Source organism: Pseudobutyrivibrio sp. 49, assembly GCF_900100545.1.
GTDB lineage: Bacteria > Bacillota > Clostridia > Lachnospirales > Lachnospiraceae > Pseudobutyrivibrio.
Map to the genome: position 1 here is coordinate 1 of NZ_FNDP01000020.1, position 53,168 is coordinate 53,168.

Here is a 53,168-nt window from a genome sequence, read left to right on the forward strand (position 1 = left end):
CTTTTTACACAAAAATCAAAATATAATCTTAGAAAAAAGGAAAGGATGCTGCAAAATTTTAGTTTTGCAGCATCCTCTTTGTCTACACTCTGAGATGTAGTTTCAGAAACTACATCTCACATTTTAGCATAAATATATTGCATTGTCTTTGATTATTCGTATGCCTCTACTTTTATCAATCTACCAACAACAAGATATCTTTCTTCCGCTACACCCTTCACGCAAGTTGAAAGAGTAATAATTTGCTCATACTCCCCCATATCATATCCCTCTATAATATGAGTACTCTCTGCATCCGGTTCATAAGCTGTCAAATCGCTCAAAAACTGCTTTGTTCCAACTGGATTTTCCATTATATATGTATCTGAAAGATAACTATCATTGAACCTGCTGGCAATAATAATCTCAAAGGTTAGTTTTCTATCTGAAAGGTAAATATCGATTTCTCGATTATTATCGAAAAAGTCCTTATCTTCAAATAAATGAAGCTGACCAAAATACGAACCATTCTTCATGTTGTGACCATATACAACTGTATTTGCCACCTGAAAATCTTTTCCATCTATTTGATTTGTATAAATTGAACCTGGAAGACCTTCTGTACCATCCACCTTATGATTAAGGTAATAATTATCCTCTTCTGATTGAAGTACAGGGTAATCAACTGTTGTTCCTGGCATAGTTATCCACGCATAAATATCTGGATTATCACTTTGAAGCGCTGCTATATCTTTGGTATCAGTAGTTACTTCTGGTTTCTGAACGCTAACAACTTCAATTGGAGCTGAAACAGCATCTTTTGGCATTTCCTCTGAGTTATCCTTTTTGAATATCCCTACATATATCGTAATGCCAATAATTGTAACTAAAACTATGGCTATACAACCAATCAAATCTTTTTTCTTCATACTTATACCTAAAAAAGGAGACTGCTATTATTTCAGTCTCCCTAAAAAGTTTATTCTTATTCCTCTCCTGTTTTTGGAGATTTTGTTGTTGATGTTGCGCTTGCAGAAGTCTGCTCATCTTCAACTACAAATACGTAAGTAGAGAAGTGGTTTGTAGCAAACTGGATTACACCATTTTCTACAACTGTAGGACATTGTACTACCGTACCATCCTCAGCAACACGATATACCTTAACAACCTGATTCTCGCCTACAACCATGTCTGATGGCATATCCATAGAAACAGTTACATATCCGTCAAGCTGATGAATAGCAGCACCACTCATGTCTGCAAGATCGAATTCTACCATCTTGCCAATTTTGTAAGATACTTCATTCTCGTTATTATTCCAGAACTTCTTGAAAGCCTCATTAACAGTAACGTAATACTGAGCAGTTGGCTCAATCTCTGCACTAGTAAATGATGCTCCTGCTGGAACAACATCATTTACACTATCAAGTGAAGATTTAAATACTCCATTATTTGTTACAATAGTTCTAACTTGTTCGCCATTAGCATTAACAGTTACTGTCTCAAAAGAGTCAACTGGACGTTCCTTTGTTTGAACAGTTGCAGATGAACTACTTGAAGAACTGTCTGATGAACTAGTTGAAGCTGAACTTACATCTATATTAGTTGAATTATTTGAAGTGGTAGAAGTAGTATTTGTCTGTGAAGCGTCCTTTACAAAGTAAGACATACTAGCTTCGTTTCCTTTTTCATCAATAACTGTGATATGAGCTACACCTGCAGACTTTCCTTCAATTATGAAGTTTCTACCATCAACCTTTACAGTAGCAATACTTTCATTATCAGAAGTTGCTGTAATAGAGTATTTAGAGTTAATGGTTTTTACTCCAAATGTACTGCTATTACCTATAGTGCCACTAGGTACATCTTCTTCTAAAATCTTGCCTGATTCATCTGTAATAAAGATAGAACCCATAATAGTATAAGTTCCATATAAACGAATAGCATCATCCCATTTATATCTTAATTCACCATTCGCATTTCTAGTCGCTGGATAATAATAAGTATGGGCATTTAATCTATTAGTTGTCCAAACACCATTTTCTACTGAAATCGTGCCTTCGTCATTAGTAGCAACCGCTAAAATATAATCATCCTCAGACTCAGGAATAGGATCGTTTTCTCCATCTATCCAACCATAGGCATTACCATTTCCCGGTTGACCTATACGATTAACATTATATGTTCTATCATCAATATCAGTTGTAAATCCGTAAATTTCAAATGTCTGACCTTCATAATAATAAGGTATGCCATAAGAATTAGTCTGATTTATATCATTATCCTGCTCAGGAGCTCTTAAAGCTTTATAATTAATCTGACTGACGTCCATTACAGACCATGCCTTTGCATCATTCTTATCAACCATAAATCCTGTCACTGCTATAGCGAAAGCTGCTGCAACAGCGACAAACTTTTTCATTCCATTCATATTAGATTTAACCTCCAAATTTCTATAAACGCAACCGACATTATATTTCGATATTATTTTGTTGTCAATCTAATTTTTATAACGTCATGGAAAAATTCACAAAAAAAGATCAGGCATAAAAGCCTGACCTTAAATCTCTGATTACCTTATCACTACTTGCTGATTCTCTTAAGAACCATGTCGTAACCATCGTTACCATAATTAAGGGCACGATTAACACGGCTGATAGTAGCTGAACTAGCGCCAGTCTCATCAGCGATGTCCTGATATGTACGCTCCTCGCGAAGCATCTTGGCAACCTCGAAGCGCTGCTTCATAGCTACCATCTCATTAACTGTACAAAGATCTTCAAAAAATTCATAGGCTTCCTCGACTGTCTCGAGGCTAAGAATAGCTCTTAAAAGCTCATCCATCTCTGCTGTTTCAAGTTTCTTATTCATTATTACAAATACTCCTAATAAAAATCCCACAATATAAACTTTATCACTACAATAATACTGTAGCACACTAAAGTCTTAAAGTAAAGGACAACATAAAAAATATTTTATAGACGAAAAAATCGGCTCCCTGAAAGAGAGCCGAAAGATATTGTACGATAAAATATTCCAAATGTAAAGGATTTTGTTTTTCTGAGAAAGACAAAATCCAGGGTTTGTCTTTTATAGGATGACTACACCTTTTTGACTTGCATACTCAACGTCCCCTTCAGGCCAGATTGAGCACTGTACCTCGCCAATATGGCATTTTCTGAGGAAGAACATACAAATTCGGCTCTGTCCGATACCACCGCCGATTGTATATGGAAGCTTCTTATCAAGAATAGCCTTCTGGAATGGAAGCTCTGCTCTCTCCTCACAGCCAGCCTTCTGAAGCTGAGCCTTAAGGCTGTCCTCATCAACACGGATACCCATTGATGAAAGCTCCAGTGAAATATCATCTACAGGATAGTAAACGATGATATCACCGTTAAGCTGCCAGTCATCATAGTCAGGAGCACGACCGTCATGCTTCTCACCAGACTTAAGTAAATCACCAATCTTCATAAGGAAGATAGCGCCATATTCCTTAGCAGCCTCATACTCACGCTGAGAATGGTCAAGATCTGGCCATCTGTCCTCAAGCTCTTGCGTAGTGATAAAGTGAATCTCTTCTGGGAGAATGCACTGTACATAGTCATATGAATTTGCAATATATTTCTCAGTAACGCGAAGAGCTGCATAAACGCTCTTTACGTACTTTTTAAGAGTCTCTTCGTTACGAGCAGATTTCTCAATGATACATTCCCAGTCCCACTGATCAACATAAATAGAATGAATATTGTCAGTGTCCTCATCACGACGAATAGCATTCATATCTGTATAAAGACCTTCGCCTACATTGAAACCATAGCGGCCAAGAGCCATTCTCTTCCACTTTGCAAGAGAGTGAACAACCTCAACCTCTTTATCATTCTGTTCCTTTACACCGAAAGCAACTGGGCGCTCAACACCATTTAAGTTATCGTTCAAACCTGACTCAGGGCGAACGAAAAGTGGTGCTGTAACACGGTGTAAATTTAACTCAGCTGTAAGCTGTGCCTGGAAGAAGTCTTTAACCTTCTTGATGGCAATCTGTGTTTCTTTTAAATCTAACGCTGACGCGTATCCATCTGGGATGTAAATCTTGCTCATAACTTAACCCTCCTAGTCTTTATTATAAGTCGCAGTTTCCAACAGTTCTTGGGAATGGAATTACGTCACGGATGTTGCCCATACCAGTAAGGTACATTACGCAACGCTCGAATCCGAGACCAAATCCAGCATGTCTAGATGAACCATACTTTCTGAGGTCAAGGTAGAACTGGTAATCCTCTTCCTTAAGACCGCACTCCTTCATTCTCTGAACAAGTACATCGTAGTTGTCCTCACGCTGTGAGCCACCGATGATCTCACCGATACCAGGAACGAGGCAGTCCATAGCAGCTACAGTCTTTCCATCCTCGTTGAGCTTCATATAGAAAGCCTTGATTTCCTTTGGATAATCTGTAACGAATACAGGCTTTCCGAAAATCTTCTCTGTAAGATATCTCTCATGCTCTGTCTGAAGATCGCAGCCCCAAGATACCTTGTAATCAAACTCATCGTTGTGCTTCTCAAGCTCAGCAACAGCATCTGTGTATGTGATGCGGCCGAAATCAGAAGAAGCAACATGATGAAGTCTATCAAGAAGTCCCTTGTCGATGAAGTTGTTGAAGAACTCCATCTCCTCTGGAGCATGCTCAAGGACGTAGTTGATAACGAACTTAATCATGTCCTCAGCGAGAATCATATCGTCCTCAAGATCAGCAAATGAAATCTCTGGCTCAATCATCCAGAACTCAGCTGCGTGACGAGTTGTGTTTGAGTTCTCAGCACGGAATGTAGGTCCAAATGTGTAGATGTTCTTGAATGCCTGAGCATATGTCTCACCATTTAACTGACCTGAAACTGTAAGGTTTGTAGCATGGCCGAAGAAATCCTGTGAGAAGTCAACCTTGCCATCCTCTGTCTTAGGGATGTTGTTGAGGTCCATTGTTGTAACCTGGAACATCTCACCTGCACCCTCGCAGTCACTTCCTGTGATAAGTGGAGTGTGTACATATACGAAATCACGCTCCTGGAAGAACTTGTGAATAGCGTATGCGCAAAGAGAACGAACTCTAAATACAGCCTGGAATGTGTTTGTACGTGGACGAAGATGTGTCTGTGTACGAAGGTACTCCATTGTGTGTCTCTTTGGTTGGATTGGATAATCTGGTGTAGACTTTCCTTCTACCTCAATCTTTGTAGCCTGAATCTCAAATGGCTGCTTTGCCTCTGGTGTAAGTGTAACGATACCTGTTGCATATACAGCTGCACCTACATTTAAATGACAAACCTCGTCGAAGTTGTCGATTTTATCCTGGTTAAATACAACCTGTACTGGGTTGAAAAATGTTCCGTCAGCAAGTACTAAGAAACCGAATGTCTTAGAATCACGCATGTTGCGGACCCAGCCTGAAACTGTAACTTCCTTGCCGTCGAACTCTTTAAAGTTTCTTGAAAGTGTTCTTACGTCAATTGTTTTAACGCTCATTTTATTTTCTCCTTATTATTGAATTACATAATTAAAGCCCCATCAAACTTGCGCTTGATGAGGCTCGCTAATTCTTACATATTTGAACAATCTTCAAATCTCATCAACAGCAATAAAATTAAATCCCCTGATTATTATTCACGGAATTATTATTGTTATTATTGAGATTATTAAGCATAGATGTAAATGCCATGACTGTTCCCCTTCTTTATTTGAGTAAAGTATAGTTATTTAGACTTTTAAAGTCAAGTATCTTTTTGCAGCTAGCCTTCCAAGGTCTCCACCAACGCCACTTTTCTTAGTGCATAATGGACTCCATCTGCCTTTTCCAGTCTTCCTGCCATAGTTGATGACACATCTACCACAACATCATCCTTCTTAGGTGTTATGTAGAGAGTAAGCACATCTCCCCCTTTAATACCAATCTCCTTTAGCCCGATTTCCCAGGTGGATTCACAGCAGAAATCGTCGTGAAGCAGTTTTCCAGTCTTATCAAACAACTGTCCTATGTCGCCACTATAATTAATCTGAAGCAGCGTATCCTTTGCCTCTGGATTCAACTTTGGAATCTCTATTGTAAATCTGGATTCGCCACACTGACTTGGTGTAAGCATTCTCTTATTCTGATTTGTCAGCTCTGCTGGTGGCTTTATTTCTGTGTACTCCAGTGACAATTCTCGGGACAAAGTTATTATTGACAATGGTTTGCCTTTAACCTGCTTTCCAAAACTGTAGGATGGACTATCTGGAATCTCAATAATCTCTTCGCCTTCGAATTTATACACTGGCTTCATTCCTGCTGGTCTGAAGAATATATATGTAAGACTCGTATCCGTCTCCACTCTCGAAAGCAGCTGAGCTGTGGCATATTCCAGTCGCACCCCATCCATATCTAAATTAATAGGAAGAATTGCCTCTTCCCCTGCTGCTATGGAAAGGTCATCTATTGTAATTTCTTTATCCTTCAATTTGATGGTTATTGATTCATTTACCTTATCAGTCTGCTCAATATGGTCCTGATAATTATTTATAAACAGGAATCCACTTTCACCATCTGTCCTTGCTGCATATCGTAAATACGAATTATCTTCCGGAATCAATCCCTGATTATCATCTGCCAATATAGTAGTCATTGGGCAAAGCAAATGACCAAAGTGCTTTAAGAAAATATGAATACATCTAAGCCTGTAAAAGCTTGGGCGAAGCTGTCCAAATTCTCCTATAGGTGCATTGTAGTCATAACCAAGCTTTGGCACCTGATGTTCATTCAAATAATCCATTCTCAGACCGTGAGGATTTGTTCCACCCCTGTACATGTAATATCCAAGGAAATTACAGCCGCTGGCAAGTTTTACATTTGCCATCGCATCCACCGATTCACATGGAAAATGAAAGCGATAATTATAGAAAGGAATCATTCCACCACCCATTTCACAGCAGGAATATGGCATAGACTCAGGCTCATAGAATGGTTCAAAGTTATAGGTGTATTTCACAGCGTTATTGTGATTATCCCTATAAATGTATTCAGGTGTTGCAGGATGCTTGTAATCCTTGTTTCCATAAAACATCCAAGGCCAGAAAGCATAGCCGCCCCAAAGTGGAAGCATCTCGCCTGTAGGAGTGGCTGCGCCACCCCAACCCGTGCAGGTGTAAAATGGTGTAACAATGCCTTCTTCGATTGCGATATTTTTCAGTGCTACCAAATACGCATCACCGTCGCGGCCTCCATTTACCCACTCATTGGAAATTCCTGTAGTCATCTCCCATGGTGCTGCTGAATGCATATATTCATTATCAAGCTGTGCGCCGATGATAGGGCCTCCATCTTTATATAGTAGGCCTTGTATCTGCTCTCCAATTGCCCTATACAACAATCTCACTTGTTCCAAGAATGCCGAGTTATTACTTCTCACATCATAAGGCTTTCCATACAACCAGTCAGGCAATCCTCCATTTCTCACTTCGCCATGACAGAAGGGACCAATTCTAAGGATTACAAACATGCCATGCTTCTGGCATAGCTCCACGAACTTTCTCAGGTTTCGTCTGCCCTCGAATGTAAACTGACCTTCTATCTCCTCGTGATGATTCCAGAAAACATAGGTAGAAACAATATTCAGTCCACCTGCCTTCATCTTTAGGATAGTGTCCTCCCACTGGTTTTCAAACACCCTTGAGAAATGACACTCACCGCTGATGGCAAAGAATGGCTCCCCATCTATGGTCATATAATAATTGGTAAATCCAATCTCCCTCCCATCAGGATTCTTCCCAAAAAACTTTTCCGATAATGGATAAATCTGCTGTTTTCTTGCCTTTGTAAAATCCAATGAATGTTGTCTCATAAATTTGTTCCCCTATCCAAAAAGGAGAGGGAAATATTCCCTCTCCGATTGGTTTAATTATACTATATTCTATCCAAATAGTCTTTTAAGAATAGACTGTATTGTATGGAGTCTGTATGTTGTGGAAATTTTACCTGTGTAATTGCCACCCTTCTTTGCAGTAGCTGTAACTCTAATTACGGTGTCTTCAGTAATCATATCCTTTTTACCGACAGCCTCGCCTGCTTTTCTCTTAACATTTTTGCCCGATACTTTAACTGTAGTATCTTTCTCATACGAATATTTAAAATCGTTGTTGAAGTCTATTCCTGGTAACAGGAAACCTCCCTGATCTGTCAAAACTACAATCGTTCCATAGAATGGTGTTAAGCCTATATCAATCATATCTGTAGCGATGATGTTAGCTTTATTGATATTTCTTTCTGTAATTTTGAATTCTTCAGTATAGGTTCCTTTGTACTTACCCTTACCCCTTACTGTAACTGTTGGCTTATTCTTGCCACCAACCTTAGTGTTATTCTTGTATGTAACTGTATAATCTGTACCTTCAACAAGCTTTGTAGTAGTACCATCAGCATTTGTGAAAGTAGCTGTTACCTTTGGCTTTGCACCGTTTCTATTGTACTCAACTGACTTTTCACAAGTTACAACAAAACGATTATCGGCATTTTCTGCAACATCATATGCTTTAATTTTAAATGCCAGCTTTGTTGTACCTGTATATCCACTTTCTGGAATTCCTGTGATAACCACATATCCTGTACCGATTTCCTCGTTGGTCTCGTATGATAATGTGTAATGTACTCCCTCTACAAGAACTTTTTCACCATCCATTACTACTGGCTTTGGTGCTATTTCACTTCCAACATACTCAAAATCAGGAAGTTTACCTATTGAGAGCTTTGCAACAGGTATTTCTTGATTTGGCTTCTCCTCAGTAACAAATGTATTACCATTTTCCAGCGCATATCTTTCTGCAACTGAGCCAACGTAACCATGGATGATTGTAGCTGAAGGTATTGCTTGCTCTTCGATAGTTTCTACTGTATCTGTAATATAAAGTTCCTTCAAAGAACTATCCCAAAATGCATGATCACGAATAGTTTTTAGATTATTTGGCAGGGTTATATCCTTAAGATTGCTACAACCAAAAAATGCATATGAGTCTATTTGAGTCATACTATTTGGTAAATTAACGTTCTCTAATGATTCACAACTTGCAAATATGCTATTTGTAGTTCTTGTACATCCATCTTCAAAAGTTGCCTCATAAATATTAGAACCTTCAAAAGGACCCTCGTTTTGAGGTGCCGGCAGATTGTTTTGTTCTGAATCATCACCACAATTTACTAGCGATTTAGGAATGTTAATCTTCGTAAGTTTACCGCAACCTTCAAAAGCATATAGTCCTATATACTCTATCCCTTTTGGAAGTACTATATCAGATAAACTACCACAGTTCCTAAAGGCATACATCTCGATTCTCTTTAGTGAATCAGGAAATGCAATAGATTCTAATTTGTCACAATATTCAAATGCAAGTTGCCCAATGTATTTTAAAGATTTCGAAAGCTTTATTTCTTCTATGTCACATCTCATAAATGTACCATCATCTATTCCTGTTACAGAGTCAGGGAGTTGAATATTTGATATTTTGCAATAAGCAAAAGCGCCACCCCCTATAGATGTTATAGTATATGGTATTTCTATGTTATTTACGCTTCGGTTACAACATAATAAGTCTGGTATTCGAGTACTTCCTTCTTCAAATGAAATCGTACCAACTGAACATAAAAAGGAACCATATTTTTCACCTGGTACAACCATCAAATTTTCTAAAAAATCACCACCATAGTCTTTTATCCTTCCGGCAGTTTTCATAGTTTTTGGTATAGTAACCTGTTCCAGATGAGGCCATATGCTTGCATAATCTGCCTCTTCAAGCTTTCCCAAATCTATGCTTTTCAAATTAGGACAAGTTATTGCACTGGTATCTAAAGATTTCACAGTATCTGAAAAAACTATTCTTTCAACTTCATCACTCTCGAGCGCATACTCAGAAATGCTTACCACTCCATCTGGAATATAGACAACCTTATCATGTCCATTATACTTATGTAATACATCACCCCATATTTCAAACTCAGGTTTGATAACAACAAATTTATTACCATGACGATCTGCATATCTTTCAGCAGCTGTGCCTTCATAACCATGGATGACTGTGCTTGATGGTATTGCATAGTGCTCAATAGATTCAACTTTATCAGAAATATATATATCTTCCAAACCACTTTCTAAAAATGCATCACCTCTTATAGTCTTTATATTATCCGGTATCTCTATATTCTTAAGATTACTACAACCATAAAATGCAAATGGATCTATTTGGGTCATAGAATCTGGTATGTTAACCTTCTCTAACAATTTGCAACTTGCAAAAATGCTTTCTGAAGTACGTGTACATCCATCTTCAAAACTTGCAACCTTCACACCAGAATAAGAAAATGGACCGTATTCGTTTTTCATTGCTTCAGTGTTTTGTTCTGATTCATCGTCTCCATTTGCCAACGACTTAGGAATTGTTATATTTGTGAGACTTTTGCAGCCATGAAAAGCATACTCACCCAAGTATACTAATCTTTTTGGTAATACTACATCAGATAGATTTCTGCAACTCATAAACGCATCGTATTCTATCCTTGTTATTGAATCCGGAAGAGTGATAGATTCTAAATCACTACAGCCCTCAAACGCACTTCTGCAAATGGTTTTTACAGATTTTGGAAGTTTTACATCTTTTAAGGAGTGGCAATTAATAAATGCACCAACATTTATTTCTGTCATAGAATCTGGCAATTCTACGCTTGTTATTTCGCAACTTGCGAATGCTCCAGTCCCTATAGATTTTACAGTATCTGGTATCACTACTTTTTTTATATCCCTGTTGCAGCATACAAAATCAGGAATATTGGTACAGCCTTCTTCAAATATAACTGTATCAGTTGCACCTAAGAATGAACCCTCTTCTGGTGTTTCATATACATACCTCAATGCACCAAAACTAAATTCATTAAATTCATTTATCTGTCCACCAACCACTAAAGTTTTAGGTATAGTGACTTCGTCCAAATGAGATGTTATGCTTGCATTTGAAGCTCGTTCCAGCCTTCCTAAATCTATGCTTTTCAGATTAGGACAAGTTATTGCATGGAAATCTAAAGACTTTACTGTATCAGAAAGGATTATTCTTTCAACTTCATCACTATCGATAGCATCTGAAGCAATTCGTGTTACTCCTTCTGGTATATAAACGACCTTATCATGTCCATTATATTTTTGTAACACACCATTGGCTGTCTTAAAACCTCTTGGCTTTCCTAAATAAAATTCATTTCCATTTTCTTTTGCATATCTTTCAGCTTCTGAGTTTGCTTCACCATAAATGGAGATGTATGAAGGTATAGCTTCATTACCAATTTTTTCTACTGTATTAGGTATGTAAATCTCCTCTAAACCAGAACCCCTAAATGCATAATCACCTATACTTACTAACGAATCTGGCAATGTAATTTTCTTTAATGCTCCACATTCAGAAAACGCATAAACACCTATGCTTTTTAAAGAGTTTGAAAGTTTTACTTCCTCTAATGGTCCACATCCATAAAAAGCAACATCCTCTATCTCTGTTATAGAGTCTGGCAGACTTACTTTTGAAATCTCGCAGTAAGCAAAAGCAGCATATCCTACACTTGTTACAGAATCTGGTATTTCTACTTTCCCCACTCTCCTGTTACAGCAAAGAAAATCCTCTATCTTAGTACAACCTTCCTCTAATGTAACTATATCTGCTGAATTAAAGAATGAACCATCATCTCTACCTGGTCTTATGTCTACACCCGTTTCATCATAGTCATAATTAGCATCTCCAGCTTTTCTTAATGTTTTTGGTATAGTGATGTGACCCACATGCGCTGTAATACTAAGGTATGAAGCCTCTTCCAACTTTCCTAAATCTATACTTTTCATATTAGGACAACATATTACATGGGTTTCCAAATATTTTAATGAATCTGGAAAAACTATTCTTTCTATTTCATCGCTTCTGATTGCCGATATTTCAATACGTGTCACTCCATCTGGAATATATACAACCTTATCATGCCCATTATATTGATATAATGTCCCTCCTCTTATTACGAACTCTTCATCATCGTCATCATCATCCCAATCAGAGTCTTCATCTGCTGATAAATTAATCTCTTCTAAGTCATCTGATTTTTTTGACTTAGTATCCAATTCATCCTGAAGAACAACTTCCTCACTAACCACCTCTTCATTTTCAACTAGTTCTTCGTCTTCCTCTTTAACTACCTCCTCTACTTCATCAATTTCCTTTATCACACTGTCTTCTGTCTCTTCAATCAAGTTCCCCGCTTCTTTCGCCATGACAATCTGCGATGAATTCCCCAATATCATACTTGCGCACATTGCCATAACAATACACCTTTTTAGACCCTCTTTCATATACCCCTCCTTTCTAAGGATTATCAACATATAGGTTCCCTGATAATAAATACCACAAAATATATTGTGCCAATTTATCCACAGGCAGCCTGTATTTGTCTGTTATTATATATTATAACTATACTGTTGTATATACATTTTCGCAGTCAAAAAGGAGAGGTATTCTTCCCTCTCCTTCTTGACTGTATTATTCTATTTTTACTTAAATATTCCTTCAAAAATTGATTGTATAGAATATAGTCTATAAGTTGTCGAAACAGAACCAGTATACTTTCCTTGTTTTTTAGCTATAGCCTTTACTCTTATCAATGTGCCTGCAGGAATTACATCCTTTGCGCCGATAGCATCTCCTGCATTTCTCTTTACAGTTTTTCCAGCCACTTTCACATTAGTATTATTCTCGTATGTATACTGTAATGCTCTTTCGTAATCTCTGCCAGGTAATAAGTATCCATGCTCGTCTGAAAGAACCACTACTGTTTTATAACTATTAGGTAAAGAAACATGAATCCTATTACTTGCAGTTATCCTTACTTTACTAAGACTCTTCCCAATTATGGTATATTCAAAAGATCTTTTTCCTGAATAATTGCCCTTTCCTTCAACAGTTACTATTGGTGTTTCCTTGCTACCAACTACTGTGTTATTTTTATAACTCAAAATATAATCTGTTTCCTCTTTAAGATTTACCATTGTTCCATCTGCATTCTTAAAGGTAACTGTTACTTTTGGTTTTGCACCAGCTTCATCAAACTCTGCTTCTTTAGAACATTTTACAATAAAACGCTCCCCCACGTTTGTACTGATGTCAAATGGAAGAATATTAAAACTAACCTTCCTTGAATCTGTATATCCGTTTTCAGGATTTCCTGAAATTATTACATAACCAGTTCCAACGTTTTTATTTGATTCATATGACAAAGAATAATGTTTTTCTGCTTCAAGAATTGTTTTCCCATCCTTTACAGCCGGAATAGGTGTAATGTCAGTGCCCATATATTGATAGTCATTTACATCTTCTACAGTAAGATCCATTATTGATTTACATGTCTGTTTAGCATCAGGATCGACCACGCTAACAACTTTGAATCCATATGATGTGCCACTTTCATCGCTCACTAATCTCACTCTTACAACATTTCCTGGCACTTCAATTGTTTTGTCTGCAAGCTCTTTCCCTGTATAGGTACCAACAATATTCTTATCTACGTCTTCAACATATAAATAATCAAATTCTTCTTCCACTTCCGATTCATGAGAAAATGTTACTAATAATCTTCTTGAATCTGGTAAAGAATATTCCCAAATATCATTACTTTCATCACCATACCCATGGGCAGACTGAAAATCATCCAAATTGCTTATCTGGTAATAGTTCGAAACTACATTTACTTTACACTCCGCAGTTCCCTTTCCTTCGGCAGCTTTTGCTATAATTTTTGCAGAACCTTTTGAAATTGCATGCACTATACCATTTTCATCCACTGTGGCTACTAATGGATTATCAGACTTCCAAATTAATTTAACGTTCTTTGGATTAGTAGTCGCTTTTAAAGCAATATCATCGCCACCATCTAGTGAAATCTCATTTTTCTCGAATTTTATTTCTGCCACATCGTTAACAACAGTAACATTAATACTTTTTACTATTTTACCAACCTTTACTTTTATTATTGCAGTACCCAGGCCAACTCCTGTCATAACTCCATTAGAATCTATTTTTACAACAGATTCATTTGATGATTTAAAAAATGGAACATCTGAACATCCCACTGGAGTTATCTCAATTCTCATTTTCTTTGATTGGTTGTACTTAATAACCTCTTTATCAGACTCAAAACAAAAGTCTTTAGCTGCCACATACTCAAGTGGTATAAATTTATAATAATCTAATTGATCCTTTATTTTTTCAAAAAATATACTATCCCTATATGCATAAATTGTAGTGTCGTTTGGAAAAAATTGAAACACATCATCATAATCTGGATTATTTCCATCATATACTGTTTCCTTACCCCTGACGGTCAATGTTTTCAAGCTTGATATCCTAAGAGCGTTTTCTCCAATCTTTTTCACATAGGCTGAAATTTCAAGATTTTCAATTCCTGTACCTTCAAATGCATACGGACCAATCTCAGTAACAGTATCTGGAATCTTTATTTCTTTTATTGAATTACAACCATAAAATAATCCATATGGAATAGTTTTAAGACCTTCTTCTAAAACAATATTTTTTAGACCTGAACAACCACGAAATGGTCCATCAACATACGTATCACCCCATCTATGAAACTTAGCACCGGAAACTGTTAAGGTATTAGGGATTTTTATATCTTCTATTTTTTTACATCTAGAAAAAGCATCCCCACCAATTTCATATAAATTTTCTGGAAGAATCAATTGTTTAATATTTGTGCAACCACTAAACGCACTATCTCCTATTATGGTTACAGAATTTGGTATCGTAACATTCTCTATACCAGTACAATATAGAAAAATATTATCTGGTATAACGCTTATTCCTTCTTCGAAAGACACATTTTTCAAATTTTTGCATTCACTAAAAGGAGAAAGATTATCATAATAAAAACTGCTATCATCATCTCTTATAAAAACATGCGCTTTTTCTAATGATTTAGGAATACTGACATTATCTAGTTTATTGCATGCAAAAAAAGCTCCACCCCCAATTTCTTTTATATTTTTAGAAATTCTTATTTTTTCAAGATTTTTACATTCCTGAAAAGCAAATTCACCTATACTTGTAACAGAATCAGGAATGATAATTTCCTTAAGATTACACTGTCTAAATGCATATGAATCTATCTTTTTTAAGCTTTCTGGTAGTTCCACCTCAGTCAAACTCGAACAACAAAAAGCCCCTCTTTGTATTTCAGTTACTGTATCAGGTATTTTCACCGACCTAACTCCTGTAAAGCTCAGCACTCCCTCTGGTATTGTCGTTATACCCTCTTCGAAAGTCACTTCTTCTAAACCATAGTTAAAACCACCATGAGTATATGGATGTCCGGTACTTGGATAATACATCGACTCGCAATCTACATGTCGTAAAGTTTTTGGAATCTTGATTTTACTTAAGGAACAAGCATAAAAAGCATCGCCACCTAGTCTTTCTACCTTATTCAAATCTACATGTTCCAATTTATTACAATCATTAAACGCGAAGCTTTCGATTTCTTTAACAGAATCAGATAAAAAAACCTTCTCTATATTACTTTGAAAAAAACAGCCTCCACCAATCTTTGTTACGCCTTCTGGAATGAAAACATCTTTATCATCACCTTTATATTTTGTTAACACTCCATTATTAATTTCAAAGTCACCATCATCCGCTCCATCAACATCTTCCGAATTAGATTTATCTTCGGAATCTATCTCCGAAGTATTCTCTTCCTTTTCATCTGACGTATTTGTTATTGCATCTATTCCGTCTTTGTCTTCTTTTGTATCATGCTTTTCCAAATTACTTATTGCTTCATTCTTTTCAGAATCATCTTTCTGGATAGTCGCTTTTTCTATATCATCGAATTCCCTACCCAAGCTTTCATCTGTTTGGTCAACTACCCCCATCACTTCTTGTGCCATAACAAATTGTGTTGGACTTTCTATAAAAATCACAGAACACAGTGTTATGGCTAAACATTTTTTTAGTACTTTTACCATAAATAGCCTCCCTCATTATTATTTACTTACACATACCTTGTATATAATCCTCACAGCTATTCGTTCAACGGATATAACAACTATTTATGTATAAGCATGTTTTATTATACGCCGCGACTTATATTGTGTATATATATTTCCTAGTTTTCATCCTTGCGAAGTTATTTTTTCAAACTTATAATATAAATCGCAGCAAAAATATTAGGAGACACTTTTTATATGAATAAAAAAGAAATAAATGAAATAAAACGACGCTTTAAAAAGGATTCCTGCAACTTTGACAAGATGGTAGGTTGCTATGTAGATGCTAATAAGGAAATGGTTCTCACTTTTAAGGAGACCTTCCTTAATCTTGAGGATGAAGAATTCCACAAGTATCTTGAAATTGCAAATAAGTCACTTTCAGGTACTGTTGGAAACAACCTTCTTGAGCTTCCATTTGACCCAGAATCTGAAATAGAAGGAAGCGGTCACGACCTTCTAATGAGACTTCGTGAAAGTCGTCTTCAGGATGAGAAGCTTCTTATTGAGTATTACAACAGAATCATCGAGTCTTATGACTTTGTCGGGAACTATCTTATCCTTCTCTATCACGATACTTACGATATTCCTATGAAGACTTCAGATGAGCTTACACTTGATGAGTCAGAGGAAGTATACGATTACATAATCTGCGCTATCTGCCCAGTTGCTCTTTCTAAGCCAGGTCTTGGATATCGTGAAGATGAAAACAGAATCGGTGCCCGTATCCGTGACTGGGTTGTAGGTCCTGTAGACACAGCCTTCACATTCCCCTGCTTCTCAGAGCGTACTACTGATTTACATGCTTGTCTTGCTTACACTAAGAATACAAAAGAGCCACATGTAGAGTTCTGGGAGAACTGCATCGGTTGCGGCACAAAGAAGACTTCTACTCAGAAGAAGAACGCTTTTAACAACATTATTGATCAGGCTCTTGGCGAAGAGACAGATGAAACTATCGAGACAAAGCTTGATATTCAGCAGAACCTTTCTGATTTCATCACTGTTGAGACAGAGCGTCTTGGTCAGGATGAGCCTATTATCTTAGAGCCACAGGATGTTGCAAATATCCTTACAGACTCTGGTCTTTCTGATATGAAGGTTGAAAAGATTCAGGCTAAGTTTGAAAATTACTTCGAGGAGCAGCTTCCACTTGCTGAGGAAATCCTTGATGAGAAGGCTCTTAAGAATAACGAGCTTCGTGTAGAAAAGAACGTACTTAAGGAACGTGTAGTTGATCTTACAAAGCAGCTCAAGGAAGCTACTGGTATCACAGAAGAAGGCAAGCCTGCTGACATCGTTGTAAAGGTTTCAGAGGACAAGGCTGCCACAGTTACTACTGCTTATGTAGATGGCAAGAAATGCGTCTGCGTACCAATCGAACCAGATGAAGTATTGTTCTTGAATGGAGAACAAATTTAAGAATATAGAAAAACTAAAGTGAGCCAAACTGTAGGCATCAAGCTCTAATAATTCTCAAGCGAAGCTTTCTCCAGCTGAGCGGAGAATTCATTAGGCTTGTAGCCGTAACAGTTTGGCTCTTATATTATACCAACTCTTCAAGTTCCTTAATAATCTCTCCCATCTTAGCAAGAGCTGCCTCGATTGTAGCTGGTGTAGTAAGGTCTACGCCGGCAATCTTGAGAAGCTCAACAGGAGCATCTGTGCAACCTGAAGATAAGAACTTCTTGTAACGCTCTACAGCTAGTGCGCCATTTTTGACTTCAAATTTAGAAGCCGGCCATCAGATATTTCAAAATGTTCTGTTTTCTCTTCCTCTAATTCCTGTTCCTCCAATTTTAATTCTTCAATAACATCTTCCTCTGAAGCCTCCATATCAGGCTTGTCCTGTTCTTCATTGGATTCTTCTTCTTCTGCTTCAAAACTAAATAAATCTGTTCCGTCAGCATAACTTGTTTGCGATGCAAAAACTGTCATCGCCTGGATTTCAAAAAACATAGCGGCGCAAAGAGCCAATGCTATACATTTTTTATACCTTTCCCTCATATTTTCCTCCCTAGCTTAAAATTATTTATAGATGTAACTTTAATAGTAAGATATGATATTTAGCAAGCTTCAGGTATGTTGCTCTACTAAAAATGTTATTTGTCATTTATTATACGTCTATTAAAAATAATGTGTACGAAAACTTAAGAAAACAAAAAAGACCAGATGAAACACCTCATCTGGTCTAAGGACACCCTAGATAGCCGTTTTATTCCATAAAATAATAATATAAATTCGAATATGTACTATAAGAATCTCCTACATAATCTGCTATCTCATCTAAATGACCACCTGTTGTGGCCAAAACATATTCTCCAGGAATTTCTTTTAATATATCTATATTTTCGTTATTAACGAACATATATGATTCAACATTTTGAAGGGGTACATAGAAATAAATTGCTTCCCAGTTGTCATTGATATATACCACACATGTTTTATCCTTTAACCGGTCAAAAACCTCAACTCTTTCACTGGAATAATAATCTTTTGGCACATAAAAATCTCTGGTAATGAAGTTAGCCAGATTAGTTGCTAAAACAAAAACTATTATTAAACAGCTTACATTAATTTTCTTAATATACTTTCCAAGCAAATTTGCTAAAAATGTAAATCCGACAATGTAGTATATGAAAATTACAGGCATCACATATCTAAAGTCATTATATGGTGCTATTTTAACAACAACCAACAAATACAAGCAAGCAGTGATAATCAATGCCACTTTATAATTGAATCTGAACTGCTTTTTTACTATACGAATAATCGCCAGGACTATAACAAAGGCCATAACTCCCCATGTGAATGCCATCGATGTCTCACTGCATATTGTCTCAAGCATAACCAATACTTTACTAAATAGACCCCCTACAGAAAATGCAGCCTGTATAGCCTCTTTACCCCTATAACCTCTAAACAAATGACCTGCTATATGATACCAACATAACATATAGATTATCCCACCAATAGCTGCCACTATAATACATTTCTTAAACTCTTTAAATCGCTTTTCAAAAATAAGATGAAGAGCAAACATAGCACAGGCAAAAAATGTATAAATGAGGAAATAATAATGGGTCAGCATTCCCAATATTATTATTGCAGAAAAACTAACATAGAATCTGCGATCTAGTACTTTTCCCCAATAATGTTTCAGCAGGTATGCAAGCAATATTGAAAACATAGTAAACATTGCATACATTCTTATGAAAATTATGGTATCAAAAAAAGCCACTGAAGTAGAATATAACAAAATGATGCCTATTGATTGTGCTACATCACTTGTAATTTCCTTCGCCAGTTTGTACAGCATTATTATGATAATAATCATCGCAATAAGATTTACCGTGATTCCATACCACATATTAAATGTATCTGGAAAAAGCGAAGAAATGGTATGAACAAACACATAATATAAAGGTGGATGCACATCATCAGACTGATTGGCCCAAACATTTACATAATTAAATCGTCCACCTGATTTAACCTGTAAAAAATCATCATAAACTTCCATCCCATAATATTTCTTACCATATTCATACGACGGCATTATTCCACCTACATGATTGGCTAAACCAAATGTCCATACCTCATCAACCATGTAATCAGTTTTTCTTGCGCCAAAAAATACTGAGCATAATAGTAAAAATACTATAACCACTCCCAGTATAATTTTTTCTTTACGTGCTATCAAATTACATTCCTCCCAGTCAGCAACCATTAACTGTAAGTAACGACTATACTAACTCTTCAAGTTCTTTAATAATCTCTCCCATCTTAGCAAGAGCTGCCTCGATTGGAGCTGGTGTTGTAAGGTCTACGCCTGCAATCTTAAGAAGCTCAACTGGTGCGTCTGTACATCCGCTTGAAAGGAACTTCTTGTAGCGTGCTACTGCTGGCTCGCCCTCCTTTAAAATCATGTCTGCAATTGCTACCGCTGCGCAGAAGCTTGTTGCATACTGATATACATAGAAGTTGTAGTAGAAGTGTGGAATACGTGCCCACTCATATGCGATTTCATCATCAGAAATCATATCTGGACCGTAGTACTTCTCGTTAATTTCCTTATAAAGCTTGCAGAGATTCTCAGCATTGAGGTTCTCGCCAGCCTCTACCATCTCATTTGTAGTCTTCTCGAACTCAGCAAACTGTGTCTGACGGAATACTGTACCCTTGAAGCTATCGAGATAATGATTAAGAAGATAAGCCTTCTCCTTCTTATCTGTACAGTTCTTAAGAAGGTACTCTAAAAGAAGAATCTCATTACATGTAGAAGCTACCTCAGCAACGAAAATCTTGTAGTTTGCATAGATGTATGGCTGTGTCTTGTTTGAGAAATAGCTGTGCATTGAGTGACCCATCTCATGAGCTGTTGTAAACATATCATCAAATGTATCTGTGTAGTTAAGAAGCATATATGGGTGAACGCCATAAGCTGTAGCAGAATATGCACCGCCGCGCTTGCCCTTATTCTCATAAACATCAATCCAACGATTTGCAAAGCCTTCCTTAAGGAGTGCTACATAATCATCTCCAAGTACTGCAAGAGCCTCGCAGATAGTCTTCTGTGCTTCCTCATACTTAACAGTCTTTGCTGCATCTGGAATCATTGATGTGTAGATATCATACATGTGAAGCTCGTCCACACCAAGGCACTTCTTACGAAGTGAAACATATGCGTGAAGCTTATCAAGGTTAGCATTTACAGTCTTAACAAGATTATCGTATACCTGTGGGCTAACATTGTTTTCATCAACAGCAGCCTCGAGGTTTGAGCTGTAGTTGCGAACACGTGAATTAAAGATATGCTGCTTAACCTCGCCGTTGTAGATAGCAGCCATAGTATTTAAGTACTTCTTGTATACGCCGTAATATGTCTTGAAAGCATCCTCACGAACACGTCTGTCAGCTGACATAAGCATTGGAACGAAACGTCCATCTGTAAGAACTACCTCTTCGCCCTTCTCATCCTTGATAGCTGGGAATGTCATATCAACATTCTTAAAGGCACTATAAACTTCTGATGGTGTGTTGCCCATTTCCTGAGTCATGGCTACAACCTTCTCCATCTCAGCTGATAGAGTGTGATTCTTCAATCTCTGGATTTCTTTAATCTCGATTCTATAAAGCTCAAGCTCTGGCTTTTCTGAGATAAACTTCTCAATCTTCTCTGCATCACAAGCAAGAATCTCTGGTGATACAAATGAAGTTGATGCTCCAATCTTTGCATAAAGACCGAACATTCTCTGTGACATAGACTGATGCTCAGTATTTCCCTGATCCTGATCGAAAATACGCTCAGCATAATTAAATGCAAGATCAAACTTCTCACCAATGATTGCATCTATATCAAGTACTGCAAGAAGGTTTTCTGCACTGTCACAAACCTTACCCTCAAACTTTGCAATCTCAGCAAGCTTATCCTCAATAAATTTGATATCTGCTTCCCAAGCTGCAGTGTCTGCATACATTGCGCTAAGGTCCCAAGTATCCTCTACACGGACCTGATCACGACTTACTAATTCCTTTGCCATAATAATTCTCCTATCTATAGTCTTGCTGAGAGATATTTTAACACATTTCAAAATTTCTACACCATTTTTTCAAAAATACATTGTATGCTATCAGTAACGTAATAAATGTCGGTTCAAAAAGGAGTCGTTTATGGCAGATAGCAGAGCAGATCTTATCAAGGGACTCAATCAGGCAATGAATGGTAGCAAGGAAGATGAACTTGGTCGTCAGTTCTTTGCAGATACCAACACCTTGAAAACTGGTGCCGCAGGTGGAAATGTAGAGGTAAGTGTATTAGTTTCCAAAGAAGAATTTGCAAGAATAGCCAGCGGTGTTGTGAAATATCATGTTACTGACCGTCGAGGAATTGAAGATGGAAATGATATTATTTTTAATGAAGTGGAAGCTGACGGATTTACACAAACTGGGCACAAGCTGACAAAGCGAGTTACTAATGTGCAATCATACCTTCAGATTAAAGGCTTGAAAGATGGATTTAGCATTGTAGCTTTCTAAAAACTGAATAGTAAACTGCGTACTTTTTGTACGCTGATATAATAAAAGAGAACCGCTACCGGCCAGTTTAGCCGGAACGCGGTTCTCAATTTTTATCCGCTGGTTACATCTCTTCTACGAGCTGACGTGTAGTCACTCCCTTGTCTGCATCGCTGCAGCATGGGTCTTCCTTTTTAGGTGCATCATTCTTTGGAGCTGACTTGTCGATTGGTGTGCTCTCACCGAATCCAAGCATTTCTGTCTTGAATGTAAGATCAGCAGCAGCACTTGCTAAGTCTGTAGGAACTACAATCTTTGTAGCTCTTCCATCACCCATCTTCTCAAGAGCTTCGAGCTTCTTAATAAGAAGAACTCTCTCGTCCATATTTGCAGACTTGAGCATTTCAATACCACGAGCCTCAGCCTCATATACAAGGCGGATAGACTCAGCCTGACCTGTTGCACGAGCAATCTGTGCATCTCTTTCAGCCTCAGCCTTAAGAACGAGAGCCTGCTTATCACCTTCTGCTCTTGTGATAGAAGCTTGCTTGTGACCTTCTGCCTCAAGAAGAGTCTCACGACGATCACGCTCAGCCTTCATCTGCTTCTCCATTGAACGCTGAATCTCTTCTGGTGGAATGATGTTCTTAAGCTCTACACGTCCTACCTTGATACCCCAAGGATCAGTAGCCTCATCAAGGATCACACGCATCTTTGAGTTGATGTTGTCTCTTGATGTAAGTGTCTGGTCAAGCTCGAGCTCACCAACAAGGTTACGCAAGGTTGTAGCTGTAAGATTTTCAAGAGCAAGGATTGGACGCTCTGCACCATAGGCGTAAAGCTTTGGATCCTGTACCTTGAAATAAACTACAGTGTCGATTTTCATAATAACATTATCCTTTGTGATAACGTCCTGTGGTGGGAAATCTGCCACCTGCTCCTTCAAAGAAACCTTCTTTGAAACTCTCTGAAGGAATGGAATCATCACATGGATACCTGCCTGCCATGTTGCATGGTACTTACCAAGGAACTCGATTACATATACATAACCCTGTGGTACGATACGAATTCCAAAGGCAATAGCCACTAAAATTACTACTAGTATAAAGATTAAAACTGGCATAACAAAACCTCCTTTTTGGTTGAGAATAATTACTCTCATTTGCTAATTAGTATAATAAAAGAAGGAGCATATTTCCACTCAGAAATTGCTCCTTTAGATTTTTTAAGACCTACATCTATCATAAAGATAAGGCTTTAATATTTACTCTGCTTCTAATTCTGCCTTTTTCTTCATTTCGTCCTTGTAATAGAAAAATGCAAGTACTTCTATGATGCACTGAATACCTAATAAAAGAATAATAAACAATCTAATTTGTGAAATAGTAATAGTGGTTTTTTCTCCGATAAATGAAGCTACTAATCCCCACACAATAATCATGTACCACAGTACATGAGATGAAGCTGCCTTTGCCTTTGTTAATAAGACCTTGATTTCCTCATTTTGATTTGCTTTATATTTCACTCCAACGTAAATCATCCAAATTGCCCATACTAAAACAAAAACTCCACCTACTACTCCCATTGTTGCTAACATTTTCTGACTCATCATAATAATTATCCTCCTAAAATTTTTATTTTTTATAAACCAAAAACATTTTTACTAATATAAACTATGGTAAAACTTAATATTCCTGAAATTAATCCGGCAAATATCATAACTGTCGTTACTTGATATGGACGCTTGCCAATTTCCTGCTGCTTGCATTTCTCATCTAGACTGTTGCCATTCATAAATGTCACTATTTCCTTATAGGTAACCAGGTCATTTTCTTTTTCAATGATATTCAGCTTTATTGAAAAATATAATTCCAAAATAGCTAGAATACCTTCTGGGATTAATGACCACATACCAATAAGAAGATATAGCGGACCAAAGGATACAATCAAGATTCCTAGGCATGCCAGCATCATTTTTCCGTAAAACTTCATTTGTTTTACATCTTGATCATTAATAATCTCTTGCATTTGTTCTACATCTCCTTTGACTAGTTGATCTAGAGAAATCTCAAAAAGATTACTTAGTAAAAGAATGCTTTGGATATCTGGATAGCTTTTTTCATTTTCCCAATTAGAAATTGTTTGTCTAGATACGAACATCTTCTCTGCAAGCTCATCCTGATTCCAATTGTGTAAGCTTCTTAAATCCTTTATTCTTTTTCCAAGTTCCATTTGCTTTCTCCTTGTTGACTCAATACTACTCAAAGTGACATGCTTATGCCATCAAAAGGCTTTTACATTCCCCTAAAATAGGGATGTAAAAAGCTTTTTACATGTCTTTTTTGCCCCAATTTACTAGGCGTGACGACCTTTTTTATTGTACATGATTACGGCATGAAAATAAATAAAACAGTACAAAAAAACTCCCCATTTCGGGGAGTTTCAAAGATGTTTTACATTCTTAATTGTTACCTTTTAAGAGTGGTCGAAGTGGCTGATAAATAAGCACTGTAATGATTGCTGAAATCATTCCCTTTACAAAAGTGAATGGTACGTTGAACATGAGCAGGCATTTTTCGATTGAATCAATCTTTGCAAATGGTGCTACAGCCTGATAAGCCTCTACGATAACTTCCTTTGGCATGAAGTTGTAATATACCGGATATACGATATAAAGGTTTGATGGAAAGCTGATGGCTGCCATAATAATTGCACCTACAACTGCACCAAGGATTGCATTTTTCTTTGTCTTCTTATGATGATAGATAAGACCTGCTGGAAGTACAAAGCCTACGCCAAGAATGAAGTTTGAAAGCTCGCCAACGCCACCAGTTGTAGTCATAAGAAGATGTAGAAGATTTTTAATCAAGCAAACAATAACACCATAAACTGGTCCCAATGCAAAGGATGCCATAAGAGCTGGAAGCTCTGAAACATCAAGCTTGATAAAGCTTGGCATGATTGGCACTGCTGTGTCTAAAAACATAAGGACGAATGCAATAGCTGAAAGCATTGCTGTCACTGTCATGCTTCTTACGTTAACCTTTTTCACTGTTCTTGTCTCCACATTTGTTCCTGTAAAATTTGTTGTATCCATTTTTGAACCTCCTTGAAAATACATTTATTTAACTAGGAAGTCTTCTGTATAAAAAGAAAGCCCTGAGATAAACTCAGGGCTGTACGTACACAAATAAAACTTTGCACATCTTCTTCCATCCAGACTATACTGTCGGTACTGGAATCACACCAGTTCAGTCTCATTAAAGACTCGCGGACTATACCGCCGGTCAGGAATTGAAAGCCTACGCTTTCGCACCTTGCCCTAAAGATTTCCTATTTATTTAACTATTGCAACTATACTACACCTTAAAAAACTAATCAAGTACAATTGAGTATTCTACTCTACTGGTGCGTATGTTTTTTCGAATAATTCCTTATCAACTACATAAACACTGGTAGGATCGTCCTGAGTAACTACCATGTAATCACCTGGGCGTCCTAGCTTATAATTCTCCGGCTCCCATTTTGTGAATACCTTTGTACGACAGATGAGTTCCTTAGCATATATATTGCCATAACCCACATAAGTGCATGAGTGCACAAGTGGCAATAACCCCTTTGCGTTCCTTTCTTTGAGCTTTCTAATGGATGGAGCATATTCTCCTGGGAACTCGTATTTCTTATCACTAATCTCGTAGTACTTATCAAAAAGCTCAGTCTTTGTGATGTACACTTCACCACGAACGCCAACCGCAATGATTGTATCTTCTTTTATTTCTAGCTCGTGGTCACCTTCCATAGCACGGATAACCGCCTTAGTACCAACTGGGTAAATCTCAGTGCCCTTAACATATCCGATAGTAACACGCTTACTCTTATATACGTTCATGCTGCTGATATCAGCTGTATATTCTCCAGCATAGATAATCTCATTGTTCATGAAATATTCTTCCATACGCCCTCTGAAGAAATGCTGAATTGCAGATGGATTATAATCAAGCTCCTGCTTTTCAAGAAGTGAACGAACAATAGAACCGCCTGCCTTTATAAGATGACCGCCTCCATCTCCTACGCCCTGACAAATAAACTTAGCAAGCTCGTCTGCCTTAACCTCTTTTACGCAGCTACGAACAGAAATCTTTATGCCACCTTCGTGAATAGAATAAACAAGACAGCATTCAACGTCCTCAACCTGAAGCATCATATCTGAAATAATTCCCAATATGTTCGGGTCGCAAGGATCAGTCTTTACGATAGAATAATGATTCTCGTGATAATATTCTGAGCCGAGAAGTGCAATTCCCGCAATGCGTAGCTCTTCCTGAGAAATATTAGAATTTTTAAACTTTGTGATAGCAGAATTACTGTATTTAAGATAATCTCTCATATCCATGTCCAGAGGATGCTGGACTTCTGAGAAATTATTACTATCTGTCATAAGACCATAATAAAGCGCTGTGGACAGCTTTTTATCCTTTTCAACTGGATATCCTTCTTCTTTAAGCATGTCCCAAAGAATAGTGGAACAGCTGGCAAGATATGAACGAATCTCTGAAAGTTCCGGTAATGGATTTGATATCTGATGGTGATCGATTACGGCTATGTTTCTGGCCTTAAAGGTCCTTACATTTCCCTCACCGTACTGACAATCTACTGTAACAATAAGCCCTGGAATCTCTTGCTCACGAATGCCAAGGAGCTGTGAAAGCTGTGCCTGATGGCGAACATAGTGAATATCTACGCCAAGGTCGGAAATCATCAGCTTAAGATTGCTCTTGGTGATTTCAAAATTTCCTCCATACACGAAGGCAACAGTCTTATCATTATCCCTCAGATACTGTGTGAGAGCCATTCCTGAAGCAATGGCGTCAGCATCAGGAGTGTTATGACACTGAACTATTATATTATTGTACTCTAATAACTGTGATAGTTTCATATATACTCCAATTGTTTTATCTGAAAACATTATACCGTATAACGCATGGTAAATGTTAACAAAAAAGGCTTGAAACCTTACAAAAGTCTCAAACCTCTGAATTATAAAACTATTATTAATTAACTTCAACAGGAGGAATTGCCACCTCATGCATAAGTTCCAATGACATATCCCTAAGGATACCATCCAATATCTCTATCTGTTCCGCAGAAAAATGCTCCTGCGCACGTTCAACTACAGTACTAACATACTTCTGAGAAAGATTAAAATAATTATAATATTTTTCTGTTACATGAAGATGATACTCACGACGATCTGTCTCTGATTGAACCTTTTCAATGTAACCCTTCTGAATCAAACTGTTAACCTTATATGCAGCGTTTGGTGATGATACGTTAATAAAATTCGCAAACTCTGCAACTGTAGGATTCTTTAACGCATGAATAATCTCCACGCAAAAAAGCTCCACAGTAGTAAGGGATGTTTCACGAGAATTTAACTTCTTGAACATCTCCTGATAGAAGTGGATTTTGAATTTTGTGTACACCTCGGAAAGTGTCTGCTCTAACATTTCTAGTACCTGTTCCTTTTTATTATTTATTCCCCCTAGAAATATCATAGCCATTTTATTCTCCTATGGCAAAGGAAATTTCTGCCCTGGCAGCCACCTGACCATCTACATAGGCAACTGCTTCACCAAATCCAACTGGTCCCTTTCTCGAAGTAAGTTTGCATTCAAGCTCTAAAACATCCCCTGGCTCCACCTGCTTTTTGAAGCGGGCATTTTTAATTCCGCCGAAAAATGCGAGCTTTCCTTTATTCTCATCCTCTGTTAAAAGCGCAACGGCACCTACCTGAGCCAAAGCCTCTATAATAAGCACGCCAGGCATAACAGGATGTCCTGGAAAATGTCCAAGGAAATGCATTTCATTTGCTGTAACACACTTAATTCCCTTGGCGTAATTTCCTGGCTCGCACTCCTCTATTCTATCCACCAAGAGAAATGGGTAACGATGTGGTAATATTTCCTGAATCTGTGATGAATTTAGCTTCATGCGTACCTCCTAAATACAAGGGATGCATTGTGACCACCAAAGCCTAAGGCATTTGAAAGGGCTACCTTGATTTTCTCATCACGACCGATGTTAGGTACGATATCCAAATCACAGGCTTCATCTTTTTCACGATAATTAATAGTTGCTGGCACAAATCCATCTCTCAAAGCAAGGGTTGTAATAATTGCCTCAACCGCTCCTGCTGCGCCAAGAAGATGACCTGTCATAGACTTTGTGGAGCTGACCTTAAGCTTGTATGCGTGGTCGCCAAATGCTTTCTTAATAGCAAGTGTCTCACCTGCATCATTAAGGCTTGTGCTTGTTCCATGGGCATTGATGTAATCAACATCATCCATTTCAAGTCCAGCGTCTTTTACTGCAAGTGCCATACATTTAGCACCACCCTCCCCCTCTGGGTTTGGTGCAGTAACATGATAAGCATCGCAGTTTGAACCATATCCTACAATCTCACCATAAATCTTTGCTCCACGATTAAGCGCATGCTCTAATTCCTCAAGTACAAGGATACCTGCGCCCTCGCCCATAACAAAGCCATGACGCTCCTTATCAAAAGGGATGGATGCACGGTTAGGATCCTCGCTGGTACAAAGAGCCTTCATAGCCTGGAAGCCACCTATTCCAAGAGGAATAACTGTACCTTCCGCACCACCACAGACCATAACATCCTCATAGCCATCACGTATTCTATGGAAGGAATCACCGATTGCATTATTTGAGCTGGCACAGGCTGTAACTACTGATGTGCACATTCCCTTTAATCCATATGTGATTGCGATCTGACCTGCTGCCATGTTGCTGATGGACATTGGGATGAAATAAGGTGAAATCTTGTTATAGCCCTTTGTCTCACCCTTTCCATGTTCCTCAGCGATTGTTGAAAGACCGCCGATTCCTGATGACATGATGCAACCCATTCTGTCATGATTTTCCTTTTCCAAATCAAAGGCCGCATCCTCCATTGCCTCTTTTGCAGCTGCGCAAGCGTACTGTGTGTACACATCCATACGTCTTGCTTCCTTTGCTCCGAGAATCTCAGCAGCATCAAAATTCTTAACCTCACCTGCAAGCTTTACCTTGAAATCTGTGGTGTCAAAATGGGTAATCTGGCCAATTCCACACTTTCCTTTTTTTACAGCGTCCCATGTAGACTGAACGTCATTTCCAAGGGGATTAACTGTTCCCATTCCAGTAATTACAACTCTTCTCATTACATTCCTCCGGTAACTTCTATAACCTGTCCTGTTACATAGTCAGATTTCTCTGACGCCAAAAATTCCACCACATTTGCCACATCCTCTGGACTTCCAAAACGTCCTACAGGAATCTGCTTAAGATAATCCTCCTTCACATTTTCAGGAAGCTTATCTGTCATAGCTGTCTGAATAAAACCTGGTGCTACCGCATTTACGGTAATTCCTTTTCCACCATATTCTCTTGCTACTGACTTTGTAAATCCGATAATTCCAGCCTTGCTGGCAGCATAGTTTGCCTGACCAGCATTCCCATTTACACCTACGATTGAAGTGATGTTTACTATCTTTCCTCTTCTGGCCTTCATCATGTCTTTGATGGCAGCCTTTGTGCACAGGAAGGTACCTTTAAGATTGGTATCTACAACTGCATCATAATCCTCCTCGCTCATACGAAGAAGAAGTCCATCCTTAGTAATTCCAGCGTTGTTTACAAGGACTTCCACAGGTCCCATCAAATCCTTTACTTCGTCAAACATGTTTTTAACATCTGTTTCGTTACTAACATCAGCCTTGATAAACATTGCCTGAACGCCAAATTTCTTGCACTCGGAAATTGTTTCCTGGGCAGCTGATTCATTTCCCGAATAGCAGATTGCAATGTTATAGCCCTGTCTTGCAAGCTTCTCAGAAATCACCCTGCCGATACCACGGCTACCACCTGTAACTAAAGCTACACTCATGCCAACTCCTCCAATGTGTTTTCAAAATCTTCTACTGTATCGATTGAATAAACCTTTACATTATCAACGGTCTTGCTGATAAATTTGCTAATTGCTTTTCCTGGTCCAATCTCAATGATTGTATCCACACCAGCATCAGCCATATATTTAATGGAATCCTCAAGGTAAACCGATGACTGAACCTGCTTTTCCAAGAGCTTTGGTACCTGCTCCTCACCAGTCTTTTCTCTGCCAATGCAGTTAAAAATAACCTTTGAGTTTCCTTCCTTAAATTCTACCTTTTCAAATTCTGCTGCCAGCTTATCTCCAGCTGGCTTCATAAGCTTTGTGTGGAAAGGACCACTTACCTTTAGCGGTAAAATTCTTTTAACACCTGCGTCCTTTAAAAACACACTAGCCTGATCTACTGCTGCTGCATCTCCCGAAATAACAATCTGTCCCGGGCAATTAAAATTAGCTGCCTGAACAACACGCTCATTACAGAAATAGTTGTTAGCATAATCACAGGCTTCTTTGACTGTCTCTCTATCTGCTCCAAGTACTGCGCACATCTTTACAAGTCTATCCCCTGATGCCTCAGCCATAAACTTTCCTCTTTTTGCAATAAGTTCAAGTATGGTAGACTCGTCCAATACTCCTGCTTCGTAGAGAGCTGAATATTCACCGAGGCTAAGCCCGCAGGTATATTCTGCCTTGATTCCCTTCTTGTGAAGAAGCTTTGTTACTCCGATGGCGAATGCAACCATGGCTGGCTGGGTATATCTAGTATCTGAAAGCTGCTCCAATGGACCATTGAAGCTTAAGTCCGCCACATCCATATCTGTCACACCTTTAACTGCATTTGTTGCGTTATCTATGGTCTCTCTGTACTCCTCGTACTTTTCATAAAAATCTAGGCCCATACCTACGCGCTGGGAGCCTTGCCCTGCATACACTATTCCTAATTTCATAAAATCTCCTCTAAATAGCTATATTTGCTGCACTATGTAGCGTTTTTTTAGCCCCCACATAGATTTCATCTAGTATTTCCACCGCTGGACGGATGGCTGTGAGCTGTCCACAGGTCTGGCCAGCCATTAGTGAGCCATGTACTGTGTCGCCTTCCACTACAGCTTTGCGGAGACTTCCAAGTGTCATTCTTTCCAAATCTTCTCGGCCTGCACCTTCTGCCTCAAGCTTGAGGTACTCTCTTGCCATCTCATTTTTGATGATACGAACTGGTGCGCCCTGACTGCGACCTGTTACAGTTGTGGAGTTATCCTTAGCTTTGATAAGTGCATTCTTGTAATTATCATGGATTGGGCACTCTTCTGAAACGAGAAGACATGTACCAATCTGCACACCACAAGCTCCTAAAAGAAGGGCTGCTGCCATCTGCTTTCCATTTGCAATTCCACCTGCTGCAATTACAGGCACATCCACTGCAGCAACCACCTGAGGAAGAAGTGTCATGGTAGTCATATCGCCTACGTGTCCACCAGACTCGCCTCCTTCTGCGATAATGGCATCAGCTCCTGCTCTCACCATCATTTTTGCAAGTGCTACTGAAGCAACAACTGGGAACACCTTAGCCCCCATCGCCTTCCAGCCTTCCATATACTTACCTGGATTTCCAGCTCCAGTTGTTATGAACTGCACCTTTTCCTCGATAAGCATTTTTGCAATGTTATCTACATCAGGATTCATCAGCATAAGGTTTACACCAAAAGGCTTGTTGGTTAATGACTTGCAAATTCTGATTTGCTCTCGCAAAGCTTCTGCATTCATACCACCTGATGCCACCAAGCCAAGGGCGCCAGCATTGCTTACAGCTGCTGCAAATTCTCCTGTGGCGATGTTTGCCATGCCTCCCTGAATAATTGGATATTTAGTTCCTGTTAAATCATTTAGTTTCATAATCTACATCTCCATAACCACGGCACCCCAGGTCTTTCCTGCACCAAAGGCACACATAAGAACCTTATCGCCTTTACGAATTCGACCATCAGCTATTGCTTCATTTAAGGCCAAGCCCACGCTGGCTGCTGATGTGTTGCCGTATTTTTCTATATTTACAACGAATTTTTCCATCGGCTGTTTTACCTTTTTAGCAATGGATTCTATAATTCGAAGATTTGCCTGATGTAATACAAAATGGTCAATGTCGTCATAGGTAAGACCTGCCTTTTCTACCACCTGCTCAATAACCTTTGGCACAGTGGCAACAGCAAATTTATAAGTACCCTGACCATCCATGTGAATATATCCATCTGGGGATTTGATGTTAATCATCTCCTCATCACCACTAACTCCAATCACTGATGTATAGCTGTTATCAGCAAGCTCCACAACTGCAGCTGCTGCACCGTCACCGAATAACACACAGGTACTTCTATCTGTCATGTCCATCTTCTTAGAGAGAACCTCGGCTCCTATAATAAGTCCATATTGGGCATCCCGTGCCATCATCAGTGCTCTGATTGTTTCAAGTCCAAAAATAAAGCCGGAGCATCCTGCTCCTATGTCCATGGCAATTATGTCATTTGAAAGACCAAGCCTTCCCTGAATAATGCATGCGCAGGAAGGTGAAAAATAATCTGCTGAAACAGTACAAACAAGCACCGCTCCTATTTTTTCTTTGGGAATACCGGCACGCTCAATTGCCTGTCTGGCGGCTTTTTCTGCAAGCCATGTATGATTCTCATCACCCTCAACATAATGTCTTTTCGACATTCCTGTACGCTGACTTATCCACTCATCACTGGTCTCAACTATCTTTGCCAAATCGTCGTTTGTAACTATCTTTTCTGGAGCATGTGCTCCTGTAGCTATAATCTTTATTCCAGTCATTTACACATTTTCCATTCTAGCTGACGAGTCCGCCTGTAAGAACGCCTCGTCAAAGCTTCTAAATTTTTCAAATCTCTCCTGCGCCAGTTCTTCGCCTGACCTTCCATCAAGCTCTTTTAAAGCGCTGGCAATCACATTTGAAACTCTGATATACAAACCTCTCTCAGGAATAATTCCATCAATAACACCAAAATCCAGTAAGTCCTGGGCAGTAAGCTTCATAGCATCTGCCGCCTCGTCACGTCGATTACTGTCATGCCAAAGAATTGATGCAAAGCCCTCTGGTGAAAGCACTGAATAAACTGCGTTTTCAAGCATGTAGACTTTGTTAGCTACTGCAAGTCCCAGCGCGCCGCCACTGCTACCCTCACCTGTAACTATGGTGATGACAGGCACCTTAAGAGAACTCATGGCTGCAAGGTTTCCTGAAATTGCCTGGGATATTCCGTAAGCCTCTGCCTCCAGCCCTGGATAAGCTCCTGGTGTATCCACAAAGGTGATAATTGGACGGCCAAACTTCTCTGCCTGCTTCATTAGACGAAGGGCTTTTCTATATCCTTCTGGACCTGGCATACCGAAATTGCAGGTTATATTTTCATTTACATCATTACCCTTTCGATGGCCGATTACTGTAACTGGACGTCCCTGAAAAAGTGCTATACCACCATAAATGCTGGCATCCTCTTTTCCAAGCAGATCTCCCTTTTGTTCAAAGAAATCCGTAAATACGTTATCAATATAATCAGTAATCTTTGGACGGTCCTTTTCTCGGGCTGCCAAAACTCTGTCTATAGCTTTCATACTGGAACCTCCTGGTGAAGCATCAAAATCTTGGTTAATGTTGCCTTTATATCGTCACGTCTTACTACCTGATCCACGAAGCCGTGTTCCTCTAGAAACTCAGCTCGCTGGAAGCCCTCTGGAAGAGTCTGACCTATGGTCTGCTCTATTACTCGTGGTCCCGCAAAGCCTATGAGCGCTCCAGGCTCCGCAAGGGTGATATCACCAAGTGTTGCGAAGCTTGCACTAACACCACCTGTGGTAGGATGAGTGAGAACTGTGATGTACAAGCCACCATTATTCTTGAACTTCTCAATAACAGCACTGGTCTTTGCCATCTGCATCAGAGAAAGGATTCCCTCCTGCATTCTGGCGCCGCCGCTGGCTGTGAAAATAATAAGCGGAAGCTTGTGTGACATAGCATACTCAGCAGCGCGACAAACTGTTTCTCCAAGCTCTATGCCCATGGAAGCCATCATGAATTTCTTATTCATAACAGCAAGCACCACGGGATATCCACCAATCTTACATTTGCCAGCGATTATTCCGTCATGGCATCCACACTCTTCTCGAAGTTCTTCCTTCTTTTCCACATATCCATCAAACTCGAGTGGATTTGTTTCTGGAAAATCATAATTGAATGCCTTGAAGGTGCCTGTATCTGCAATATCTTTTATGCGGTCGTAAATGGTGTATTCTGCTACTGGCTTAATAACAGGAGCCAACACCTCTTCAGGGTTCTCGCGAAGTTCCTTATAGCGATTAAATTTTTCTTTTCTTTCATCGACTACATTCATTCGTCTACCGCCTTATCCCATGCCAAAATCTCATCCATGTGTTCCTCAATGAAGCCCACATTATAATTTCCCTTTACGAAATCAGGATGATGTAAAAGCAGATAATCAAAATCACCATTTGTTATGATGCCTTCTGTAACAAGCTCTAAAAGTGCACGGCGCATACGCCTGATTGCCTCCAGTCTTGTTTGAGCATGTACGATAATCTTTGCCATCATAGAATCATAGAAGGGACTGGTCTCATAACCATTGTAAAGAAGCGTATCCACTCTTACTCCAGGACCTCCTGGTATATTTAAGAATGTGATTTTTCCTGTGTTTGCCATAAATCCCTTTGCAGGGTCTTCTGCATTAATTCTGCATTCAATGGCATGCCCCTTAAGTCTCACATCCTTTTGCTTTAAATTAAGTGGCTCTCCAAAGGCTATTCTGATTTGCCATTTGATTAAATCAATTCCTGTAACAGCTTCTGTTACTCCATGCTCTACCTGAATTCGTGTATTCATCTCAATGAAGTAGTAATGATTCTTTTCATCAAGCACAAATTCAACTGTACCTGCATTGGTGTAGCCCGCAGCCTTTGCTGCTGTAACAGCAGCCTTGCCCATTGATTTTCGAAGGTCGTCATCAATAAACATACATGGGCTTTCCTCTATAAGCTTCTGATTCTTTCTCTGGATGGAGCAATCACGCTCTCCAAGATGAATGACATTTCCAAACTCATCTGCAAGAATCTGAAACTCAATGTGACGAGGGTTCAAAACCAGCTTTTCAACGTACATTTCATCGTCATTAAAGCAAGCTCTGGTTTCTGCCTTTGCCTCCTCATATAGCTTTTGCAAATCCTCTGGGTGATACACACGACGCATTCCTCTGCCACCACCGCCGGCACTAGCCTTAATTAACACTGGATAGCCAATCTTCTTTGCAATCTTTTCAAGCTTTTTATAATCCTCCACAGGACCTTCACTACCTGGCACCACTGGCACTCCTGCCTTCATCATCATTTTTCGGGCAGTAGATTTGTTGCCAAGAGCATCCATAGCATCAGCTGTTGGTCCTATAAATGTGATTCCAGCTTCTTCGCATTTACGGACAAACTCAGAATTCTCTGAAAGGAATCCGAAGCCAGGATGTAATGCATCACAACCAGTTACCTGTGCGGCTGTGATGATGGCATCCATATTTAGATAGCTGTCCGCAGCTCTGCCACCACCTATACAAATACTTTTTGTAGCAAGCTTTACGTGAAGAGATTCTTTATCTGCTGTGGAATAAACAGCCACGCTTTCGATGTTCATCTCCATGCAGGCTCTAATTATTCTGATTGCAATTTCCCCGCGATTAGCTACCAAAATTCTATTAAACATAACGACTAATCTCCTATGAGAAACAGCTGATCCTCAAAACCAACAACGTCTTGATTCTTAGCGTAGATGCTTTTAATCACACCATCTCTAGGTGCAGTGATTTCACTCATCATCTTCATGGCCTCAATAAGGCAAAGAACCTGACCAGATTTAACCTTATCTCCCACCTGAACATAAGGCTTGTCCTCTGGTGATGGTGCTGAATAAAACACCCCTACTAGAGGTGCAAGAACAAGGTCGCCCTCTGGCTCCTCCTGCTCCTGCTTTTTTTCTGTTACAGCTACATCCCTAAGTGGCATCTCCACAATATTGTTATTTGGTGTTACCTCAGAAGACACCATAACTGTCTGTTTCTCAGATGGTTTCTTGAATTTGATTTCAATGCCATCCTGTTTAATTTGAAAGTATGAGCTGCCGCTTTCATCAAAAGCCTTAAGCAGCTCTTTAATTTCTTTTGTATCCATGATTATTTATGTGCCTCAAGATAATTTACGATATCAGCAACTGTCTTAATCTCTGCCATAGCATCCTCATCGATAGTGATACCTGTCTTCTCCTCTACTGCAAGGGAAAGCTCAACAGCATCAAGGGAATCAGCGCCAAGATCCTCAAAAAGATTAGCTTCCATTGTTACCTTCTCTGCTGCACAGCTAAGTGTGTCGATAATTACTTCCTTTACTACATCAAACATTGCTACTTCAACCATAATCGTTCTCCTTTTTGTTGATAATAATTCTCATTGTTTAAAAGTTTTTAGTTAAAATATTTTAACTAACTAAGCTATATAATACCCATCTTTTTTACTATGTCAAGGTATTAGTTAAAAATTTTTAAGTATTTACTCGGGTGTTGTATTATTCTCAAATGAGTTTTATAATAGATTGCATACAATCAATCTATTACAGAGGAGGATAAATATGCAGGAAGTATTAGAATTTCTTAAGACATGTGGAACATATTATTTAGCTACAGTAGATGGCGATCAGCCAAGAGTTCGTCCTTTCGGAACAATTCATATCTTCGAAGATAAGCTTTATATCCAGACAGGAAAATCAAAGGATGTTTCAAAGCAGATTCAGAAGAATCCTAAGGTTGAGCTTTGCGGCTTTGCTCAGGGCAAATGGGTTCGCGTAGCTGGTGAGCTTGTTCGCGACGACAGAATCGAAGCAAAAAAGAGCATGCTTGACGCATACCCTTCACTTCAAAATATGTATTCTGCAGAAGATGACAACACAGAGGTACTCTACTTCAAGAATGCAACTGCAACATTCTCATCTTTTACAGAAGCACCTAAGACTGTTACATTCTAAAATTTAACTAAGCACCTGTTACACTAACAAGCATTAGTATTTCCCCGCTCGACTGCATGTCTCGCTAAGGAAATCTAATAGCTTGTTAGCTACAGGTGCTTCTTTATTTGTTTGTTTTTAATTTACTTGTTTTTAGACTGCGTATGCGCATACGTACCAAAACTACCAGTATTGCTGCTGCTCCAAGGAAGCAGAACCAATCGAATCTGCTGTTAGGTAGCCATGCTCTACCTCGCTTAGCCAACTTTGCTACAGCATTTTGCTTCGCCTCGTCATATATAAGTGCGTAGGTTGAGAACTGGCTGGTTGCTATGGTAACTGTTTCAGCATCATCATCCAAATCCTCAAGAATTGATCCCGTTCCATTATGAATTCTAAGGATATAGTAGTTCTTTGCCACTCCCTTGTACTCATTCGGAATTTCAATCACAATCTGGATATTATGATTTGTTTCTGTTACTGCATCCCAAGCCTCATCATCTATCTTCAGATACATGCTTATATCTATGAAGCCTGCCAGCTTTGCATTAGGAACACGCTTTTTCAGCATCTCCATACGTTCCTCTGCTACAGTCTTGTCCTCTTCGGAGATTTCATCCTCCGAAATCATTCTGGTTTCCATTTTTACTTCCACAGAACTTCCAGCTTCAACCTTTTCTCGCTGTTCTCTTGTCAATACTGCGTTAATAATATCACGCTGATTAACAATTCCTGCACTTACACCAGAATCATCCACATCTTCCACTGTGACCTTAACTAAGCCTTCATCAGAAGATTTTTCCTCTTCCTCTGATTCTTCTTCAGCTTCCTCGTTATCCTCTTTTTTCTCAGAATCAGAATCTCCGGTCAGCTTCTCCTTTGCTGTATCTACAAGCTTTCTAATAGCTTTTACTTCTGGAATAGGAGCTTTTATTGTTCCTGAATTTTCAGGCTGTGCAGTCACTGTTGGAACTGGTGTCGGTGTAGGCGTAGCTGCTGGCCTTGATGAGGAACTGCTACTTGAAGAACTGCTGCTTGATGAGCTGCTACTTGAACTACTACTTCCTGAATTTGATCCACCTGAACTTCCACTTGAAGGTGTTGGCGTAGGTGTCGGTGTTGGCGTAGGCGTTGGTGTTGGCTCCGGCTCATTGATAGTAAGAGTTCCGTTCGTATATACGATATTATAGTTTGCAGTTACATCATTATTTCCCTCATCAACTATCATGGCACCAGAAGGTATAATTTCATCACCCGATGTTGTAAGTTCAACAGATTTAATACTATGACCTGTCAATAAATCACTAACTGTTACTTGAGCCACGGTCTTTACAATCTCAGACCCCTGGATAATAGTCTGATCCTTAGCTATTACTGTCAATGAACGTTTTGCTATGCTCACTGTTATTTTCTCTGCTGCTTTTGGAAGATAATCACTATCATTTGCCACATCTATCTTCCACCAAACATCATAACTACCAGCATCTTTTCCAGTAGGAATATCTATTGTATAGGTTCCATTTTCGCTGGTTGAATATTTTACAGTTCCATCTGTTGATGCTGCCACTCCTGCAGTAATCAGTGAGTGTTCTTGTCTATTGTAGACGAGATTATCTACAGCTGCAGGTGTTGTGCTGGCTGTGATTATAGGTTTACTACTGTATGTGACTGTTACATTTCCTTCAACAGTGTTGTAGTTTGTGGCATCACTAGGTGTAAAGATTACAGGCTGAGCTTTATCTCCAGTCGAATCATAGTGCACATCGGGATTCTTCCATGCAAATGTGCCCTCCACATCTGCGTTTCCCCCTGTAAGTGTGCTTGCACTAAGCATTTTTCCTACTGTAAGAGAACTTGCTGTTGGCCAGCTAGTAACATTAGGTGTTGCCTTTGATATTGTCACTGTAAAGGATGTGGTGGCACTGTTGTAATCCGCTGTGGTTGTAGGGGTAAATGTTACCGTATAGGTATAAGTTCCAACTGGCTGTGCTGTTGTTGGTCTTTCTGGCGACCATGAGAAGCTACCGCCCACATTTGCAGTACAATCTCCTATCAGCTGTCCGTAGGTCAGTGAAAGTGCAGGCTCTGTAATGACAGGATTATCCTTTACACCTACAGTCACTGTTGCTGTATTTCCTTTGAAATTAGAAGCAGTTGCCTTAATTCTTACCAAATATGTTCCAGCCTTAACAGTAGCTGTTGTAGCTTCAGCAGCTGTGTAATCTGTGTCGCTGGTAAGCTTATATTCCATAGCTGTTGTCAGATTTTTAATTACTCCATCTACTTCTGTATCAGATGATGCCTTAGTTGCTGACAAGCCTGTAGGCGCATCCGGTCTTTCTGCAATATCTACTGGAAGCCATCCGCTGGCTTCCATGGTTGTTGTAGCCTTCTTTTGGACATAAATCTTCCTGTTAGCTGCTGCACCATCGATTATTGTAGTAAGTGACAACTCACCAGCTGAACTGCTTCCATCAGAAGCCGCGGAAAGCAAATAATCTGAGGAGGTTACTGATGCTTTTTCTGTTAAATAATTTATAGTCACCGCCGATTCTGCCTCAGTGCTTGTGAAATCACTTGTGTTCTTTGTCACCGTAATATTAATCGTGGTGTTTGCTGCATTATTGTATGATGATATATCACTTGGAGTAAAACCTACTACAGCTGTACATGTACCAACTGTAAGTGGATTATCTGGCGCTGTCACCCATGAAAAAGTTCCTTCAACCTCTGTATCTTCCACCTTGGCAGTAAAATCTGTCAGTGCCACACTCTCTCCATGCTGTTTGGTAATTTCTGTTGGTGTAATAACAGGAGTAGTCTTATATGCCACCTCTACATCGGTATCGCTACTTGCAAAGGCTTCACTACCCGCTGTTGTCACAGCTTTATATCTTACATAATATATACCAGCCTTAACTGAAGCCGTATCTCCTGAGGCAGCTGTGTATCCGCTTTCATCAGAGCGCCTATACTCCATGGCTGTAGTCAAATTTTGAATACTTCCATCTTCTGCTGTAGTTGACGAAGCATTTGTATAGGATATGTCTGTTGGTGGTGCTGGTCTTGCTGACAATGACACTGGCAGCCAGCTACTTGATTCCAAATCAGAAGCTTCACATTTCTGAACATAGATTTTTCTATTGTCTGCTCCAGCATCTATAATGTTCTTAAGATTTGATATGCTTGTGGCCGCACCTGTTCCATCGGCTGATATCGATAGCTTATAGCCTGTTTCAACAGATGCTGATTCTGCTGCATAGTTAATTGTTACTGCAGTCTTTGCCTCTGCAGCTGTAAACGAATAGAATGTACCCGAGATTGTAACATTAGCTGCAGGCATAGTAAACCTGTAACCACTACCATTCTTAACAGGTGTTATACTCTGACTATCTCCATAGGTTACAGTCAGTGTGCTAAGGTAATAATTCTCATCAGGGGTTGCTGTTATAGTAACGGTGTCCTTTGTCTTTGGTGAATCTTTATCGACTGCTATTGTTCCATTTGTAACATCTCCTATTGTTACAGCTCTATCCATACCAACAATTGGTGCTGTCATTGTGTCTGTACCAAAATTCTGAACAGCGCTTTGACCATCAATTTCCTCTATCCTGACAGAAATAGTTGTTCCAACATCATCTGCTGTAAGCTGATATGCTGCTGATGTTGCCCCCTCTATTTCCGAACCACTTCTATACCACTGATAGGTTAATGTTGTGTTCGCTCCCTGATTGGTTACTGTAGCAGTAAGTGTATTACCTTCTGTACCAGTTCCACCAATTTCCACTGCCAATGTGCCTTCTGGAGTACTGGTCAACATGAGAGATTTAAGCTGTAATCCCTCGTCTAAATCCTCCTCATCCTCTGATTCAACCACCTGCACTACAATACAAGGCAGGTCACAAGTCACCTCATAAAACCATGAAATATCAGGCAAAATATAATAAGTAGATTCCACACTAAAATCAAAGCTGCCAAAGGTACTTCTCTCGGCATCTATCTTCCATGGAACACTATCTAAAACTACATTTTCAGTAGTAGTAATAGTCTGTGTTACTATTTCATAATCCTCAAGGTCCGCTGCATAAGCTATTAATGCTGGAAACAGCCTTCCAATTAAATCTGGCTCCTCCTCTACTGGGGCCGCAGATGATGTTTCTTCTAACTGCTCCTCCTCATTAGCGGAATCATCCTCAGTCTGTTCCTCTTGCTGTTCATCAGACACCTCTTCAGGCTCTTCCTCTGGGATTTCCTCTGGAATTTCCTCTGTCACTTCCTCAGTCTCTTCCCTAAGCTGTCTTGTTTCAATCTGCTGCTGTTTTTCAACAACTGCTGTTATAGATGAAGGAAATACTATATCAGCAGGGCTGGCCCCCACTGATACCTCCTGATATTGAACATCCTCAGGCAATGGCTCAAATGACACAATCTTACCAGATGACCCTTGCAGCTCATCTGCGATAACATTTGCACTTATACCTGCCACAATGAGTAAGAATGCTACTCCAAGTGCCATAATCCTACTCATTTTCTTTCCTTTCATCTCTAATTCCTCCAAAAAAAGACCTGGTTCCCCATGTGAACCAAGTCTTTCTGTTCCCCCATATAAACTTTTTTATTAACCCTTTTTATCTCTTAAGCTCAAACTTCTCAACAAGCTGCTTCAGCGAATTTGCATGCTCGTTCATCTCATGACTGAGAGCCAATGACTCTTCTGATGTTGCTGCATTGTTCTGACCTACAGAAGAGATTTCACCGATGTTGTTAGACATTTCCTTTACAGATACTGCCTGGGTATTTGATGCCTCTGCGATACTCTTAACCTTCTCAGCAATTCCCTGTACCTGGGCAACCATTCCATTAAGCTTTTCAGCTGTGTCATTAGCAATATTGATACCCTCTTCTACACTCTTAAGAGATGCCCCGATAAGACCTGCTGTATTCTGTGCTGCCTCTACAGTCTGTCCTGCAAGCTGTGAAACCTCTGTAGCAACAACTGCGAAGCCCTTACCAGCTTCACCAGCACGAGCTGCCTCAATAGAAGCATTAAGTGAAAGAAGGTTTGTCTGATCAGCAATTGCATTGATTGTATCGATAATCTTTGAAATCTCCTGAGAAGACTCTGAAATTGCATCCATAGCCTTAACCACATCCTGCATTCGCTTGTTGCCTTCAACAATATCCTCTGCAACAACCTCCACCTCTTTTGAAATAGATGTAGCATCTGTTGAATTATTTGAAATCTGATTTGTAATATCCTTAACTGTTACAGACAAGTCATTTACAATATTAGCCTGTGATGTAACTGTATCGGCAAGATTCTCGCCAGCACCAGCTATCTGATTTGCACCATCAGAAACCATCTCTGATACTTCCATAATCTCTGTCATGGAATCAGAAATCTTTCTCGAGAATGTATCAATAGAATCCTGAATTGCTCTGAAATCTCCTCTAAAATCCCTTTCAAATGAGATATTGAAATTACCTGATGCCATGGTCGACATCTTAGATTCAATTTCATCTATACAATACGCAAGGGAATCAATAGCACTCTTAAGCTGCTTAATAACGCGGCCTATTTCGTTATCTGCCTCAAAATCAATATCAACATGAACATTACCATTTGCCAGCTCGCTAGCTGCATGGTCAAGGATTTCCAAATCGTCATTAATCTGCTTGGTCAAATCCCTTGTTGTCTTTTTGCTTCTGGTTGCTATGATTACAAGAGCAACAAAGAGCATTACTATCGCTACAATAATAACCACGCTGATAATATGGTATTTACTTGCTGCCGCAGCCTCAGCCAGCTCACCTGTCTCATCCAGCGAATCCGCCAGTGTTTCAGCAGCCTCATTCAATGTAGAATTGAAATACTCTACTGCCTCCTGATTCTGGCCTGCCTCTACCATGGCAAGCATCTCAAAGGAAGCCTCCTCAAATGCTTTCCAGTTAGTCGTCAGACGAGAACCAAGCTCTTCATTATTTAAATTCTTGGAAATAGTAGCGAAATATCCCTCAATCTTAGGAAATCTCTTTTCAAGATCTTCCTTCTGGGCTGCTGTTACATCAGCATTATTGGAAGCAACAGCAAAAAGCAGACGCTTGTTGATAGTCTGTACATCCTTACGAATTTCCATCTGGTACTTTTCTGTTACGAACTGAACATTGTAGAAGCTGTAAAAGTTTACAAAAATAACAGCTAGGAAAATTCCCATTACAAGCGCACAAGTTAAGAACATCTGAATTGAGAAACCTGAAAAGTATCTCAATGCACCTGCAATAGTTCTCTTGTCAATTGCATTTTTAGACCTCATGAATTCACCCTCCAATGTATTAATCCAGCCCTATAATTCCCAAGAGTAATAATACACACAACATTACACGCTTATTATATTTCAAGAGCCCCATCAAATTGTTGTTTTTCACATAATTTTTGCAAATAATTAATAAAGTTTTAACTATTACAACGAATTTTCCCAGATATTCTTAAGTTACATAGTTTTTACATATTTTAATGCTATGCTTTTTTCATAATGCAGTAATGTGTGATTTTTTAGATTTAACAGAGGTTTTATCGATGGCAATTCTAGATTATTTCATTTTAAACTGGCCAAAGCTTATTTTTGCAGCTTGGTTCTCGATTTATAATTTAATATTAGTTGCCGTTTTTCTTAAAGAACATCGTTATCTTATAGAGAGATTTTTAGTCGGATTCTTTGTATCAAGTGCTTTTATGTCTATTATCGCTGAGATTATAGGCGTTCATTTCTATAATCTAATCATAGACAACGGCATACTTACCGACCCTTATGACTTCTTTTTCATCGCCGTAAGTATCTTTTTTGATGCATTATTTATTTTTATTGGCGGAAATCTCTTTACACATTTTACAGGTCTTAAAAACTACGTTGGTGCCAGCATTTACATGGAATATGTATGCCTGGAAAGACTATGCCTTGTAGTAGCCACAAACATTACTAACTACATTTTGCTATATATTTTCTTCCAGTTTGCTCTCTTTGCTATTATGAGAAAAAATATGGCATATTTATTTAAGGCGACTTCTCTGAAATGGCGCAGTATATTTATATATTTGACCGGTTTGTTCTACATACTAGACTTGCTGTACGCTGCTTATCTTCTATTTCCGGAGCTAGGAACTAATGTTATTAACATCCAAAATCTCTTTTGGCTAGACTCGATGGCATTAATAACCTGTAGCTTCGTATCAGGTTATATCAGCATCTCCATTTCTGAATCAAAGGAACATGATGGAAAAATAGAATACTTTGAACGACTTCAGAAGTCTCAGGAAGACATCATCACTACTCTTGCTGAGATGTCAGAAGCCAAGTCTGGAGAGACAGGTCAGCATGTTCGCCGTGTAGCTGAATATAGCAGACTTTTAGCATATAAACTTGGACTTAGCAAAGAAGAATGCGAAGATATAAAGATTGCTGCCATGATGCATGACCTGGGCAAGCTAATGATAAGCAAGGAAATTATTGAAAAGCCAGCAAAGTTGACCCCAGCAGAGTATGACATTGTAAAACAGCACACTCAGTATGGATGGGATATTCTTTCTAATTCTGAGGGCGATTTAATGAAAATGGCTCGTGTAATTGCAGTACAGCATCACGAGTACTGGAACGGCCAGGGATATCCTCTTGGAATTAGTGGAAATGGAATATCAATATACGCTCAGATTGTGGCTGTAGCAGATGTTTTTGATGCGCTCACAAGCGAGCGCTCTTATAAGCGTGCCTGGACCAGCCAGGAAGCCTATGATGAAATAATAAAACAGCGAGGAGAGCAATTCTCTCCTCGCGTAGTTGATGCATTTATTGAATGCTATAATCAGATTTGTGTCATTAGGGACACTTATCTTGATTAAGACATTTTATTTAGAAAGGCTTCTTTCCCTTCTTAAGGAATATTGCTACTGCACCTATAAGAACCGCTCCAAGAGCAACAATGATTGCAATTATTCCCCCCATATTTGAAGATTCAACAGCTGCGGATGCCTCTAGATCTGATAAATTCTCATCGGATGTAGTGTCTTCTGTGGCTGTTTCTGTTTCTGTTTCTGCTGCTTCTGCAGTATCTCCTGCAAGTGGAACCTGCTCCTCCTCAATAATTTCCTCTGCCTCTTCTTCTGCTTCCTCAGTCTTGTTTTCTGTAGCTACAGTATTGTTTGTGTTCTTCTTTGTTGTCTTTGTAGTATTAGCGGCTGCAGCTGTCTGTGTTGTAGCTGGACCTGCAGCTGGTACACCTGCATCAGCGATAGTCTGTGTCTGTGCTGGTGCTGTAGTTCTACTTGAGCTTGCACTTGAAGAACTTCTTGATGAGCTTGAAGATCCAGAGCTAGATGCTGAACCAGTTGAACCAGAGCTTGTACCAGCCGATGGATTTGCTGGAGCTGCTGTAGGTGCAGGTGTTGGTACTGGTGTTGGAGCTGGTGTTGGCTCTGCTGCTGACTCATCAGCTACTACCAAGGCAAAATCAAATCTATCAAGGTTTGGAGTATAGTTTACGCATGTGTTTACTCCACCCACACCATTCTTATGAGCGCGGTAATCATTGTTATAGAATCTAAGAGTATTCTTACCCTTCTTTAATACTACCTTTACGCACTGTGTTCTAAAGGAATCTACACTATATGTGTTTCTGAAGTATACTGTCTGATCCTTACCTCCATTTACATTTAATGTAACAAATCGGTCAACCATCTGCGCATTGTAAGAATGGCTACCAAAGAGTTCCTTGTTTGACTGATAAACAACCATCTCATATACACCTGTCACTGGTGCATCATATGTGATTTCAAGGGCGTTCTCAGCATCCTCAGATGCAAGAATTTCCTGTACATATTTACCATTAGAAGCTACATCATTTGTGCCGATTTCAACATTTCCAATAAGCTTTCCATCCTCAGCTTCAACAGTGTCAATGTTCTTGTCATCTACCTTTGCAACTGTGAGCTTATCAACTGCAAGAGCTGCTGAGCTTGCATCTAAATCAATGATATTAATTCCCTTCTCAAGGAATACTTCTGCCACTGCATCGCTCCATGCATCTGCAGTAGCGGCTGCCTTAACTGTTCTTACATGATTTGTTAATGTCTTGTTTGTATTGTTGACGAATACATTAATCTTTTCATCAGATGCTGAATTATATCTGATAGAAAGCTGGTGAGTACCATTTTTCTTAGCAAATACTACAAATCTGATTCCACCACCATCTTTAACTGACTTATCTAAGCCAACAGCATAGCCTGCGCCGCTAAATCCTGCTACATTAGATGCTGTGTAAACGCTTGTAGATGTCTGTGAGCCAAGAATATTGTAATCGCTAAGCTCTGCCTCATATGTCTTTGTTGTCTTATCTGAATCAACCGCGCTTTCATCACCAACAAATGTTAGATAAACACAGTCGATAGATGCCTTTCCTTCGCTGTCAGTACCTGTTACAGAAAGTGTGTGGCTACCCTTTGTAAGGTAAACATATTCTGTATGTAAACCTGACATGTAGAATGTCAATGTGTTCTCAAGATACATCTCTGCACTTAAAGCATCATCAACATAAAGCTTCTGAACAGCATTCTTTGGATCGTTTAGCTCAGGTCTCTGAGTGTTGTTTCCTGTGCCTGCTCCATATACCATATCGAATCTGTAGAAGCCATCCTCTGGAGCATCTACCTTGAATGTTGCTCTAGCATCTTCGCTATCTAATCCCTGTGCCTGACCTGAACCTGAGCAAGCAAAATTTGGATTCTTACCTGCCTGTCTTGCGCCACCTGAAAGCTGAGCTTCCTCACCTTCAAAAGTCTTCTTCCAAGGACCTACCTCTACAACACCTACCTCAGCAGAAGAATCTGCTGGTGTGATTGTAAGATTGTAAGCTGCAGCTGCAACAAGGTCTGACATCTTGATTGTGCAGTTTCCATCTTCATCTACATCAAACACTTCCTTCTTCATAAATGAAGGAGCTTCTGCTGCACCATTGATACCTGTCCAGTCTGTGCGCTCGAACTTAACCTCAATCTTGTCGCCAAAAACATTCTTATCAATATTTGAAAGATTAATTACTGCCCTCTCTGAACCACCAAAAATGATGTTTGAAGACTTCTTTGTATCATCAACAGAAGCCACTCCGTAGAACTGAGTCTTTGGCAGGCCATCTACATCGATGCTAACTGTCTCACCTGACATCTCTGCATACCACTTATATAACCACCATGCACCGTTTGGCTCGTTATTAGATGCTGCAAGGTCAGCAAGGTTGTTTGAGATGTGCCAGTATGCCAGACATGCTGTAACCTTCTCATCCTCGAATAAACCAATCCATCTTGAAAGACTTCCAGGTACTCCAAGGTGTGTGAAATCTGCATACTCGTTAATAACGATTTCTCTCTTCTCTGTAATAAGCCCTGGCTCCAACCAATACTTTTCCTCAAGTCTTCTGTAGTCTGCTACATTGTTTGGGAAATTATTATAAAGGTCGTTATTTAAAACATGCCATGAAATCTGTGTTGGAATACAATCATTTTCAGCACAGAAAATCATGAACTGCTCAAGCTGTCTTGCCTGATAGCAGCAGAAGTTTGGACCTGCTGTTTTTGCATTCTTATCTACTGATTTAACTGCTGTATATGCCTGAAGCCAAGCTGCATTAAACTTGCTCATATCGCCGCCCCAGATTTCATTAAACCAGTTACCCTCTGGCTCATTGAACAGAACATATACTGCAGCATCTGTAAGTCCAGCTTCTTTGGTCTGTCTTACCATTGTTTTAAGTTTCTCGCAGTACTCATCCATTCCTTCGTACTCATATGGCCAGTTAGCATAGATATCTGGACAGGCAATCTGGATTGAATCTCCACCTGCCTCTAGGAATGTCTTAGCCATTACGTTGATATCGCCATTTGGATGCTGTAATCCCTCAGCTGGCTTCTGCTCGCACATATATGGCTTGATAGCAGTCTGAAGAATTGCGCTAGGTACATTATCCTCACCTACACCGTAGAGATAACCTGTAGCACCGTGCTTTACTGCTCCAGTTTTATTTCCCATATCTACATTAAGAATTCCTGAATAATCAGGCTTCTGAATCTCTGGGAAGCTGTCATAAAGCTCCTTGACCTGGTCAGCTGTCAATGCGTCATCATAGAAAGCTACATCGTCCAAAGAACCTTTAAAATCATTATCTGATGTATAATAAGATTTTCCAAGAGAAGCATATTTAAGACTCTTCAGGTAATCCTTCTTTACCAACTCAGGTAAAACTTCTGTTACCTTCTGAGTTCCGTCACACTGATCTGTGTAGCCTGCGTCCTCACCATTTATATATACCTTGTATTCATCCTCCTTAAATGTAACTGTAAGATGCTGCCATTTGTCTCTCTGTAATGGTTTGTTAAAGGTAAGCTTTGTTCTTACATTTGTGCTCTTGTTAGCATCGCCAACATAGAGTGTCATGTCGTAAGCTCCACCGCCTGCTGCAAATGCAAAATCAGGATCTGTCCACCAGCTTGCTCCTCTTTCTGAAGCTCCAATAGGACCATTTGATGCATCAAAGAACTTTGAATAATTCTGTGCATCCTGACTTGGATTTACCCACATCGAAATTGTAAATGCCTTATTATCTGCCTCGCCTATCTTTTCAAATAAGTCCTCTGGAAGATCCATAGAACCATTACCTGGAAGATTAAGAACTTTATTTCCCTTTAAAGAATCCTTCTTAACCTTCGCATTATCTCTTAAAAGGTCTTTTACAGAATCCTCATCCTCGAAATCATAGCTGTAAACTGGAGTAGGTATTTCTTTCTCTTCTTCCTCCTCTTCTTTCTTTAATTTCTTTTCTTTCTTGTCTTTCTCTTCCTCATCCTCGTCCTCTACATCTTCTTCATCAGAATCTTCATCATCAGATTTTTCATCTTCAGCAGCCTTATCTCCCTTTGATTCTTTCTCAATCACCTCTTCTAATAGTTCTTCACTATCTTCTTTTCTTTCTTCCTTGCTCTCTTCTGTGTTCTCGGAAACATCTGTGTTTTCTTCTGCTACTTCCTCCTCCACAGAAGTGGTCTGAGAAACTGCATCTTCTTTCACATTTGCAGCTTCGACAGGTACCCCCGTAAGCAGCATCTGGGTTGCTAATGCAACTGCGAAGGTCTGCTTCACTAACTTGTTCTTCATACATATCCTCCTCTAAAATATTATATTCTGTGGTTTATGCCACAGAATTGAGTCTATTTTGATTATATGTATTTTCACCCCTTCTGTTTATGTCAAAAACAGCATCTAAGCATGTCAAAATGTGATTTAAATCTCGAACTCATAGATAAATAAAAAAGCAGGAACCAGATTGAATCTAGTTCCTGCTATTATCGTATATACGAATTATAATTTTCCTCCTGATGTTGCGATACCCTCAATAAACTGTCTCTGGAATATTACATAAATAACAATCATTGGAAGACATGCAATAAGTGCTGCTGCCATCAGCTCTGGATAATTAGAAGAGAACTGCCCCTGCATCTTTGAAAGTGCGCTGGCAAGTGTAGTCTGATTTGTATCTGGACATACAATCATTGGCCACATCAAATCCTTGTAGGCAAATACTGCGGTAAATATTCCCAGCGCTACCATGGAAGACTTAGTAAGCGGAGCCATGATAAATAGGAATGTCTGTCCAATATTACAGCCATCTAATCTGGCAGCCTCCTCAAGCTCTCTTGGTAGGCCCATGTATGCCTGTCTCAAAAGAAATGTTCCAAAAGCGGATACAAGACCTGGGAACAGCAAGCCCATCATGGAATTAGTCCAGCCAAGCTTACTAACCATTACATACTGTGGAATGATGAAAATCTGCGAAGGTATCATCATCTGAAAAAGCACAAGACCAAACATCAAATTCTTTCCCCTGAAATTTAGTCTGGCAAATGCATAGCCTGCAATTGTTGATGTAAGCACTGCGCAAAGAACGCGAAGTACAATCATCAAAACCGTATTAAAATACAATCTTCCAAAATTTACATTATGAAGAACTTCGTTAAAGTTGCTAAGTCTAAAATGAGATGGGAAAATAACAAATGGATCCATCTGTGTAGACTCACCAACTGTCTTGAATGCTGTAAGAATCATCCATGCAAAAGGAACCAGCATAACGAAGGACATAATCACTAGTACTATATATATTATGGTTTTATTTTTGTTCATAGCTTTCCTATCCCTTCTATGGAAGAAGGTTCCCTCCTTATTACGTATAGTGTACCCACTTCTTCTGTCCTATCATCTGAAGGACTGTGAAAATCATAATTACAACCAAAAGTACAACTACAACTGTAGCTCCATAGCCCTTATTGCTCTGCTGGAATGAATACTTATAGAATAAGCAAACCAGTGACTGGGTCTTAAAAAGAGCTGGGTTGTTGTTATCAATAACCATGTAGATAACATCAAATACCTGCATAGCAGCAATGATTCGTGTAACCATTACAAAGAAAATAGTTGGTGAAACCAAAGGTATTGTGATGCTAAAAAACTGCTGCACACCGGTAGCTCCATCAATTGCAGCTGCCTCATAATAATCCTTTGGCACCTCCTGAAGACCTGCCAAAAACAAAACCATATTGTATCCAATAATCGACCATATACCGATTACAGCAATCGAATAAATTGCGATTTTCGGATTTGAAATCCAGTTTGTTTTACCTGGAAAAATATGATTTAACAAACCAAATTCTGAATTATAAAGCCATTTCCAAACCATAGCTATAGCAGCTGGTGCTGCAACCATTGGAAGGAAGAATATAGTTCTAAAGGTACTTTTACCTTTTATTTTCCCATTTAAAAATACTGCTAAAACCAACGCAATAATAATTGAAAGTGGCACCTCCACAACTGCGTATTTTAAGGTGTTAAAAAGTGCCTGCCAAACCTCTTTATCTGCAAAAACCTTTTGATAATTAGCAATGCCTACAAAAATATTTCCTCTTCCAAAATCACCTGTCTTAAAAAAGCTCTGATAAATCGTTTGAAAGATTGGAATGATATTGAGAACAATCAAACCAACCATTGTTGGCAAAATAAACAGCCAGCCCCAAATGAACTCGCTTCGTTCTCTATGAGTTGTTTTTCCCTTTTTATTCATAACACTAATCTCCTAACTAAAAACGGTTAAAGGGCACAGCCCAAAAGCACTGCGCCCTCATCCCCAATATTTATTATACCTATGAAAAAGAAGAAAAAGAATTACTCCTCACTAAGAGTCTGATTCATGCTATCGCAGATTTCCTGGCAAACTGTCTTAACATCCTTATCGCCAGTCCAAGCTTCCTTGAGCTTCTCTGTCTGCATATCTTCCCATGTTGTTGTGTACTTAGAATATGGTCTAAATACAAGGTCAGCATCAAGCATCTTCATATGACCATTAAGATCAAACTTATCTGTGCAGTTTACCCAAAGATCTGAGCATCCTTCGTAAGCTGACATTGTTACGCCAAGCTCAGCCTGCTTTTCCTGCATCTCCTTAGAACCGAACCACTCGATAAGTGACCAAGCAGCATCTGGATTCTTTGTGTTAGCTGAAGCAGCCCAGCCAAGACCATTGTAAATAGAAACTCTCTTACCTGTCTTTGCATCCTTTGGAAGAACAGCTACATCACAGTTCTCTGCTGTATACTCGTTGTCCTTGAAGGCAGCTACCATCCAAGAGCCCTGTGTAACCATTGCAACCTTACCTGACTCAAAGAGTACATCTGCACCTGACTCAGAAATTGTATTAAGATCTGGGCAAGAACCATCCTGAACCATATCTACGAAAAGCTGAATAGCCTTCTGTGTCTCTGGCTTATCATAACCAGAAGACTTCTTGTCTTCACTGATGATTTCTCCGCCCATAGAATATACTGCGTTGTAGAATGAATCCTGATTGTTTGATGGAGCAATTGCATATCCCCAGTGATCATCATTTGTGAGCTTCTTTGCAGCTTCTGCAAAATCATCCCATGTCCATGTGTCATCTGGATAATCTACACCCATCTCATCAAAGATTGTCTTGTTATACCAAAGAGCGATTGTATCGATATCCTTTGGAATAGCATACTGCTTACCATTTGACTGATAAAGATTTACGATACCCTCATAGTAATTGCTCATGTCAATCTTGTCGCTTGAAGCAATCTTATCTGTCAAATCCATAAGCATATCGTTTTCCATGTACTTCTGTGCCTGATTTGAATGCATCCAGAATACATCTGGAAGCTCTCCGCCTGAAGCGCCTGCCTCAAGAAGTGTCCAATAGTCATCCCAGCCAACTACCTGAATAGTAGCCTTTACCCCAGACTGTGCTGACCATTCATCGATAATTTTCTGAAGTCCTGGTCTCTGGTTCTCATCCCAGATAGATACTGTAAGTTCGCCTTCTACGCTACCCTTCATAGCCTCTGGAGCTTCTGACGCTTCCCCACCTGCAGTATCTCCTGTAGTGCCTGTATCAGCAGCACCACCACAAGCCATCATGGACATAGCCATAAATGCACTCAGAACCATTGCAGCTAATTTTTTAGCCTTCATAAAATCTTACCTCCCATATTTCCCTTTTTTCTTCATTGTCCGTTCCTTCGAACATATACCCATCTTAGCTAATCTGTCCCCTTATTAGCATGGAATAATCACACTATTAAATGTCTAAATGTGACATATTTCGACAATACTATTTCCAAAATAATCGAGTAGGAGGAATTTCTCATAAGTGAGAAATTCCGACCTCTCACACCACCGTGCGTACCGTTCGGTACACGGCGGTTCAATCAACTTAACAAGTAACACACCTTTCGGTGTAGTAATCTAACATTGAGACTAATCCAAATGAGGTTAGTCTCTTTGTACTTATAGCCTTTTGTACCCATCCATTGTGAGCGAGTCTTGCATATCTGTCTCCACAATAGGAGATGTTATACGCTGCCCATCTTGGTACGTCCAGCTTCATCAAATTCTTAGCTCTATTCTGCGGAGTCTTCCAATGCTTCCAAATACACATACGAAGTCTGAATCTGATG

The 53,168-nt window shown here is 39.3% G+C and carries 38 protein-coding genes, 1 pseudogene and 1 riboswitch; of the genes and pseudogenes, 4 read left to right on the forward strand and 35 right to left on the reverse strand.

The annotated features are described in order from the left end of the window. Nucleotides 1-152: 152 nt before the first annotated feature. The 8 genes from BLP54_RS13150 to BLP54_RS13185 all read right to left on the reverse strand — a co-directional run bounded on the left by BLP54_RS13150 (nucleotide 153) and on the right by BLP54_RS13185 (nucleotide 16,062). Complete coding sequence (locus BLP54_RS13150) at nucleotides 153-908, reverse strand: class B sortase (RefSeq protein WP_090170412.1); 756 nt, start codon at nucleotides 906-908, stop codon at nucleotides 153-155. 56 nt (nucleotides 909-964) lie between these two features. Continuing rightward, nucleotides 965-2,410 carry a hypothetical protein gene (locus BLP54_RS13155; RefSeq protein ID WP_090170414.1) on the reverse strand — a complete coding sequence of 482 codons (1,446 nt, stop codon included), beginning with the start codon at nucleotides 2,408-2,410 and terminating at the stop codon, nucleotides 965-967. A 152-nt stretch (nucleotides 2,411-2,562) separates the two neighbouring features. After that, nucleotides 2,563-2,850, reverse strand: a complete 288-nt coding sequence (locus BLP54_RS13160) for a YerC/YecD family TrpR-related protein (RefSeq protein ID WP_015548776.1) — start codon at nucleotides 2,848-2,850, stop codon at nucleotides 2,563-2,565. A gap of 219 nt (nucleotides 2,851-3,069) precedes the next feature. Further along, nucleotides 3,070-4,080 carry an aspartate--ammonia ligase gene (gene asnA / locus BLP54_RS13165; RefSeq protein ID WP_090170416.1) on the reverse strand — a complete coding sequence of 337 codons (1,011 nt, stop codon included), beginning with the start codon at nucleotides 4,078-4,080 and terminating at the stop codon, nucleotides 3,070-3,072. 22 nt (nucleotides 4,081-4,102) lie between these two features. Beyond that, on the reverse strand, nucleotides 4,103-5,503 hold the full coding sequence (gene asnS, locus BLP54_RS13170) for an asparagine--tRNA ligase (RefSeq protein ID WP_090170418.1): 1,401 nt from the start codon (nucleotides 5,501-5,503) through the stop codon (nucleotides 4,103-4,105). Nucleotides 5,504-5,766: 263 nt separating this feature from the next. Continuing rightward, complete coding sequence (locus tag BLP54_RS13175; RefSeq protein ID WP_090170420.1) at nucleotides 5,767-7,851, reverse strand: beta-galactosidase; 2,085 nt, start codon at nucleotides 7,849-7,851, stop codon at nucleotides 5,767-5,769. A 69-nt stretch (nucleotides 7,852-7,920) separates the two neighbouring features. Continuing rightward, nucleotides 7,921-12,378, reverse strand: coding sequence for a leucine-rich repeat domain-containing protein (locus BLP54_RS13180; protein ID WP_176754564.1), 4,458 nt, complete (start codon nucleotides 12,376-12,378; stop codon nucleotides 7,921-7,923). Between the two features lie 198 nt (nucleotides 12,379-12,576). Then, the gene (locus tag BLP54_RS13185; RefSeq protein ID WP_090170424.1) at nucleotides 12,577-16,062 is read right to left on the reverse strand and encodes a leucine-rich repeat protein; all 3,486 of its coding nucleotides are present in this window, start codon (nucleotides 16,060-16,062) and stop codon (nucleotides 12,577-12,579) included. 219 nt (nucleotides 16,063-16,281) lie between these two features. Here BLP54_RS13185 and BLP54_RS13190 point away from each other — a divergent pair, with 219 nt between their 5' ends. After that, nucleotides 16,282-17,505 (forward strand): DUF4317 domain-containing protein, encoded by a 1,224-nt coding sequence (locus tag BLP54_RS13190; protein WP_090170426.1) that lies wholly within the window; start codon nucleotides 16,282-16,284, stop codon nucleotides 17,503-17,505. Nucleotides 17,506-17,787: 282 nt separating this feature from the next. On the opposite strand, the gene BLP54_RS13195 is transcribed toward BLP54_RS13190, so the two are convergent. The 3 genes from BLP54_RS13195 to pepF all read right to left on the reverse strand — a co-directional run bounded on the left by BLP54_RS13195 (nucleotide 17,788) and on the right by pepF (nucleotide 21,623). Then, complete coding sequence (locus BLP54_RS13195) at nucleotides 17,788-18,090, reverse strand: hypothetical protein (RefSeq protein ID WP_090170427.1); 303 nt, start codon at nucleotides 18,088-18,090, stop codon at nucleotides 17,788-17,790. A gap of 208 nt (nucleotides 18,091-18,298) precedes the next feature. Continuing rightward, a complete protein-coding gene (locus BLP54_RS13200; RefSeq protein WP_176754565.1) occupies nucleotides 18,299-19,783 on the reverse strand; it encodes a glycosyltransferase family 39 protein in 1,485 nt (494 codons plus the stop codon). A 43-nt stretch (nucleotides 19,784-19,826) separates the two neighbouring features. Then, nucleotides 19,827-21,623, reverse strand: coding sequence for an oligoendopeptidase F (gene pepF, locus BLP54_RS13205; protein ID WP_090170431.1), 1,797 nt, complete (start codon nucleotides 21,621-21,623; stop codon nucleotides 19,827-19,829). 130 nt (nucleotides 21,624-21,753) lie between these two features. On the opposite strand from pepF, the gene BLP54_RS13210 reads away from it, so the two are divergent. After that, the gene (locus BLP54_RS13210; protein ID WP_090170433.1) at nucleotides 21,754-22,119 is read left to right on the forward strand and encodes a hypothetical protein; all 366 of its coding nucleotides are present in this window, start codon (nucleotides 21,754-21,756) and stop codon (nucleotides 22,117-22,119) included. A 103-nt stretch (nucleotides 22,120-22,222) separates the two neighbouring features. On the opposite strand, the gene BLP54_RS13215 is transcribed toward BLP54_RS13210, so the two are convergent. From BLP54_RS13215 to BLP54_RS13295, 17 genes are all read right to left on the reverse strand, one after another. Further along, nucleotides 22,223-23,221, reverse strand: a complete 999-nt coding sequence (locus BLP54_RS13215; protein WP_090170435.1) for an SPFH domain-containing protein — start codon at nucleotides 23,219-23,221, stop codon at nucleotides 22,223-22,225. 141 nt (nucleotides 23,222-23,362) lie between these two features. After that, complete coding sequence (locus BLP54_RS13220; RefSeq protein WP_090170437.1) at nucleotides 23,363-23,710, reverse strand: hypothetical protein; 348 nt, start codon at nucleotides 23,708-23,710, stop codon at nucleotides 23,363-23,365. Between the two features lie 29 nt (nucleotides 23,711-23,739). Further along, nucleotides 23,740-24,330 carry a helix-turn-helix domain-containing protein gene (locus BLP54_RS13225; protein WP_090170439.1) on the reverse strand — a complete coding sequence of 197 codons (591 nt, stop codon included), beginning with the start codon at nucleotides 24,328-24,330 and terminating at the stop codon, nucleotides 23,740-23,742. Between the two features lie 229 nt (nucleotides 24,331-24,559). After that, the gene (locus BLP54_RS13230; protein WP_090170441.1) at nucleotides 24,560-25,195 is read right to left on the reverse strand and encodes an ECF transporter S component; all 636 of its coding nucleotides are present in this window, start codon (nucleotides 25,193-25,195) and stop codon (nucleotides 24,560-24,562) included. 103 nt (nucleotides 25,196-25,298) lie between these two features. Beyond that, nucleotides 25,299-25,432, reverse strand: a riboswitch (FMN riboswitch). Between the two features lie 63 nt (nucleotides 25,433-25,495). After that, a complete protein-coding gene (locus BLP54_RS13235; protein ID WP_176754566.1) occupies nucleotides 25,496-27,034 on the reverse strand; it encodes a DHH family phosphoesterase in 1,539 nt (512 codons plus the stop codon). Nucleotides 27,035-27,149: 115 nt separating this feature from the next. Beyond that, the gene (locus BLP54_RS13240; RefSeq protein ID WP_090170444.1) at nucleotides 27,150-27,659 is read right to left on the reverse strand and encodes a MarR family winged helix-turn-helix transcriptional regulator; all 510 of its coding nucleotides are present in this window, start codon (nucleotides 27,657-27,659) and stop codon (nucleotides 27,150-27,152) included. A 1-nt stretch (nucleotide 27,660) separates the two neighbouring features. Beyond that, the gene (fabZ, locus tag BLP54_RS13245; RefSeq protein ID WP_090170446.1) at nucleotides 27,661-28,089 is read right to left on the reverse strand and encodes a 3-hydroxyacyl-ACP dehydratase FabZ; all 429 of its coding nucleotides are present in this window, start codon (nucleotides 28,087-28,089) and stop codon (nucleotides 27,661-27,663) included. Next, nucleotides 28,086-29,318, reverse strand: coding sequence for a beta-ketoacyl-ACP synthase II (gene fabF, locus BLP54_RS13250; protein WP_090170448.1), 1,233 nt, complete (start codon nucleotides 29,316-29,318; stop codon nucleotides 28,086-28,088). The genes fabZ and fabF overlap by 4 nt, the downstream gene beginning before the upstream one ends. Then, nucleotides 29,318-30,043, reverse strand: a complete 726-nt coding sequence (gene fabG / locus BLP54_RS13255; protein ID WP_090170450.1) for a 3-oxoacyl-[acyl-carrier-protein] reductase — start codon at nucleotides 30,041-30,043, stop codon at nucleotides 29,318-29,320. Before fabG ends, fabF begins: the two co-directional genes overlap by 1 nt. Further along, nucleotides 30,040-30,993, reverse strand: coding sequence for an ACP S-malonyltransferase (locus tag BLP54_RS13260; RefSeq protein WP_090170452.1), 954 nt, complete (start codon nucleotides 30,991-30,993; stop codon nucleotides 30,040-30,042). The genes fabG and BLP54_RS13260 overlap by 4 nt, the downstream gene beginning before the upstream one ends. Before the next feature lie 10 nt (nucleotides 30,994-31,003). Further along, a complete protein-coding gene (locus BLP54_RS13265; RefSeq protein ID WP_090170454.1) occupies nucleotides 31,004-31,939 on the reverse strand; it encodes a nitronate monooxygenase in 936 nt (311 codons plus the stop codon). Nucleotides 31,940-31,942: 3 nt separating this feature from the next. Further along, nucleotides 31,943-32,872: a beta-ketoacyl-ACP synthase III gene (locus BLP54_RS13270; RefSeq protein ID WP_090170456.1), complete on the reverse strand. Its 930-nt coding sequence runs from the start codon at nucleotides 32,870-32,872 to the stop codon at nucleotides 31,943-31,945. Next, nucleotides 32,873-33,673, reverse strand: a complete 801-nt coding sequence (accA, locus tag BLP54_RS13275; RefSeq protein ID WP_090170458.1) for a carboxyltransferase subunit alpha — start codon at nucleotides 33,671-33,673, stop codon at nucleotides 32,873-32,875. Further along, a complete protein-coding gene (locus BLP54_RS13280) occupies nucleotides 33,670-34,449 on the reverse strand; it encodes an acetyl-CoA carboxylase carboxyltransferase subunit beta (protein WP_176754567.1) in 780 nt (259 codons plus the stop codon). Before BLP54_RS13280 ends, accA begins: the two co-directional genes overlap by 4 nt. Then, nucleotides 34,446-35,819, reverse strand: a complete 1,374-nt coding sequence (gene accC, locus BLP54_RS13285) for an acetyl-CoA carboxylase biotin carboxylase subunit (RefSeq protein WP_090170461.1) — start codon at nucleotides 35,817-35,819, stop codon at nucleotides 34,446-34,448. The genes BLP54_RS13280 and accC overlap by 4 nt, the downstream gene beginning before the upstream one ends. A 5-nt stretch (nucleotides 35,820-35,824) precedes the next feature. After that, a complete protein-coding gene (accB, locus tag BLP54_RS13290; protein ID WP_090170462.1) occupies nucleotides 35,825-36,283 on the reverse strand; it encodes an acetyl-CoA carboxylase biotin carboxyl carrier protein in 459 nt (152 codons plus the stop codon). Nucleotides 36,284-36,285: 2 nt separating this feature from the next. Continuing rightward, a complete protein-coding gene (locus BLP54_RS13295) occupies nucleotides 36,286-36,525 on the reverse strand; it encodes an acyl carrier protein (protein ID WP_083572449.1) in 240 nt (79 codons plus the stop codon). A gap of 211 nt (nucleotides 36,526-36,736) precedes the next feature. Between BLP54_RS13295 and BLP54_RS13300 the strand changes: the two genes are divergently transcribed. Then, nucleotides 36,737-37,129: a pyridoxamine 5'-phosphate oxidase family protein gene (locus tag BLP54_RS13300; RefSeq protein WP_090170464.1), complete on the forward strand. Its 393-nt coding sequence runs from the start codon at nucleotides 36,737-36,739 to the stop codon at nucleotides 37,127-37,129. 103 nt (nucleotides 37,130-37,232) lie between these two features. On the opposite strand, the gene BLP54_RS13305 is transcribed toward BLP54_RS13300, so the two are convergent. Beyond that, nucleotides 37,233-41,651: an InlB B-repeat-containing protein gene (locus tag BLP54_RS13305; protein ID WP_090170466.1), complete on the reverse strand. Its 4,419-nt coding sequence runs from the start codon at nucleotides 41,649-41,651 to the stop codon at nucleotides 37,233-37,235. 85 nt (nucleotides 41,652-41,736) lie between these two features. Beyond that, nucleotides 41,737-43,422 carry a methyl-accepting chemotaxis protein gene (locus BLP54_RS13310; RefSeq protein ID WP_090170468.1) on the reverse strand — a complete coding sequence of 562 codons (1,686 nt, stop codon included), beginning with the start codon at nucleotides 43,420-43,422 and terminating at the stop codon, nucleotides 41,737-41,739. A 263-nt stretch (nucleotides 43,423-43,685) separates the two neighbouring features. On the opposite strand from BLP54_RS13310, the gene BLP54_RS13315 reads away from it, so the two are divergent. Continuing rightward, nucleotides 43,686-45,002 carry an HD-GYP domain-containing protein gene (locus BLP54_RS13315; protein WP_176754568.1) on the forward strand — a complete coding sequence of 439 codons (1,317 nt, stop codon included), beginning with the start codon at nucleotides 43,686-43,688 and terminating at the stop codon, nucleotides 45,000-45,002. A 10-nt stretch (nucleotides 45,003-45,012) separates the two neighbouring features. On the opposite strand, the gene BLP54_RS13320 is transcribed toward BLP54_RS13315, so the two are convergent. The 5 genes and pseudogenes from BLP54_RS13320 to BLP54_RS15975 all read right to left on the reverse strand — a co-directional run. Beyond that, nucleotides 45,013-49,302: a LamG-like jellyroll fold domain-containing protein gene (locus BLP54_RS13320; RefSeq protein WP_090170472.1), complete on the reverse strand. Its 4,290-nt coding sequence runs from the start codon at nucleotides 49,300-49,302 to the stop codon at nucleotides 45,013-45,015. Between the two features lie 204 nt (nucleotides 49,303-49,506). Beyond that, on the reverse strand, nucleotides 49,507-50,325 hold the full coding sequence (locus BLP54_RS13325) for a carbohydrate ABC transporter permease (RefSeq protein ID WP_090170474.1): 819 nt from the start codon (nucleotides 50,323-50,325) through the stop codon (nucleotides 49,507-49,509). 40 nt (nucleotides 50,326-50,365) lie between these two features. Further along, nucleotides 50,366-51,259, reverse strand: coding sequence for a carbohydrate ABC transporter permease (locus tag BLP54_RS13330; RefSeq protein WP_090170476.1), 894 nt, complete (start codon nucleotides 51,257-51,259; stop codon nucleotides 50,366-50,368). A 101-nt stretch (nucleotides 51,260-51,360) separates the two neighbouring features. After that, nucleotides 51,361-52,683 carry an ABC transporter substrate-binding protein gene (locus BLP54_RS13335; protein ID WP_090170477.1) on the reverse strand — a complete coding sequence of 441 codons (1,323 nt, stop codon included), beginning with the start codon at nucleotides 52,681-52,683 and terminating at the stop codon, nucleotides 51,361-51,363. Nucleotides 52,684-52,924: 241 nt separating this feature from the next. Continuing rightward, nucleotides 52,925-53,168: pseudogene (locus BLP54_RS15975) on the reverse strand (group II intron reverse transcriptase/maturase); the annotation flags it as partial.

Coding starts and splice junctions, on each gene's coding strand:
- BLP54_RS13150 (WP_090170412.1), bottom strand. CDS start 908: ATGAAGAAAAAAGATTTGATTGGTTGTATAGCCATAGTTTTAGTTACA.
- BLP54_RS13155 (WP_090170414.1), bottom strand. CDS start 2,410: ATGAATGGAATGAAAAAGTTTGTCGCTGTTGCAGCAGCTTTCGCTATA.
- BLP54_RS13160 (WP_015548776.1), bottom strand. CDS start 2,850: ATGAATAAGAAACTTGAAACAGCAGAGATGGATGAGCTTTTAAGAGCT.
- asnA (WP_090170416.1), bottom strand. CDS start 4,080: ATGAGCAAGATTTACATCCCAGATGGATACGCGTCAGCGTTAGATTTA.
- asnS (WP_090170418.1), bottom strand. CDS start 5,503: ATGAGCGTTAAAACAATTGACGTAAGAACACTTTCAAGAAACTTTAAA.
- BLP54_RS13175 (WP_090170420.1), bottom strand. CDS start 7,851: ATGAGACAACATTCATTGGATTTTACAAAGGCAAGAAAACAGCAGATT.
- BLP54_RS13180 (WP_176754564.1), bottom strand. CDS start 12,378: ATGAAAGAGGGTCTAAAAAGGTGTATTGTTATGGCAATGTGCGCAAGT.
- BLP54_RS13185 (WP_090170424.1), bottom strand. CDS start 16,062: ATGGTAAAAGTACTAAAAAAATGTTTAGCCATAACACTGTGTTCTGTG.
- BLP54_RS13190 (WP_090170426.1), top strand. CDS start 16,282: ATGAATAAAAAAGAAATAAATGAAATAAAACGACGCTTTAAAAAGGAT.
- BLP54_RS13195 (WP_090170427.1), bottom strand. CDS start 18,090: ATGAGGGAAAGGTATAAAAAATGTATAGCATTGGCTCTTTGCGCCGCT.
- pepF (WP_090170431.1), bottom strand. CDS start 21,623: ATGGCAAAGGAATTAGTAAGTCGTGATCAGGTCCGTGTAGAGGATACT.
- BLP54_RS13210 (WP_090170433.1), top strand. CDS start 21,754: ATGGCAGATAGCAGAGCAGATCTTATCAAGGGACTCAATCAGGCAATG.
- BLP54_RS13215 (WP_090170435.1), bottom strand. CDS start 23,221: ATGCCAGTTTTAATCTTTATACTAGTAGTAATTTTAGTGGCTATTGCC.
- BLP54_RS13220 (WP_090170437.1), bottom strand. CDS start 23,710: ATGATGAGTCAGAAAATGTTAGCAACAATGGGAGTAGTAGGTGGAGTT.
- BLP54_RS13225 (WP_090170439.1), bottom strand. CDS start 24,330: ATGGAACTTGGAAAAAGAATAAAGGATTTAAGAAGCTTACACAATTGG.
- BLP54_RS13230 (WP_090170441.1), bottom strand. CDS start 25,195: ATGGATACAACAAATTTTACAGGAACAAATGTGGAGACAAGAACAGTG.
- BLP54_RS13235 (WP_176754566.1), bottom strand. CDS start 27,034: ATGAAACTATCACAGTTATTAGAGTACAATAATATAATAGTTCAGTGT.
- BLP54_RS13240 (WP_090170444.1), bottom strand. CDS start 27,659: ATGGCTATGATATTTCTAGGGGGAATAAATAATAAAAAGGAACAGGTA.
- fabZ (WP_090170446.1), bottom strand. CDS start 28,089: ATGAAGCTAAATTCATCACAGATTCAGGAAATATTACCACATCGTTAC.
- fabF (WP_090170448.1), bottom strand. CDS start 29,318: ATGAGAAGAGTTGTAATTACTGGAATGGGAACAGTTAATCCCCTTGGA.
- fabG (WP_090170450.1), bottom strand. CDS start 30,043: ATGAGTGTAGCTTTAGTTACAGGTGGTAGCCGTGGTATCGGCAGGGTG.
- BLP54_RS13260 (WP_090170452.1), bottom strand. CDS start 30,993: ATGAAATTAGGAATAGTGTATGCAGGGCAAGGCTCCCAGCGCGTAGGT.
- BLP54_RS13265 (WP_090170454.1), bottom strand. CDS start 31,939: ATGAAACTAAATGATTTAACAGGAACTAAATATCCAATTATTCAGGGA.
- BLP54_RS13270 (WP_090170456.1), bottom strand. CDS start 32,872: ATGACTGGAATAAAGATTATAGCTACAGGAGCACATGCTCCAGAAAAG.
- accA (WP_090170458.1), bottom strand. CDS start 33,673: ATGAAAGCTATAGACAGAGTTTTGGCAGCCCGAGAAAAGGACCGTCCA.
- BLP54_RS13280 (WP_176754567.1), bottom strand. CDS start 34,449: ATGAATGTAGTCGATGAAAGAAAAGAAAAATTTAATCGCTATAAGGAA.
- accC (WP_090170461.1), bottom strand. CDS start 35,819: ATGTTTAATAGAATTTTGGTAGCTAATCGCGGGGAAATTGCAATCAGA.
- accB (WP_090170462.1), bottom strand. CDS start 36,283: ATGGATACAAAAGAAATTAAAGAGCTGCTTAAGGCTTTTGATGAAAGC.
- BLP54_RS13295 (WP_083572449.1), bottom strand. CDS start 36,525: ATGGTTGAAGTAGCAATGTTTGATGTAGTAAAGGAAGTAATTATCGAC.
- BLP54_RS13300 (WP_090170464.1), top strand. CDS start 36,737: ATGCAGGAAGTATTAGAATTTCTTAAGACATGTGGAACATATTATTTA.
- BLP54_RS13305 (WP_090170466.1), bottom strand. CDS start 41,651: ATGAAAGGAAAGAAAATGAGTAGGATTATGGCACTTGGAGTAGCATTC.
- BLP54_RS13310 (WP_090170468.1), bottom strand. CDS start 43,422: ATGAGGTCTAAAAATGCAATTGACAAGAGAACTATTGCAGGTGCATTG.
- BLP54_RS13315 (WP_176754568.1), top strand. CDS start 43,686: ATGGCAATTCTAGATTATTTCATTTTAAACTGGCCAAAGCTTATTTTT.
- BLP54_RS13320 (WP_090170472.1), bottom strand. CDS start 49,302: ATGAAGAACAAGTTAGTGAAGCAGACCTTCGCAGTTGCATTAGCAACC.
- BLP54_RS13325 (WP_090170474.1), bottom strand. CDS start 50,325: ATGAACAAAAATAAAACCATAATATATATAGTACTAGTGATTATGTCC.
- BLP54_RS13330 (WP_090170476.1), bottom strand. CDS start 51,259: ATGAATAAAAAGGGAAAAACAACTCATAGAGAACGAAGCGAGTTCATT.
- BLP54_RS13335 (WP_090170477.1), bottom strand. CDS start 52,683: ATGAAGGCTAAAAAATTAGCTGCAATGGTTCTGAGTGCATTTATGGCT.